At 44.8% G+C, this 57,671-nt stretch carries 57 protein-coding genes and 2 tRNA genes (2 of these 59 only partly in view); 20 read left to right on the top strand and 39 right to left on the bottom strand.

Translation table 11 applies throughout. The annotated features are described in order from the left end of the window. Both Q0230_RS17060 and Q0230_RS17055 read right to left on the bottom strand, forming a co-directional pair. A protein-coding gene (locus Q0230_RS17060; RefSeq protein WP_298611984.1) for a pitrilysin family protein crosses the window boundary here: on the bottom strand, positions 1-657 show its start. The gene continues 702 nt to the left of window position 1, outside the view; the window shows 657 of its 1,359 coding nt (coding positions 1-657); it begins with the start codon at positions 655-657; its stop codon lies off the left edge, out of view. 2 nt (positions 658-659) lie between these two features. After that, positions 660-2,021 (bottom strand): pitrilysin family protein, encoded by a 1,362-nt coding sequence (locus Q0230_RS17055; protein ID WP_298611980.1) that lies wholly within the window; start codon positions 2,019-2,021, stop codon positions 660-662. Between the two features lie 257 nt (positions 2,022-2,278). Between Q0230_RS17055 and Q0230_RS17050 the strand changes: the two genes are divergently transcribed. Beyond that, positions 2,279-2,815 carry a hypothetical protein gene (locus Q0230_RS17050; protein WP_298611976.1) on the top strand — a complete coding sequence of 179 codons (537 nt, stop codon included), beginning with the start codon at positions 2,279-2,281 and terminating at the stop codon, positions 2,813-2,815. Between the two features lie 185 nt (positions 2,816-3,000). Here the strand turns inward: Q0230_RS17050 and Q0230_RS17045 are convergent, their stop codons facing one another. The 7 genes from Q0230_RS17045 to rlmE form a co-directional block, all read right to left on the bottom strand. Continuing rightward, the gene (locus tag Q0230_RS17045; RefSeq protein WP_298611969.1) at positions 3,001-3,684 is read right to left on the bottom strand and encodes a YafY family protein; all 684 of its coding nucleotides are present in this window, start codon (positions 3,682-3,684) and stop codon (positions 3,001-3,003) included. An 8-nt stretch (positions 3,685-3,692) separates the two neighbouring features. Then, on the bottom strand, positions 3,693-4,067 hold the full coding sequence (locus Q0230_RS17040; protein ID WP_298611965.1) for a VOC family protein: 375 nt from the start codon (positions 4,065-4,067) through the stop codon (positions 3,693-3,695). Positions 4,068-4,331: 264 nt separating this feature from the next. Then, on the bottom strand, positions 4,332-4,910 hold the full coding sequence (locus tag Q0230_RS17035) for an alkylphosphonate utilization protein (protein ID WP_298611962.1): 579 nt from the start codon (positions 4,908-4,910) through the stop codon (positions 4,332-4,334). Positions 4,911-4,929: 19 nt separating this feature from the next. Next, positions 4,930-6,261 carry a phosphoglucosamine mutase gene (gene glmM / locus Q0230_RS17030; protein WP_298611959.1) on the bottom strand — a complete coding sequence of 444 codons (1,332 nt, stop codon included), beginning with the start codon at positions 6,259-6,261 and terminating at the stop codon, positions 4,930-4,932. A 33-nt stretch (positions 6,262-6,294) separates the two neighbouring features. After that, positions 6,295-7,101, bottom strand: coding sequence for a dihydropteroate synthase (gene folP / locus Q0230_RS17025; RefSeq protein WP_298611956.1), 807 nt, complete (start codon positions 7,099-7,101; stop codon positions 6,295-6,297). 67 nt (positions 7,102-7,168) lie between these two features. Beyond that, positions 7,169-9,094 carry an ATP-dependent zinc metalloprotease FtsH gene (gene ftsH / locus Q0230_RS17020; RefSeq protein ID WP_298611953.1) on the bottom strand — a complete coding sequence of 642 codons (1,926 nt, stop codon included), beginning with the start codon at positions 9,092-9,094 and terminating at the stop codon, positions 7,169-7,171. A gap of 59 nt (positions 9,095-9,153) precedes the next feature. Continuing rightward, entirely contained in the window at positions 9,154-9,774 is a 621-nt protein-coding gene (gene rlmE / locus Q0230_RS17015; RefSeq protein WP_298611951.1) for a 23S rRNA (uridine(2552)-2'-O)-methyltransferase RlmE, read from the bottom strand. A 47-nt stretch (positions 9,775-9,821) separates the two neighbouring features. Between rlmE and Q0230_RS17010 the strand changes: the two genes are divergently transcribed. Then, a complete protein-coding gene (locus tag Q0230_RS17010; protein ID WP_298611948.1) occupies positions 9,822-10,124 on the top strand; it encodes a YhbY family RNA-binding protein in 303 nt (100 codons plus the stop codon). A gap of 67 nt (positions 10,125-10,191) precedes the next feature. Here the strand turns inward: Q0230_RS17010 and Q0230_RS17005 are convergent. The 7 genes from Q0230_RS17005 to recA all read right to left on the bottom strand — a co-directional run bounded on the left by Q0230_RS17005 (position 10,192) and on the right by recA (position 16,445). Further along, positions 10,192-10,268 (bottom strand) — tRNA-Arg (locus tag Q0230_RS17005). Positions 10,269-10,351: 83 nt separating this feature from the next. Next, positions 10,352-10,442 (bottom strand) — tRNA-Ser (locus Q0230_RS17000). Between the two features lie 68 nt (positions 10,443-10,510). Continuing rightward, positions 10,511-10,711, bottom strand: coding sequence for a carbon storage regulator CsrA (gene csrA, locus Q0230_RS16995; protein ID WP_298611945.1), 201 nt, complete (start codon positions 10,709-10,711; stop codon positions 10,511-10,513). 284 nt (positions 10,712-10,995) lie between these two features. Beyond that, complete coding sequence (locus tag Q0230_RS16990) at positions 10,996-12,228, bottom strand: aspartate kinase (protein WP_298611941.1); 1,233 nt, start codon at positions 12,226-12,228, stop codon at positions 10,996-10,998. A gap of 78 nt (positions 12,229-12,306) precedes the next feature. Then, positions 12,307-14,922, bottom strand: coding sequence for an alanine--tRNA ligase (alaS, locus tag Q0230_RS16985; RefSeq protein ID WP_298611938.1), 2,616 nt, complete (start codon positions 14,920-14,922; stop codon positions 12,307-12,309). After that, positions 14,909-15,364 carry a regulatory protein RecX gene (locus Q0230_RS16980; RefSeq protein ID WP_298611935.1) on the bottom strand — a complete coding sequence of 152 codons (456 nt, stop codon included), beginning with the start codon at positions 15,362-15,364 and terminating at the stop codon, positions 14,909-14,911. Before Q0230_RS16980 ends, alaS begins: the two co-directional genes overlap by 14 nt. 31 nt (positions 15,365-15,395) lie before the next feature. Then, complete coding sequence (recA, locus tag Q0230_RS16975; RefSeq protein ID WP_298611932.1) at positions 15,396-16,445, bottom strand: recombinase RecA; 1,050 nt, start codon at positions 16,443-16,445, stop codon at positions 15,396-15,398. 389 nt (positions 16,446-16,834) lie between these two features. Here recA and Q0230_RS16970 point away from each other — a divergent pair, with 389 nt between their 5' ends. Further along, positions 16,835-17,440: a PH domain-containing protein gene (locus tag Q0230_RS16970; RefSeq protein ID WP_298611929.1), complete on the top strand. Its 606-nt coding sequence runs from the start codon at positions 16,835-16,837 to the stop codon at positions 17,438-17,440. Between the two features lie 26 nt (positions 17,441-17,466). On the opposite strand, the gene Q0230_RS16965 is transcribed toward Q0230_RS16970, so the two are convergent. After that, the gene (locus Q0230_RS16965) at positions 17,467-17,970 is read right to left on the bottom strand and encodes a CinA family protein (RefSeq protein ID WP_298611926.1); all 504 of its coding nucleotides are present in this window, start codon (positions 17,968-17,970) and stop codon (positions 17,467-17,469) included. Positions 17,971-18,049: 79 nt separating this feature from the next. Here Q0230_RS16965 and Q0230_RS16960 point away from each other — a divergent pair, with 79 nt between their 5' ends. Then, the gene (locus Q0230_RS16960) at positions 18,050-18,709 is read left to right on the top strand and encodes a DUF480 domain-containing protein (protein ID WP_298611923.1); all 660 of its coding nucleotides are present in this window, start codon (positions 18,050-18,052) and stop codon (positions 18,707-18,709) included. A gap of 231 nt (positions 18,710-18,940) precedes the next feature. Here the strand turns inward: Q0230_RS16960 and Q0230_RS16955 are convergent, their stop codons facing one another. The 12 genes from Q0230_RS16955 to gspG form a co-directional block, all read right to left on the bottom strand. After that, the gene (locus Q0230_RS16955; RefSeq protein ID WP_298611920.1) at positions 18,941-19,477 is read right to left on the bottom strand and encodes a pseudouridine synthase; all 537 of its coding nucleotides are present in this window, start codon (positions 19,475-19,477) and stop codon (positions 18,941-18,943) included. 3 nt (positions 19,478-19,480) lie between these two features. Then, positions 19,481-20,521, bottom strand: a complete 1,041-nt coding sequence (locus tag Q0230_RS16950) for an FAD:protein FMN transferase (RefSeq protein ID WP_298611916.1) — start codon at positions 20,519-20,521, stop codon at positions 19,481-19,483. A 13-nt stretch (positions 20,522-20,534) separates the two neighbouring features. After that, the gene (locus Q0230_RS16945; protein WP_298611913.1) at positions 20,535-21,986 is read right to left on the bottom strand and encodes a dynamin family protein; all 1,452 of its coding nucleotides are present in this window, start codon (positions 21,984-21,986) and stop codon (positions 20,535-20,537) included. Positions 21,987-22,001: 15 nt separating this feature from the next. Next, positions 22,002-22,772, bottom strand: a complete 771-nt coding sequence (locus Q0230_RS16940; RefSeq protein ID WP_298611911.1) for a hypothetical protein — start codon at positions 22,770-22,772, stop codon at positions 22,002-22,004. Between the two features lie 150 nt (positions 22,773-22,922). Beyond that, a complete protein-coding gene (locus Q0230_RS16935; protein WP_298611908.1) occupies positions 22,923-23,588 on the bottom strand; it encodes a hypothetical protein in 666 nt (221 codons plus the stop codon). A gap of 32 nt (positions 23,589-23,620) precedes the next feature. Beyond that, positions 23,621-24,250, bottom strand: a complete 630-nt coding sequence (locus Q0230_RS16930; RefSeq protein ID WP_298611905.1) for an AAA family ATPase — start codon at positions 24,248-24,250, stop codon at positions 23,621-23,623. Between the two features lie 57 nt (positions 24,251-24,307). Continuing rightward, positions 24,308-25,633: a hypothetical protein gene (locus Q0230_RS16925; RefSeq protein ID WP_298611902.1), complete on the bottom strand. Its 1,326-nt coding sequence runs from the start codon at positions 25,631-25,633 to the stop codon at positions 24,308-24,310. Between the two features lie 18 nt (positions 25,634-25,651). Next, on the bottom strand, positions 25,652-29,389 hold the full coding sequence (locus tag Q0230_RS16920) for an efflux RND transporter permease subunit (protein WP_298611899.1): 3,738 nt from the start codon (positions 29,387-29,389) through the stop codon (positions 25,652-25,654). Between the two features lie 55 nt (positions 29,390-29,444). Then, positions 29,445-30,584 carry an efflux RND transporter periplasmic adaptor subunit gene (locus Q0230_RS16915; protein WP_298611897.1) on the bottom strand — a complete coding sequence of 380 codons (1,140 nt, stop codon included), beginning with the start codon at positions 30,582-30,584 and terminating at the stop codon, positions 29,445-29,447. 142 nt (positions 30,585-30,726) lie between these two features. Then, entirely contained in the window at positions 30,727-31,128 is a 402-nt protein-coding gene (gspI, locus tag Q0230_RS16910; protein WP_298611895.1) for a type II secretion system minor pseudopilin GspI, read from the bottom strand. Beyond that, positions 31,115-31,627, bottom strand: coding sequence for a type II secretion system minor pseudopilin GspH (gene gspH, locus Q0230_RS16905; RefSeq protein ID WP_298611892.1), 513 nt, complete (start codon positions 31,625-31,627; stop codon positions 31,115-31,117). The genes gspI and gspH overlap by 14 nt, the downstream gene beginning before the upstream one ends. A 5-nt stretch (positions 31,628-31,632) precedes the next feature. After that, positions 31,633-32,079, bottom strand: a complete 447-nt coding sequence (gene gspG / locus Q0230_RS16900; protein ID WP_298611890.1) for a type II secretion system major pseudopilin GspG — start codon at positions 32,077-32,079, stop codon at positions 31,633-31,635. A gap of 176 nt (positions 32,080-32,255) precedes the next feature. On the opposite strand from gspG, the gene rrtA reads away from it, so the two are divergent. The 5 genes from rrtA to Q0230_RS16875 all read left to right on the top strand — a co-directional run bounded on the left by rrtA (position 32,256) and on the right by Q0230_RS16875 (position 36,575). Then, entirely contained in the window at positions 32,256-32,768 is a 513-nt protein-coding gene (gene rrtA / locus Q0230_RS16895; RefSeq protein WP_298611887.1) for a rhombosortase, read from the top strand. Positions 32,769-32,778: 10 nt separating this feature from the next. Further along, the gene (locus Q0230_RS16890; protein WP_298611884.1) at positions 32,779-33,438 is read left to right on the top strand and encodes a ComF family protein; all 660 of its coding nucleotides are present in this window, start codon (positions 32,779-32,781) and stop codon (positions 33,436-33,438) included. 65 nt (positions 33,439-33,503) lie between these two features. Next, entirely contained in the window at positions 33,504-34,370 is an 867-nt protein-coding gene (locus Q0230_RS16885) for a YicC/YloC family endoribonuclease (RefSeq protein ID WP_298611881.1), read from the top strand. Beyond that, entirely contained in the window at positions 34,370-35,287 is a 918-nt protein-coding gene (locus Q0230_RS16880; RefSeq protein ID WP_298611878.1) for a DnaJ C-terminal domain-containing protein, read from the top strand. Before Q0230_RS16885 ends, Q0230_RS16880 begins: the two co-directional genes overlap by 1 nt. Positions 35,288-35,444: 157 nt before the next feature. Beyond that, positions 35,445-36,575: a trypsin-like peptidase domain-containing protein gene (locus Q0230_RS16875; protein ID WP_298611875.1), complete on the top strand. Its 1,131-nt coding sequence runs from the start codon at positions 35,445-35,447 to the stop codon at positions 36,573-36,575. A gap of 355 nt (positions 36,576-36,930) precedes the next feature. Here the strand turns inward: Q0230_RS16875 and yihA are convergent, their stop codons facing one another. After that, complete coding sequence (yihA, locus tag Q0230_RS16870; RefSeq protein WP_298611873.1) at positions 36,931-37,560, bottom strand: ribosome biogenesis GTP-binding protein YihA/YsxC; 630 nt, start codon at positions 37,558-37,560, stop codon at positions 36,931-36,933. 147 nt (positions 37,561-37,707) lie between these two features. Between yihA and Q0230_RS16865 the strand changes: the two genes are divergently transcribed. The 5 genes from Q0230_RS16865 to coq7 all read left to right on the top strand — a co-directional run bounded on the left by Q0230_RS16865 (position 37,708) and on the right by coq7 (position 43,188). After that, positions 37,708-38,346 (top strand): c-type cytochrome, encoded by a 639-nt coding sequence (locus Q0230_RS16865; protein ID WP_298611870.1) that lies wholly within the window; start codon positions 37,708-37,710, stop codon positions 38,344-38,346. A gap of 106 nt (positions 38,347-38,452) precedes the next feature. After that, entirely contained in the window at positions 38,453-40,444 is a 1,992-nt protein-coding gene (locus Q0230_RS16860; RefSeq protein WP_298611867.1) for a cytochrome c biogenesis protein ResB, read from the top strand. Between the two features lie 2 nt (positions 40,445-40,446). Then, complete coding sequence (gene ccsB, locus Q0230_RS16855; RefSeq protein WP_298611864.1) at positions 40,447-41,802, top strand: c-type cytochrome biogenesis protein CcsB; 1,356 nt, start codon at positions 40,447-40,449, stop codon at positions 41,800-41,802. 64 nt (positions 41,803-41,866) lie between these two features. Further along, positions 41,867-42,538 carry a thiol:disulfide interchange protein DsbA/DsbL gene (locus Q0230_RS16850; RefSeq protein WP_298611861.1) on the top strand — a complete coding sequence of 224 codons (672 nt, stop codon included), beginning with the start codon at positions 41,867-41,869 and terminating at the stop codon, positions 42,536-42,538. A 5-nt stretch (positions 42,539-42,543) separates the two neighbouring features. Beyond that, positions 42,544-43,188, top strand: a complete 645-nt coding sequence (gene coq7 / locus Q0230_RS16845; RefSeq protein WP_298611858.1) for a 2-polyprenyl-3-methyl-6-methoxy-1,4-benzoquinone monooxygenase — start codon at positions 42,544-42,546, stop codon at positions 43,186-43,188. Here the strand turns inward: coq7 and lipB are convergent. The 8 genes from lipB to ppa form a co-directional block, all read right to left on the bottom strand. Beyond that, a complete protein-coding gene (gene lipB / locus Q0230_RS16840) occupies positions 43,185-43,823 on the bottom strand; it encodes a lipoyl(octanoyl) transferase LipB (RefSeq protein ID WP_367274144.1) in 639 nt (212 codons plus the stop codon). The two genes, coq7 and lipB, sit on opposite strands and share 4 nt — an antisense overlap. Beyond that, on the bottom strand, positions 43,811-44,086 hold the full coding sequence (locus Q0230_RS16835) for a DUF493 domain-containing protein (protein WP_298611855.1): 276 nt from the start codon (positions 44,084-44,086) through the stop codon (positions 43,811-43,813). The genes lipB and Q0230_RS16835 overlap by 13 nt, the downstream gene beginning before the upstream one ends. Before the next feature lie 26 nt (positions 44,087-44,112). Next, positions 44,113-45,357 (bottom strand): D-alanyl-D-alanine carboxypeptidase family protein, encoded by a 1,245-nt coding sequence (locus Q0230_RS16830; RefSeq protein ID WP_298611852.1) that lies wholly within the window; start codon positions 45,355-45,357, stop codon positions 44,113-44,115. Between the two features lie 20 nt (positions 45,358-45,377). Further along, entirely contained in the window at positions 45,378-46,229 is an 852-nt protein-coding gene (locus Q0230_RS16825; protein ID WP_298611849.1) for a septal ring lytic transglycosylase RlpA family protein, read from the bottom strand. Between the two features lie 69 nt (positions 46,230-46,298). Then, positions 46,299-47,489, bottom strand: coding sequence for a lytic murein transglycosylase B (gene mltB / locus Q0230_RS16820; RefSeq protein WP_298611846.1), 1,191 nt, complete (start codon positions 47,487-47,489; stop codon positions 46,299-46,301). A 9-nt stretch (positions 47,490-47,498) separates the two neighbouring features. After that, complete coding sequence (gene rodA, locus Q0230_RS16815; protein WP_298611843.1) at positions 47,499-48,611, bottom strand: rod shape-determining protein RodA; 1,113 nt, start codon at positions 48,609-48,611, stop codon at positions 47,499-47,501. Then, positions 48,608-50,566 (bottom strand): penicillin-binding protein 2, encoded by a 1,959-nt coding sequence (gene mrdA, locus Q0230_RS16810; protein ID WP_298611840.1) that lies wholly within the window; start codon positions 50,564-50,566, stop codon positions 48,608-48,610. Before mrdA ends, rodA begins: the two co-directional genes overlap by 4 nt. 142 nt (positions 50,567-50,708) lie before the next feature. Further along, positions 50,709-51,242 (bottom strand): inorganic diphosphatase, encoded by a 534-nt coding sequence (gene ppa, locus Q0230_RS16805; RefSeq protein WP_298611837.1) that lies wholly within the window; start codon positions 51,240-51,242, stop codon positions 50,709-50,711. A gap of 119 nt (positions 51,243-51,361) precedes the next feature. Between ppa and Q0230_RS16800 the strand changes: the two genes are divergently transcribed. Together Q0230_RS16800 and Q0230_RS16795 are read left to right on the top strand one after the other, a co-directional pair. Continuing rightward, entirely contained in the window at positions 51,362-52,012 is a 651-nt protein-coding gene (locus tag Q0230_RS16800; RefSeq protein WP_298611834.1) for an adenylate kinase, read from the top strand. Positions 52,013-52,030: 18 nt separating this feature from the next. Then, on the top strand, positions 52,031-52,711 hold the full coding sequence (locus tag Q0230_RS16795; RefSeq protein WP_298611831.1) for a DUF2058 family protein: 681 nt from the start codon (positions 52,031-52,033) through the stop codon (positions 52,709-52,711). Here the strand turns inward: Q0230_RS16795 and rsmI are convergent. Beyond that, a complete protein-coding gene (gene rsmI / locus Q0230_RS16790; protein WP_298611828.1) occupies positions 52,700-53,545 on the bottom strand; it encodes a 16S rRNA (cytidine(1402)-2'-O)-methyltransferase in 846 nt (281 codons plus the stop codon). The genes Q0230_RS16795 and rsmI overlap by 12 nt on opposite strands. Before the next feature lie 146 nt (positions 53,546-53,691). Between rsmI and Q0230_RS16785 the strand changes: the two genes are divergently transcribed. From Q0230_RS16785 to Q0230_RS16770, 4 genes are all read left to right on the top strand, one after another. After that, positions 53,692-55,266 carry a penicillin-binding protein activator gene (locus Q0230_RS16785; RefSeq protein WP_298611825.1) on the top strand — a complete coding sequence of 525 codons (1,575 nt, stop codon included), beginning with the start codon at positions 53,692-53,694 and terminating at the stop codon, positions 55,264-55,266. Next, the gene (locus Q0230_RS16780) at positions 55,266-55,616 is read left to right on the top strand and encodes a YraN family protein (protein WP_298611822.1); all 351 of its coding nucleotides are present in this window, start codon (positions 55,266-55,268) and stop codon (positions 55,614-55,616) included. The genes Q0230_RS16785 and Q0230_RS16780 overlap by 1 nt, the downstream gene beginning before the upstream one ends. A gap of 23 nt (positions 55,617-55,639) precedes the next feature. Continuing rightward, positions 55,640-56,938, top strand: coding sequence for an amino-acid N-acetyltransferase (argA, locus tag Q0230_RS16775; protein ID WP_298611819.1), 1,299 nt, complete (start codon positions 55,640-55,642; stop codon positions 56,936-56,938). Positions 56,939-57,150: 212 nt separating this feature from the next. Then, on the top strand, positions 57,151-57,671 hold the 5' portion of the coding sequence (locus Q0230_RS16770; protein ID WP_298611816.1) for a YiiX/YebB-like N1pC/P60 family cysteine hydrolase. It continues 328 nt past the right edge of the window; 521 of the gene's 849 nt are visible here — the first part of the coding sequence; it begins with the start codon at positions 57,151-57,153; its stop codon lies off the right edge, out of view.

Genomic DNA, 57,671 nt, shown 5'->3' with positions numbered 1-57,671 from the left:
AGCGTGGCAAGGATTGAGTTTGGTTTTATAAAACTGCTTCAAATCCTCAATCGTTAAGGCTTTTAGCGAAGCCTCAGTAGTGACATGTCCATAAGGATGAGTCCCAAACAGTGCCTGCGCATACGCCACTCCCGCTACATAACCCGGCTGGGTTTCTGCCTCCTTAATCGCGGCCATAGTTTTCTCGATTTCACGCTGAGCAATGGCTGGGTCAAAAGCGGGGGCTGCAATTTGATGAGCAGCTAAAGCAATCGACTTCGGCAAAACATCCGGATAAGTCAGGCTACGCAAAGCAAAAGCAAAGGAGTCATCATCTGCGCCAATACTAAATTCAGCGCCTAAATCCGCCCAAGCATCCCCTAACGCAGCCTCATCTAAAGCCGCTTGATCTTTCCAAGCTAAAACACCTTTGCTGGCTAAACTTGCGGTGAGGGAAGACAAACCCATTTTACCCTCAGGGTCGCGGCGTTTACCCATGTCAAATTCTACATGCACATCCACCATCGGAATCCCCATGCTCGAAGCCAACCAGATTGAAGTGCCATTTGGTTGTTGCCAATTCTCAATCGGTGTTACTGCATAAGCATTGAGCATACAAGTTCCTAAAACAACAGCGCATAAGCTTTGATAAGCTAATTTAAACGTAGTTTTTTTCATGCTTAGTGCCTCAAACCAGCAGGAGGAGTACGGGGTTTAGCATTCGGATCACGTGGTTGTGGATTCAACACGGCGACTGCCAGTTGATCATCGCCAAAGTATTTTTTCGCGACATTTTTGACTTGCTCAGCGGTGATTTTGCGCAACATTTCAATCAGTTTATCTTTAGTTTCTAAAGGCAAACCAATCGCCCATAACGCACCTAGTTCATTCGCTTGAGAAAATACCGAATCACGCTGGTAAATTTCTGAGGCAATCCATTGAGTTTTTACCCGATTTAATTCAGCTTCTGTCACACCTTCATCCGCCACTCGCTTAATTTGCCCACGTAAAGCAGCTTCTAAATCCGCGACAGTTTTGCCATTTGCAGGTACACCTTCTACAAAGAATAACTGTGGTCCGCGCCCATACATACCATTGCTAGTACTCGCACTGTCGGCAATACGCTGCTCATTATTGATTAAAGTCCGCTCAAACCGTGCGCCATCATTGCCATCTAAAATTGCCGAAAGCACAGTTAAGGATAAAGCATCCCAATCGTTTTCGGTGGGACTATCGACATTACTCAGTTGTGGCACTTTAAACGCCATCAGCAAATAAGCCTGATCTGCTGGTGCTTTGACTTCAATACGCTTGACCCCTAATTGCTTAGGTTCAAGCGCTGGTTTAATCGCTTTGACTGGGTGAGTAGGCAAGCTGCCATAGTATTTTTCGGCTAAAGTTAGAGCGTCTTCAGGCTTCACATCGCCGGCAATTACTACCACTGCATTCAGCGGGTTATACCATTGCTTATAAAAAGAACGAGCATCATCGGCGCTTAAGTTATCCAGGTCATTCATCCAACCAATCACTGGATTACGATAAGGATGCACATTATAAGTCACAGCCATGAGTTGTTCGTATAGCAGAGAGCGTGGCTGATCATCTGTGCGCATACGCCGCTCTTCTTTGACCACCTCTAATTCACGCTTAAACTCATCATCCGGCCATTGATTATTCACGAAGCTATCCGCTTGGAGTCGCATGACATCTTCTAATTTATCTTTAGGAATTTGCTGGTAATAAGCAGTGTAATCATCGGTGGTGAACGCATTATCTTCGCCGCCCAAAGCCGCAACTTGTCGCGAGAACTCACCTGCTTTTACGGTTGGCGTGCCTTTAAACATCATATGTTCAAGCACATGTGCAACCCCAGTTGTGCCACTCACCTCTTCCATCGCCCCTACACGCAGCCATAGCATATGTACTGCAGTTGGCGCGCGATAGTCAGGTTTGACAATTAGTTGCATGCCATTTTTTAAGGTAAAGGAGCGAACTGCTAAGTCTTGGCTAGCTTCCGCCGTAGGCATTGTGGTTGTGTTCATGGTTGTCGTTTGCTCTGCATAAACTTGGGTGCTGGCACTCCAGGCTAACAAGCAGGCGCATAAAACTCTTTTTCTCATTGATAGTCTAACCTAGCAATTAACCAAGTGGCTGGTTGTTATTAACGAATTTTTAAATAAGCCCCGCAACCCTAGCACAAAATTCGATCCGTGCCTCATGTCCATTTGTTAATGAAATTAGGTCAATGGCTCATAACAGTCTTAAGCTTTATACCAAAGTAAAATAGCGAGGAATTATTATGTACAAAAGCATTAGCAGTATCAGCACAGCGTTATTACTGGGCTTGAGTTTCAACACGCAAGCCGCTTCACCCATTACGAGCGTTTACACTGCATTAGAAGGTGCCAACTGCAAAACTTTAGAATCGCAAGTTGACGAAGGCGGCTGGTATAAGGGGCGCTGCAAAGGCATTGCTGGCTATGATTTACTCGTGATGGAAGGCGACATCCGCCAAACCATTACTGTAGTTGACCCCAAGAAAAAAGAATATCCTTTAGAACTTTGGAATACAGTCTCTAGTGGTTTTTCCAGCGTGGGTAGTAAAGCAGAATGGCGTGTTCAGAAACAAGGCAATAAACCCGTGCCGATTGCACTCATTGTACGTTTCAATGCCTCAGAAGACCCAGAACACCCTGAAAAAACTACTTCATATTTAGTGGTAAGCAAAATTACTACTGAGAGTAGTTGTGTCACCGATGTGATTAAGCCGCAAGCAAATGCGAATGAATTGGCAAGGAAATTAGCGGATCAGGCCGCAAATAAGGCTTGTAAATAGCTTGAGCTTTAAACAGCAGTATCAATAGAGTTTGTGATGCTGTTGTTTTGCTAAAATTAAAATACTTAACCTGCTAAGCCATCTTTAATAGCCACAACAATACACCAACGTTCCTCTAGAATTTCGTCCATAACTTACCTGTTCTATTAAAAATCTCAAAGCAAGCAACGTCATTATTAGACAAGCTACTCAAATCTAGAAAAACTCACAAAAAAGTCTGTTAAACTTTGCCCTGCTACTTCCTGAAATATAGCGGTATCTACCTGAATATCTAAAATACGATCCAAGCGAAAATTACGAAACCCGCCACGCAATTCACACCAGCTCGCTAAAGTCCAGGTTTGCCCCCAAAAAAACAAACCTAATGGTTTGACCTTACGTTGACTCAACTCACCATCTTTACGCTCATAATATAAATCAATATAGCGGTGCTGCCCAATCGCTCCCCTAACAATATCTAAGGTTTGTGCTAAATCAGTACGCTCACTATGACGAGGTACAAATAAATGGCTATTTAATAATTGATGACGCAACTCTTCAGGAATGACGGCGTAGACCTTATCCAAGACAGATTGTGCGCTCTGCCCTAACTCCGTTCCACCCCAAGCCCTCAGCATACGTACACCCAACACTAAGGCTTCGATTTCGGTGGCTGAAAACATCAAGGGGGGAATATCGAGGGAATAACGCAGGCGATAGCCCACACCTGCCTCGCCCTCAAGTGGCACACCAGAAAGGCTCAAATCCTGCATATCACGATAGATGGTGCGCTCAGAAACCTCCAAGCGCTCCGCTAATTCACGCGCCGTCACCAAACGCTTATTTCTTAGAATTTGGACTAATTGAAACAAACGATCAGCGCGGCGCATATTGACCTTCAGTGCATGGAATGGAGGCCAAGCATATTGCCTTCGGTGTCGTGTACCATCGCAATATGACCATTCTCACCAATAGCAAATTTATCTTTGAAAATCGACCCACCTGCTTCTACGGCGCGTTTAGCTTCCACCGCACAATCCTCACAAGAGAAATAGACCAAAGTACCAGCGAAGCCCGTAGGTACACCTTCCATTTTAACCAGTGCTCCGGTGGCACCATAGCCATGATCATCCATCGCAAAGGTTTGCATTTCTATTTTACCTTCTGGATCATTCAATGGCGCTAAACTGACTTGAAAAACTTGCTCATAAAATGCTTTAGCGCGCGGCATGTCCTGCACATAAATCTCAAACCAGCCAACTGGGTTACTCATGACTATCTCCTTATATGGTGTTTATTCATCAAGGGTTTAGTCTAAACCCTGTCTCCTGACAGCATTATGTCAGTAGTCATACAGGTATCTGTGTAAAGACGGCAAACCCGTCGTCGGTAGACAACCTACTCAAGTCGATACTCAAAGGTTATTCTGCTGTTTTTGGACAGCGCTTGCACCTTAAGCTTTGATTTACATAGATTAAATAAAGGAACCGCTAGATTGCTAGCGCCCCCTTTAAACTAAGTGAGGGAGTTTTGGCGTTTAACCCGACTTCTTCACAAACTGCGTCAGGATTACAATTTGCTGATCATTCACCCGACCTTCAATATGCTCAGGATTATCGCGCACCAAAGCAATATTACGCACTGCTGTGCCACGCTTAGCCGTGAAATTCGCGCCCTTCACTACTAAGTCTTTAACCAGAGTTACCGTATCGCCTGCTTGTAACACAGCGCCGTTGCTATCACGATGAACTATATTATCTTCATCAGACTGCGCTGTGTCAGCTTGTGCCCAAGCTAAAGTAGTCTCATCTAGATAAAGCATGTCTAAGGCTTGTTGCGCCCAAGCTTCGCTAGATAAACGCGTTAACATGCGCCAAGCTACAACCTGCACAGCAGGGGTCTGGCTCCACATGCTGTCATTTAAGCAACGCCAGTGCTGTACATTTAAGGCTGCCTCTTTAGGCATTTGGCTTTGACAATTAGCACAAAGCCAAGCACAGTCATCTGCTTGATCACCCGCCTTTGGAACTACTACAAAACTAGATAAATTTTCAGTAGCAGCACAAAGCTCACACTGATTCTGACTACGTGTTCTTAATTCTGCCTCAATCGACATACAAAATACTCAAAAAATTTTAGGCGGCGTTACGGACAACATCGGCAATCGCTTCGGCTAAACGTTTGGTTTCAGCGCCATCTTCACCTTCGACCATCACGCGAATCAGTGGCTCAGTCCCTGAGGCACGTAATAATACACGCCCCCGCTCACCTAGCTCAGTTTCTGCTTGTTTAACCGCATCTTGAATCGGTGTTGACTCATCTAAATTGATGCGCTGCTTGATCGGAACATTCACTAGTTTTTGCGGATATTTACGCATAATTTTCTTTAAATCATGCAAAGATTTGCCACTATATAGCATTGCCCGCAGCACTTGTAAGCCCGCCACAATGCCATCACCAGTGGAAATATGATCACGCACAATCACATGCCCAGAAGACTCGCCCCCCAGTACACATTGGTATTTTAGCATTAGCTCCATGACATAACGGTCACCAACTTTGGCACGATAAAACGGTATGCCCAAACGATTGATTGCTTTTTCCAAGCCAAGATTGCTCATTTGCGTACCAACTACACCAGCTTGTAAATAGTCACGGCCGCGCTCTTGAGCCATGACTGCGAGTGCTTCATCGCCATCAACGATCTCACCCAGATGATCAACCATAATTAAGCGATCGCCATCACCGTCTAAAGCTAAACCTAAATCAGCCCGATACTTGAGCACTGTTTCCCGCAAAATAGCTGTATCGGTCGCGCCACAATGATCATTAATATTAAAGCCATTCGGCTCATTCGCAATCGTAATGACTTCCGCACCTAACTCTCGAAACACATCAGGGGCGACATGATAGGTTGCACCATTTGCACAATCGACAACCACACGTAGACCTTTCAAGGAAAGCTCAGTGGGGAAAGCCCGTTTACAAAATTCAATATAGCGCCCCGCCGCGTCATTAATCCGTACCGCCTTCCCTAAGTCATTGGAAGCGACAGTGACTAACGGCTTATCTAAATAGGCTTCGATTTCCTCTTCCACATCATCAGGCAACTTCATACCATCCGCTGAGAAGAATTTAACGCCATTATCATGATAAGGATTATGCGAGGCACTAATGACAATACCAGCTGCTGCTCGGAAAGCACGAGTTAAATAGGCAATGGCAGGGGTCGGCATCGGGCCTAATAAGCGCACATTAACCCCTGCTGCGGCTAAACCCGCTTGTAAAGCAGACTCCAACATATAGCCAGAAATACGCGGGTCTTTGCCGATTAACACGAGTGGATGCCCGTCCCCTGCTAATACTTTGCCAGCTGCCCAACCTAACTTAAGTACAAAATCGGGAGTCATTGGCGCTTGCCCAATCGTGCCACGCACTCCATCTGTACCAAAATACTTTCTAGCCATCACTAAAATCCTACTTAATTTCTTAGGGATGCTTTATAGCACAGCTTGAGCTATTTTTAATGCTTCAACAGTCGCTGCAACATCGTGAACCCGCACAATTTTCGCACCCTTCACTGCAGCCATCACTGCTGCAGCCACACTGCCCTGCATACGTTCAGAAGCTGGGCGACCATTTAATAAAGCTCCAATCATGGCTTTACGCGATACACCTACCAGCAGCGGCAATTTAAAAGCTGCAAACGATTGTAAATTGCGAAATAACGTCAGGTTGTGCTCTAAATTTTTTCCAAAGCCAAACCCCGGATCCAAAATCAAGCGTTCACGAGCTATCCCTGCTTGTATACAAGCCTCAATACGCCCATGGAAAAACTCACCGACTTCTCGCACTACATCCTCATAATGAGGTGCTTGTTGCATAGTGCGCGGCTGACCCTGCATATGCATTAGGCAGATTAAAGCCTCTGCTTGTGCACACACCTCTAAACTACCTGCTTCTTGTAGAGCGCGAATATCATTAATGATTTCCACCTTATATTGCAGAGCTGCACGCATCACTTCTGGTTTACTGGTGTCAACAGAAATTGGAACCGCAAAGCGTTCGCGAATGGCAGCAATGATAGGCAGAACGCGCTCTAACTCTTCATCAAGGCTCACATCTTGCGCACCCGGACGAGTCGATTCACCACCAATATCAATGATGTCTACACCCGCTTGAATCATGGCCTCAGTTTGGTGGAGAGCTGCATCTAAACTATAGAAGCGTCCACCATCAGAAAATGAATCGGGGGTGATATTTAAAATCCCCATCACTTGCGTACCTGCTGTGCTGAGATCTAACATGCTCTCCGCTCCAAAAAGAAAGGCGTGGAATAATCCACGCCTTCATTAGCTCACTAATCAGTTGTGCTTAGTGCGAACCTGCAGGATCGCCTACCACTTCACCAGAACCTGCTTGAGGCAAACGGACTGAGGGTGGATTACCCTTGCCGTTATCATCTGTTTCTGTCCAATCAGCAGGTGGCTTTGGCTCTTCACCCCGCATAATGGCATCAATCTGCTCGCGGTCGATGGTTTCATACTTCATCAAGGCATTCGACATCGCATGCAGCTTATCCATATGGTCGATCAGAATTTGCTTAGCACGTGAATAATTACGCTCGATGACACCACGAATTTCTTCATCAATGGCATGAGCTGTATCATCTGACATTTGCTTATGCTGAGTAACCGTGCGGCCTAAAAAGACCTCACCCTCATCCTCAGAGTAAGCCAAAGGCCCCATGCGGTCAGACAAGCCCCATTTAGTCACCATATTACGTGCAATATCAGTCGCACGCTCGATGTCATTAGAAGCACCTGTTGTTACCCGCTCAGCACCAAAGATTAACTCCTCAGCGATGCGTCCACCATACAAACTAGAAATCTTACTTTCTAAACGCTGCTTGCTATTGCTATAACGATCTTCTACTGGCAAGAACATGGTTACACCTAAAGCGCGACCACGTGGAATGATGGTTACTTTATAGACTGGATCTTCTTCTGGCACATTAAGGCCGACAATCGCATGGCCTGCTTCATGATAAGCAGTCATCCGTTTCTCTTCCTCATTCATTACCATCGATTTACGCTCAGAACCCATCATGATTTTGTCTTTAGCTTTCTCAAACTCAATCATGTCTACTGTGCGCTTATTGGAACGTGCAGCAAATAGCGCAGCTTCATTCACTAAGTTAGCTAAGTCAGCCCCTGAGAAACCGGGCGTGCCGCGTGCAATTAAACTTGGTTTTACATCATCACCTAACGGCACTTTCCGCATATGCACTTTCAGGATCTGCTCGCGCCCACGTACATCAGGTAAAGGCACTACAACTTGGCGGTCAAAACGACCAGGGCGTAGTAAAGCTGGGTCTAAGACATCCGGACGGTTAGTCGCAGCAATAACAATAATACCTTCACTGCCTTCGAAACCATCCATCTCAACTAATAACTGGTTTAAAGTTTGTTCACGTTCATCATGGCCACCACCTAAACCCGCACCACGTTGACGCCCCACTGCATCAATCTCGTCGATGAAGATAATACAAGGTGCATGTTTTTTTGCTTGTTCAAACATATCGCGGACGCGGGAAGCACCCACACCAACGAACATCTCAACAAAATCTGAACCAGAAATACTAAAGAACGGTACTTTTGCCTCACCAGCAATCGCTTTAGCCAATAAAGTTTTACCAGTACCAGGCGAGCCTACCATCAGCACACCACGTGGAATCTTGCCACCTAGCTTTTGGAATTTGCTAGGGTCACGTAAAAACTCGACCAACTCCGCAACTTCTTCTTTAGCTTCATCACAACCAGCTACATCATTGAAAGTTACTTTTACTTGATCTTCAGTCATCATGCGTGCGCGGCTTTTTCCGAAGGACATTGCCCCACGTCCACCGCCGCCACCTTGCATTTGACGCATGATATAAATCCACAGGCCAATGATAAGCAGGAAAGGTACCCAGCTAATCACAATATCCCAGAAAATAGAGCGTTCTTCCGGGGCAGCTGCAGTTACTTTCACATCATTAGCTAATAAATCGCTAACCATTTGTGGATCATCAGGCGGAGTATAAGTGGTGAAACGCTCGCCATTTGTGGTCACACCAATAATTTTTTGCCCTCTGATATCCACTTCTTTCACATTCTTACTGCGTACATTTTGTAAGAAATCAGAATAAGACATAGCGGAAGCTTGATGACCAGGCTGTACGCTAAATTTGCTGAACACTGCAATCAAGACGAAAGCAATAACAGCCCAGATAAGCAAATTTTTGGTTAAATCATTCAAGAGACTATCTCCATTTCCGGTCTATTGACCCTCACGCTACCTTACAGGTTTCCGTGATACTACACCAAAAACCCTTGTCCAAGCACATAAACTTCACGACTACGGGGTCTTGAGGCTGCTGGCTTGCGAATTTTTACCGTTTTGAAATGCCGCCGAACCTCTTGTAAAAACTTATCAGAGCCATCACCCTGAAACAGTTTCACTAAAAAGGCTCCACCCGGCTTTAAGACTTGTTGTGCCATCTCCAAAGCTAATTCACATAGATAAATCGCTCGGGGTTGATCCACTGCATCCATACCACTCATATTGGGTGCCATATCGGAAAGTACAAGGTCTGCTTTTTCATCACCTAGTAAATTAAGTAACTCAGCTAAAACCGCATCCTCTCGAAAATCACCTAGCACAAATTCAACATTCGGAATTGGCTCAATTGGCAAAATATCACTCGCTACCACTCGACCCGTGCGTCCAACCAATTGCACTGCAACTTGGCTCCACCCCCCTGGTGCTGCTCCTAAGTCTACGACTTTGATCCCTGGGCGCAACACATGATCCTTATCTTGGATTTCTTTGAGCTTATAAACCGCACGCGAACGATAGCCTTCTTGTTGAGCTTTTTTCACATACTCATCATCGAAATGCTCACGTAACCATTTGTGACTGCTTTTGCTTCTTGCCATACTATCAACTTACTACTTAAACTCGCGCCTTTTTGGGAAGAACGGTTATGGAACTCACGGATGCACAAAGAAAGCGCTTAAAAGGGTTAGCGCACACCCTCCACCCTATTGTCTTAATTGGGCAACAAGGTCTTAAAGATACCATCTTGGTCGAATTGAATAATGCTTTGGAATACCATCAATTAGTAAAAATTAAAATTAATGCGGGTGATCGAGAGTTAAGAAATGAAATTCTCGAACAAATTCTTGAGCATGCTAGTGAGGCAATTTTAATTCAACAAATTGGTAATACCGCTGTGTTATACCAACGTAACCCCGAACGCCCCTATTTACTCTCTTCCTCCCAATAAAACCTTCGGGTTTTATTGGCCTAAAATAAAAAAGGCCTGCACAATTATGATGCAAGCCTTTGGTATATGGCGCGTCCAGAAGGATTCGAACCTCCGACCGCCTGGTTCGTAGCCAGGTACTCTATCCAACTGAGCTATGGACGCTTTCTGAAGGCGCGTATTTTGCGCATTTCACTTTAGTAGGTCAAGAACTTTTTTAAGTTTCTTTTTACTACTTATCTCATAAATGGCGGAGAGGGCGGGAGTCGAACCCGCGATGAGCTTTTGGCCCATGCTCCCTTAGCAGGGGAGTGCCTTCGGCCTCTCGGCCACCTCTCCGTACAGAGAAAATCATGTTTATTTATGAAGGCCGCAAGAATACATGGCTTACAGGCTTTGGTAAAGAGTTAATTTGAATTTTCTTCGCTTACAGCTGGTTCTGTCGTTTCATGGTGAATTCGTTCGTAAATTTCTTCACGATGGACAGCCACATCTTTAGGTGCGTTAATGCCTAGGCGTACTTGGTTACCTTTGACTCCTAATACAGTGACGCTGACTTCGTCGCCAATCATCAGGGTTTCCCCTACCCTACGAGTCAATATCAACATAACGCAAATCTCCATATCGCTGCATTTAATTCACCGAACTTCTTATAGAGTCTGAAACCCTAATACTCAGAACAGCAGTTAGTTGCTCAACATTCCCACATAGCGACTGAACTGAGCCTTAACTTTTATACTCCCTGTTGTACTTTTACCATTAAGTGGTAAAAAGCAACAGGAAATTATTTAGGATTTAAAAAAATTTTCTACACCGCCCATAAAAAAGCCACCACAGTTAAGGACTTAACTGGATGGCTTTTAAAAAAACTAGAAAAACTTAAAATAGGTATTTAGGCAGATAAACCAAAGGCTTTATGCAACACACGCACCGCTAGCTCTAAATACTTTTCATCAATAACCACCGCTACTTTGATTTCAGAAGTAGAAATCATGTGAATATTGATGCCTTCGTCTGCTAATACCTTAAACATCTTACTAGCCACTCCAGCATGCGAACGCATCCCTGCACCCACAATAGCCACCTTGGCAATATTCTCATCGCCCTCCCAGCCCTTTGCACCTAAAGCTTCACAGGTGCGTGCGAGGATTTGTGTTGCTTTGGTGTAGTCATTTTTATGTACAGTAAAGGTGAAGTCCGTTGTACCACCAGCACCACCAACACCTACATTTTGCACAATCATGTCGACTTCGACATTGGCTTCAGAAATAGGACCTAAAATTTGATAAGCCACACCCGGCCGGTCTGGAACACCTTTGACGGTTAATTGGGCTTCATCACGGTTAAAGGCAATCCCACGAACCGATACTTCTTCCATTACTTCATCCTCACGAGTAACCAGTGTGCTTTTGCCCTCATCAGTTTCATCAAAGCTCGACAGCACACGAATAGGCATATCATATTTATAAGCGAATTCTACCGAACGAATTTGCAAGACTTTAGAGCCTTGGCTTGCCATTTCCAGCATTTCTTCCAAACTTAAAACTGGAATATGCTTGGCTTTAGGCTCAATCCGTGGGTCAGTCGTATAAACCCCATCTACATCGGTATAAATTTGGCACTCATCCGCTTTTAAGGCGACGGCTAAGGCCACACCAGTGGTATCAGAACCACCCCGCCCTAAAGTCGTAATGCTGCCATCGGCGGTTACACCTTGGAAACCAGCTACAACCACTACCTTACCTTCACTCAAATCTTTGCGAATGGCCGAACCATCAATATCCATAATACGGGCTTTAGTATGCGCATCATCGGTCAGAATACGCACTTGACCGCCGGTATAAGAGCGCGCTGGCTGGCCTTTTTTCTCTAAAGCAAGCGCCAACAAGCCAATCGTGACTTGCTCACCTGTTGCCAGAATAGCGTCTTTCTCGCGCTCAGAACCCGTTGGATTCACTGCATTAATCAGTGCAACCAGCTTATTGGTTTCTCCTGACATTGCAGAAACCACCACCACGACATCATTACCCTTCTGCCGCCAACGGATGACCCGATCAGCCACCGCCGCTATGCGCTCCGGCGAACCAACCGAGGTACCGCCGTATTTTTGTACGATCAGTGCCATGACTTACCTTCAATCTATAAAAATAACTACCCCCTCAAATGAGGGGGCTAAGACTATAATCTTTTTTTCAAAGAAATACTAAACGCGTTCAGCAACCCAAGCTTGAACCGAATCTAAAGCTTTCGGTAAGGCAGCAACATCACTTCCACCCCCTTGTGCCATATCCGGACGGCCTCCACCTTTACCACCTAATTGACCTGCGACAAAGCCTAACAAATCTCCTGCTTTGACTTTAGCGGTTTCGTCTTTAGTCACACCGGCTACGAGACTTACTTTGTCATCTGCAACTGTTGCTAAAATTACTACGGCCTTACCCAATTTATTTTTCAGTTGGTCAACCGTATCACGCAAGGACTTAGGATCAGCACCTTCTAAATTCGCAGCCAAGACCTTAATACCTGCTACATCAATCGCTTGATCCGCTAAATTAGAACCCGCTTGTGAAGCAATCTTGCCTTTCAGTTGCTCTAACTCTTTTTCTAAAGCCCGATTTCGTTGCACCAAAGCTTCAGTTTTGTCTAACACTTCATTGCTGCTCGATTTTAATAAGCGCGCTACATTGCCAAGACGAGCATTGACCTCATTTAACCAAGCCAGTGCATTTGCGCCTGTGACTGCTTCAATCCGGCGAATCCCTGCAGCAACCCCGCCTTCACTAAGGATTTTAAATAAGCCAATATCGCCAGTACGCGCCACATGGCAACCACCGCATAATTCAGTGGAGAAGCCAATCTGCATGACGCGCACAATGTCGCCGTACTTTTCACCGAATAAGGCCATCGCCCCGGCTGCTTTAGCTGACTCCATATCCATCAAGCGTGCAGAAGCCGCCGCATTCGCGCGAATTTGCGCATTTACTAGCGTCTCTACCTCAACGATTTGCTCAGCAGTGACCGCTTCTGGATGCGAAAAGTCAAAACGCAAGCGCTCTTCATTGACCAACGAGCCTTTTTGCTCAACATGCGTTCCTAAAACTTGACGTAAGGCGGCATGCATCAAATGCGTCGCTGAGTGATTGAGAATCACCGCTTTACGACGAGTACTATCGACTTCAGCAGTCACGGTAGCACCCATTTGAATACTGCCAGTTTCTACTTGCCCGAAATGGATAAAGGTTTTGCCTTGTTTTTGCGTATCGGTAACCCGAAAAACACCCGTACTAGTTTTTAAATAGCCTGTATCGCCCACTTGACCACCAGACTCTGCATAGAAAGGCGTATTGACCAAAACAATTTGCCCTTCTTGGCCAACGGTTAAACTTTCCACCGCTTGGCCTGCGCTAAATAAACCAATAATTGAGCTGGTTTCACTTAAAGTATCATAACCGTGAAAATCGGTTTCGCTATCGATTGCCAACTTGTCATTATAGTCAGCCCCAAATTTACCCGCTGCACGCGCACGCTCACGCTGGGCATTCATGGCTGCTTCAAAGCCTGCTTCATCTAATTTTAGATTACGTTCGCGCGCAATATCAGCGGTCAAATCGAGCGGGAAACCGTAGGTATCATAGAGCTTAAAGACCGTCTCACCGTCGATGGTATCGCCTGATAACTCAGCAATCGCATTTTCAAGGATTTTCATCCCTTGCTCTAGCGTTTCTGCAAAGCGACGTTCTTCTTTCTCTAAAGCTTGCTCAACTTGAGTTTGTACCTTCACTAACTCAGGATAAGCAGCACCCATTTCATTGACTAGAGGCTGTACTAACTTATAGAAGAACGGTGCTTGCATACCAAGCTTGTAACCATGCCGAATCGCCCGACGAATAATCCGCCGCAAGACATAACCGCGCCCTTCATTCGAAGGCAATACTCCATCGACGATTAAGAAGGAACAGGATCGAATATGGTCAGCAATCACTTTTAAAGAGGCACTATTGGGATCAGTACCAGCAGCCGCTAACTCAAGTGCTGATTTGATCAGTGCTTGGAATAAATCAATTTCATAATTGCTATGCACACCTTGCAAAATGGCCGCTAAGCGCTCCAAACCCATCCCCGTATCAACGGATGGTTTAGGCAAACGACGCATTTCACCGTCTTTGGTACGCTCAAACTGCATGAAAACGAGATTCCATATCTCGATAAAGCGGTCACCGTCCTCTTCAGGTGTACCTGGAGGGCCACCCCAAATATGTGTGCCATGATCATAGAACACTTCAGTACAAGGCCCACAAGGCCCTGTGTCACCCATTTGCCAGAAGTTATCTGAAGCGTAACGCGCACCTTTATTATCACCAATCCGGCTAATCCGGTCAGCTGGAAAACCAATGCCTTCTGACCAAATCTTAAAGGCTTCATCATCCTCAGCGTAAACGGTGACCCATAAGCGTTCTTTGGGGAGCTTCAACACGTTGGTTAGAAACTCCCAGCAGAAGCGAATTGCATCTTCTTTGAAATAATCGCCAAAACTGAAATTGCCAAGCATTTCAAAAAAGGTGTGATGCCGCGCGGTATAACCCACATTTTCCAGGTCATTATGCTTGCCGCCCGCACGTACACAGCGTTGTGCTGTGGTAGCACGCACATAAGAGCGTTTATCCATCCCAAGGAATACGTCTTTAAATTGCACCATCCCTGAGTTGGTGAATAAAAGCGTGGGATCATTGCCGGGCACTAGCGAACTGGAAGGCACGATTTCATGGCCTTGGCTAGCAAAATAACCTAAAAACTTTTGTCTTAACTCAGCACTTTTCATGGAAAACCGCATTAATTGTTTCTAAATAAAAGCCCCTCCCAGCTAAAAAGCGACTTTGACGGGCACGTTCAGGCCAATCAATGGGGAGAGTATCGCCAAATTTTTTCTGCCGTTGATAGGCCGCTAAAGTTTGCCAATCAATTTCAGCTTCATCTAATACGGTTTTAGCTAATTCAGACTCCACCCCTTTTTCACGCAGTAAATGGGAGAGTTTTAGTGGGCCATAACCTTTTGAAACGGCAGAACGCACTAGCATTTCTGCATAGCGTTGATCGTTCAAATAATCAGATTGCGCTAGCTTATCTAAGACTTGCTCAATCAGGCTACTATCTTCTGTCAAACTTGCTAATTTTTTTGCTAATTCAAGGCGCGAATGCTCACGTAAAGCAAGCACTCGCAAGGCTTTGGCAAACAGCTCAGCTTCTGTGGCAGAAGCCGACACTATAGCACCTGTAGAGGTAGATGAGGGGGCATTACATTAATTCATCCGCGGGCAAATCATCGTCTTCCTCAGCTGCAGAGGTAATAATGGGTGCAGTTAAAGCAGCTGCACGAATTGCTTGCTCAATCGTTTTAGAGACTTCTGGATGTTCTTTTAAATAAGTTTTGGCATTGTCTTTGCCTTGACCGATTTTTTCACCATTGTAGCTGTACCAAGCACCTGCTTTACCAATCAAGCCTTGATTCACACCTAACTCAATTAACTCGCCTTCACGAGAGATACCTTCACCATAAAGAATTTCAAACTCAGCCTGTTTAAACGGCGGAGCCATTTTATTCTTTACAACTTTCACGCGGGTTTCATTCCCGATAACCTCTTCGCCTTTCTTGATAGAACCAATACGGCGAATATCTAAACGCACTGATGCATAAAACTTCAGCGCATTCCCACCGGTAGTAGTTTCTGGGCTACCAAACATCACCCCGATCTTCATGCGAATTTGGTTAATGAAAATCACCAAGGTATTAGAGCGCTTAATATTACCGGTCAATTTACGCAAGGCTTGCGACATCAAACGTGCTTGTAAGCCCACATGCGAGTCACCCATATCGCCTTCAATTTCAGCTTTAGGCGTTAAAGCAGCCACGGAGTCAACGACAACAATATCTACCGCACCTGAACGCACTAGCATGTCAGCAATTTCTAAAGCTTGTTCACCTGTATCAGGTTGGGAAACTAATAAATCATCCACATTCACGCCAAGCTTAGCCGCATAACTTGGATCTAAAGCATGTTCTGCATCCACGAAAGCCGCTGTACCACCAGCTTTTTGGCATTCTGCAATCACTTGTAGAGTCAACGTGGTTTTACCAGAGGATTCTGGGCCATAAATCTCAATGACACGCCCCTTCGGTAAACCACCAATACCTAGCGCAATATCCAAAGTCAACGAGCCTGTCGAAATCGCTTCAATATTCCGTACCGCAGCAGCGTCGCCCATACGCATCACTGCGCCTTTGCCGAACTGACGTTCGATCTGTCCTAATGCCGCCGCCAATGCTTTTTTCTTGTTCTCATCCATGCCGGTCACTCCTTATAACTGAGTAAAATTAATCTGTTTGAACGCGCTAATTATCGCATAGTTAAGGTCGGTATAGAACTAAAACAGACGAAAAAAACGAACAAAAAACAAACCTTCTATCTTAGACTAGCGGCATGGACTATCTATCTGAATAAATTGATTTTTTTATTAAATTTTAAACGCTGTATGTTGGGAAGGGAACCATAAAACCTGAAAATTTCAGCCTGCGCAATCAGAAAACAACACTAGAACTAAGTTTATTATTACCCTCAGCTCCAAGGCTCTAAAACTTACCGTTTAAGCGCAAAAATTATTGAGCACTGCAGCCTGTGCTACACTCAAATAACATTCTAATAAATATAGTTTTTAACAAAAATAAGGAGGTAGGAATGTTTAAAAAATTAGCTTCTGAAGCCCTAGGCTTAAGCGATATTGGTGTCATTGTCTCCCCTAATGACTATGACAAGGTTGACGCTGATGACTACTTGTTCCATGAAGACGGCGAAAAAATCTTCTTTCTGATCAAATCTAAAAAAGATGAATACTGCTTTACCAATTTTGCCCTCATCCATGTCGATGGTGATTCAGCAGTGTCCTCTAAACGCATGATCAAACGTTATGATTTTGCCAGTGCTTTCATCGAGCAAGTACGTATTGAAACGGCGGGCACCATTGATATGGATGTAGAACTAAAATTCATTATCGCGGGTGTCACCTTTAGTATTGATGTGCGCAAGACGCATTTGGAACAACTCAAAGACATCTACAAAAGTCTGATAAGCATTCATAAACGCCAAGTCGCAGATGGCGTGTGTCGTGACAATGTGCGACAAGCGCTCAATGCAACCTCATCCATTTATAAACTAAATACTGCTACTAATGGTGAGGTAGTGGGGCAATTCAAAGAACTACTCAGTCAACTTAATACAGCTCTACTAGTCACGCATACTAAACGTGACTATACCGATGTATTTAACAAGTACATTCATAATTAATTGATTACTTGATGGTCAGGGGTTGGTTATTTTTCCGACCTCTGGCTTGTCAGTAAACTATTAACAGCCTTCAGTGCTGCCAATACAGCCTGATTACGGACTTGCTCACGATTGCCTTGGAAATAAAAAGTGTCTGCCCACTCAAGGCTATTCTTGACAACCACAGCAATACAAACAGTACCCACGGGTTTATACACACTCCCCCCCTCTGGCCCAGCTATGCCACTCACAGCCACAGCAACCTGAGCCATGGATTGCTCGAGTGCACCTTTTGCCATCTCTAGCACTACGGCTTCACTCACTGCGCCGTAAGCTTCAATAGTTTGTGCAGCAACCTTTAATAAACGCTGTTTAGCTGCATTACTGTACACAACAAAAGCACTGTCAAACCAGACTGAACTCCCTGCCATGTCTGTACAGACCTTAGCCACCCCACCACCCGTACAAGACTCAGCAATAACGAGAGACCAGTTTGCTTGTTTAAGCTGATTCGCTAAATGCTCAATTACATCGTAAACAGAATCTTGCATGCTAAGCGGGCTCCTAGTGCACAAAAAATGTGCTTATATTAAACTGCATGTATGAATAACAAGACTTAAAGCCCTCATTATGCAAACACTGGATGACACACAGAAACCACCTTTTAGCGCTGAAGAAATTCGCATTCTAGGTAGTTTAATGGAAAAACAACTAACTACTCCGAATAATTATCCACTAACCATTAACTCCTTAATGTTAGCTTGCAATCAAAAAACTAGCCGCGAACCCCTCATGAACCTGAAAGAAGGCGATGTCGGGCATATTGCCCGTAGTTTAATTGAGGATGGCTGGATTGTGCTGCAAAATAGTGGGCGTGCACAGCGAGTAGAACATAAAGTACAGCGTAAATTAAATTTAACACCTCAGCAGCAAGCTGTTTTAGCGGTACTCATGCTGCGTCGCCCACAAACACTGAATGAACTAAAGATTCGTACCGACCGCATGGCTGAATTTAAGCAGCCTGAGCAAATTCGGACTATACTTGAAGACTGGCTAACGGCTGAGCAGCCATTAGTAATGAAACTACCGCCCCAAGCGGGACAACGTGAAGAGCGTTACTATCACACCTTAGGTTCTGAAACTTTAGAAAGTCTACAAGCAGAGGTATCTACTACTAAAGTAGATGATGTGGCTGAGTTGAACGAATCAATGTATGCAAGCTTATTAAAGCGTATTGAAAGCCTAGAACGTCGGCTTGAACACTTAGAAAGTTCAGTCTTAAATGGTTAGAATAACTAAACAATTAGGATAATTTTCGTCACTTGTGCATTGCAGCAACAATCACTAATATGAGTTTCATAGCACGAAGCAACTGAAGTTCAGATTGATGATAAGTGCAAACAATTTGTCGGCGCTCGCAGCTTAATAGGTACATGACTCCTCCTCTCCTCCAATCATATACCGTTGCGAGCGCTTTTTAATTTCTCCCTTGGTTAATTGCAACCTCGCTAAGACGCTGGATCAGGCAAAACGCCAACTCCCACAAGGCAGCCCATCCAGCGTCCATGCATCTACCTGATACCGAATTAAACGCAAGGTTGGAAAGCCTACCGCAGCGGTCATGCGCCGCACCTGTCGATTGCGTCCCTCACGAATTTTTAACTCTAACCAACTATCTGGAATATTTTTTCTTACGCGAATTGGTGGCTGGCGCGGCCATAAATCTTTAGGTTCGTCTATTAAGCGCACTTCAGCAGGCAAAGTCCAACCGTCGTTTAGCTTTACCCCTTTGCGCAAAACGGCTAAAGCTTCTGCAGTTGGTAAGCCTTCAACTTGTACCCAATAAGTTTTAAACGCTTTATATTTCGGATCTGCAATTCGTTGTTGCAAGCGACCATCATTGGTTAAAACTAACAAACCTTCACTATCTCGATCTAAACGTCCTGCCGCATAAAAATTTGGTAGCTTAATGTAATCCGCTAAAGTTTGCCGGCCATGTTCATCGGTAAACTGGCAAAGCACATCGAATGGTTTGTTAAATAAAATAACGCGAGACATGAGCTAGGGCTGTAATAACAAAGGCTGAAAACCAGCCGTCGCATAAGTTTCAAATCCCTTATCAGTGCGCCAAATAAAAAAAGCCTTAAGTTGATGCTGATCAGCAAATGCCCTGCCCTTAATCTCGCCCATCGCCATCAGCATGGTTGAATAAGCATCCGCTAGAGTCGTATTCTCCGCTACCACAGAAACGGAAGCTAAACTATGGCTTGCGGTATAACCCGTAGTGGTATCAATGGTGTGCGAGTAACGCTTACCATTTTCAATAAAAAAATCCCGATAATCACCTGAGGTGGATAAACCAGCATTTACTAAGCGCATGCCTTGTTGTACAGCATTACCTAAATCTACCGGCTTCTCAATCCCAATCCGCCAATCATCACCCCGCGGGCTTTTACCTAGGGTACGTACTTCCCCACCCAATTCGATCATATAATCTTTAATGCCTTGCTGCTCAAAGTACTGGCCGATTAAATCGACTGCATAACCGGGAGCAATCGAAGCCAAATCCACATACATCTCAGGCAAAGCTTTACGCAAGGCTGGGGGTTGTTCTTGAGTAAATAACTTCTGGTAGCCGACTTTAGCTAAAGCCGTTTGAATCTCTGCATCGGTTGGCTTAGTTTCTGCTTTTTTTGTACTACCAAAACCCCAGATATTTACCAAAGGTCCAACGGTAATGTCATACACCCCTTTGCTGAGCTGACTGACTTGCTGAGCTGCTGCTACTACTTTGACTAAATCCAAAGAAACCGGAAACCACTCCGTTACTTGAGCTTGGTTAAAGCGGGAAATCTCTGAGTCCTTGCGCCAATTCGACATTTGCTCATCAATCCGCACTAAAATAGCATCCACACCTGCGCGCAAAACTTTGGCATCTTTGGTCAAGCGCGGGTTTGGTAGAAAGGTAATATGCCAAGTAGTGCCCATGCTCTCGCCTTGTAAACGCACCGCCGTACTTTCTTTGGAGCTGCAAGCTGTTAGCAGAACCAAACAGGCTAATGCCAGCATCCAAGCTGGCATTAAAGTAGATTGACGCAGCATTCGCCTAAGCAAATTAGCGACCTTTCGCAGGCGGTGCAGGATCGCGTCCTGATGGATTAGTGAACCGATCATTGAGACGTTGAACCAAGCGATCCACTGAGTGACGAATATTATCCAAACGCCGGCGATTCAGATTACCCCAACCTGCAGGTTTAGTTTGGAGAATCGAGCGGAAGAAGCCTGTACTTTTCTTGAAAGCAGCTTGTAGGTTGCCATAGGTCTCTTCAGTGCCTAATGACTTACCCACATAACTACGCACTTTGCTACGAATTAAGAAGTGCACAATCAACAGAATCAAAAGTGGAATGGCAATGAAAATAGCTGACATCACAGGGCTTGACTGCGCCTCAGCCAGCCAAGGTGGATTGAAGGTCAAACCTTGCCACCAGCCTAGCCAAACCGTTAACGCAATCCCACCCACGGCTAAAGCAGCAAAAGCAATTCCATCCCAAATTAAGGTATCACGCCGCCAACGCTGTAATAAGGTGCGTAGGCGTGGTACTGCTTGTTGTTCAATTTGATTACTAGTGGATTCTAGATTACCGATAATGCGATACACCCGTTCTACATTCACGCCATCAATGCGCTCCATAATGCGCTGGTAATCTGCATCCCGTTTAGCCACATAACGCGCCCATACCGCCTCATTCGGTACAGGTACTGCTAAACGATCATTAAACAAAATATGAAAACTACCGGCTGATAAACCACTTTGTACCAGTGCTTTTTGCCATGAAGCGACGATATCTTCTAAATTATCTTCACGGGCTGAGGTATCTACTTGGTTCAAGATAAACAAGAATTTAGAGTTATCATTGCGGCGCTGTGTACCACGTACTAAATGCTCTAAAGTATCTTGCATCGCTCCCGGTTCAGGATGACGCGCATCAAAGAACACCATGACTAAATCAGATAGCTCAATAATATGATCGGTCAGGCGCAAGATCGCCTTACGCTGTGCATCCGCATCAAACCCAGGGGAGTCAATCAAAATCCGCCCGCGCAGCTTTTCACTGGGAGCTGCCTTCATTTGCAGATAGTTGTCAATACGTGAGCCTTCACCCGCACTAACGGCTTCAATTTCCTCACCGATTTGATAGAACGGGAAACGAGGGTCTCCATCCAAAGCTAAACCGGGTAAAGTACGCTGTGTGCCATCAGGGCTAAAGGTAATCACAGTAAAACGATCATCAACTGCCTGGTTGCCTGTGCGTTGCAGCTCTAAGCCTAGATAAGTATTGATAAAACTCGACTTGCCCGCTGAGAAAGTGCCCAAAATCGAAATCAGCGGCCACCATGAAATTTGCGTTGCATAGGACTCACCCGGTGCTAGTAAGCCGATTTTCTTGGCAACTACATCAAGCTCACGATATTTGCCAACGACATCCACCATAGTGGGATTTTCACGCTTTAAATGCTCTTGCAGCAGATTAAGGCGTTGCTCCATACGTTTATCAGGGGTCATGCGACGATCCTTTATTTAATTATGCAAACCCGCCAAGGTCGCAGCCACTGATAAGTTAATTTGAGAGTGGCTCTCTGGTTGAGGCTTAGCAGGCTGTAGTAATGGTTGAGTTATCGGAGCAACTGTAGTCGGTGTTTGCGGCGCGGTTGGTGCCATCCCTTGTTGTCCCGAATAAAGCCAGCCAGCATTATAATACGGACTGCTGTAATAAGGTACTAGCGGTGCCGCTGGTAGCGATATGGGTGGATTAGCATTACCACCGCCAAAGGGCATAAAACTATTAAATAAACGCATCGGCTTAGCAATACTGCGGTTCATACTCCACATATCATGCTGCATATTATAAGCCGAGACCGCCATATGCTGAGTCGAAGCATTCATCTGGGTGACATCATTAGACATACGTTGAGTACTGTTATTCATTGCATGCATGGTATTGGACATGGCATTGGTAGAATTAACAATACTCGCCATCTGCCCTGACATGGTCGTCATACTACTGGAAATACTTAGCATGCTGGTATCGACCGAAGCGCTTAACTGCACAATGGTTTCCGCTAAACGATTCACATCACTGGTCAAGCGTTGAATCAGATAAAATCCATAACCTGCCAGAATAATAAAAGCAACGAGAGAAGGGTAAACTAAAAACTTGAGTAGTGTAGTGGCATTGGATTGATTAGTTTCAAACTGACGTAAATCCTGTTCGACACCAGTTAATTCGTGCTCGACACTTTTCAACTCTAAATTAACCTCATCTAAAGAAACCTTAGATTGAGTCGACATGCGTGTGCTCCTGTGGGTTTGTAAAGGAGCTTCAATAGGAAACCCCAAACAATAAAACCTTAGGCTGCTCTATAAACGGCAACCCGCCTTTTTATCTTTGGTGGATAAGAGGAAATGGCATGCCCTAAGACATGCCATGGATAGATTTCGTTATTTTATCACAGCACCGATTTCAGCGGCTTTAGTTGGATCAACCACATCAGCATAAACTTTAATGCTTTGTAATTCAGTGATCCGCCCTTGCTCAGCTAACCAAGGCGCAATTTCAGCGTATAAACCAACCGCTTCAGTACTTTTACCTTGCTTCCAATAAACGTTCGCTAACTCACCTTTATAATCAGGTTTGTTATCTTTTTTCAGTAAAGACTGATAGAAACCTACTGAACGGTCATATTCACCACTCCAATAAGCTTCACGAGCTGCTAATAATAAATTTTCAACGCTAGAACTATCATTCACAGCTTGTGCTTCAGTAGCTGCTGCGGTTGCAGTAGTACCAACAGCAGCTTGCTCAGCGACTGAAGCAGAAGCAGCTTGGGCTTGCTCACCGCTAGCAGCGGTTTGTTCTGCATTAGCGGCATTAGCCTCAGCGCCATGACCTGCTGGCATAGCTGCAGCTGCTTGAGCCTGCGTTGAACCTTGCTCATGCCCAGCAGCACCTTGTTGAGCCTGCATTTCATGCTGGCCTGCTTTGGCTTGATGTTCTTTCTTAGGTGGTGCACTGCTGCCCACAATATAGTTTAAAAGGATAGCAATAGCTGCTAGTAGCCAAGCAAACACTATAGGATGCACTAATAGCCAACGGAAAGCTTTCATGGATATCTCCTGTCTCCAAACCCCGAATACGGTTAATTAATAAGGTGGTAAAGCTCCCGCCCCAAGGCATCAATTTCAGCTGCTGCCTTAGAGCGCGGTTCCATTTCAAATACCGCTAAGCCTTCACTAAAGGATCGACGGTAGCTTGTTCTTAAATAAAGACGCGAATCTAGTAAGTGCAGACCCTCTAACATTCCCAAGGCTTCTGCCGCTTCTGCGGTTTCACGCACGGTGGAATGTGTATCTGCTCGGTTGAGTAAAGCGAATAATTTAACAGGTCGCTGTTGACGAATTTCTGCAATCATCTTTAGAAATCGTTGCGTCGACCAGACATCAGCTTGGCTAGGTGATACTGGAATCAATATCTGATCAGCTCGCTGAATGGCTAATTCAGTAGCACGCCTATCGGCTAATCCAATATCTACTAACACATGCGTATGCTGTCCTTCAGACCCTAACGCCTCCACCTTCCGCTCTGGTTTAAGCTTAGGTAGATAACCTTCCTCAGCCCGGATTTCGAAGGCATCAGAAGTGGTCGATTGCGGATCTAAGTCATACACTAGAACATGCACATTTTGGCGAGTTGCTGCCCAAAGAGCGAGGTTAAAAGTGACTGTACTTTTACCTGTCCCACCTTTGAGGTTGCCAATTAATGTAATCATGCCCACTTTTCGCTTACTCCAAGCTATGAACCTTGATTCATAGCTGGATCACTCCGCTTATTGAGCCGGAGCTGGTTGTTGTGGTTGAGCAGGTACTTGTGGTGCTGCTGGTTGTTGGTGTTGCATACGGCCACCTTGCATATACATGCGTGGTTGACCCGCTGGCATGGGATACATCGGCGCCATACCTTGCGGCATCATCATCATTGGCATTTGGTTAGCCTGTGGCACGACAGGAATAATGTACCAATATTGCACCTGTTGTTGATAAGGCATCGCCATTGGCATAGCAGTCATCGGCATCATTGGAGCCATTGGACGACCTTGCATCAGCGGCTGAACATTCACACTAGCTTGATTAGGCACTTGTGCTAATTGCTGTTCTGGTGCTGCTGGTGCTTGCGGCGCTTGTGGCTCTACAGGTGGCTGAGGCGCTTGAGCAGTTTGCTCTGACACACCCGTTTGACCAGGCATATCAGGCATTTGGAGTTCAGTTGAATTTTGAGTAGGTTGGGCTGGAGCTTGCGCAGTTTGTTCAGGAGCTACTGGCTGTTCAGAAGTGGCGGCTGGTTGTGCTGGAGCTTGCGCGGCTTGCTCTGGTGCTGCCGGCTGTGCTGGAGCCTGAACAGCTTGCTCAGAGGCTGCTGGTTGTACAGCTTGCTCTGGAGCAGCAGGTGCCGTAGCTTGATCAGGCAAAGTTGGCATTGCTAACTGACCAGCTGGCGCTTGTTCTGGTGCTGCTGGAGCTTGTGCAGTTTGTTCCGGCGCGGCTGGTTGCTCAGGCAAAGTTGGCATTGCTAACTGTGCTGCGGCCTGAGGAGCTGCTGGTTGTGCTGGAGCTTGCGCGGCTTGTTCGGGTGCTGCTGGCTGCTCTGGTGTCAGCGGTTGCACTGGAGCTTGAGCAGTTTGCTCTGGTGCTACTGGTTGGGCTGGAGCTTGCGCAGCTTGTTCGGGTGCTGCTGGCTGTTCAGTAGTTGCTGGTTGTGCTGGCGCTTGGGTAGTTTGCTCTGACGCTGCTGGCTGCTCAGGAAGAGCAGGTATCTCCAGTTGTGCTGCGGCCTGAGGAGCAACTGGTACACCTTGCTCCACAGTAATACTACCTTCTACAGGCACTGGAGTTGCATATGGCCCAGGTGGTGGTGCTGGCATATCGGCTGCTTGTACAGTAACTGCAACATTAGCTGCACTCACCGTAATTTCATTAGTAGCTACAGCGGCAGTATTTGTATTAGTTGCTTCGACTTTAACACTTGGTGCAGCCATTTCATTAGGATTTACAAAAGGCCCAGGAGGTGGTAAAGGCAAATCAGCTGCCAGCACTGCGCCCGAGGCTAAAGCTGTCGCGATAGCCAACGCAACTAGATTTCTATTAAGCGTATTCATTAAAGAACTCCTTAAAATTTAAATATCTTTTTTCAGCTTGATGCCTCTGCGTTTAGCAGGTTTGGCAGCTCCTGCCGACTCATTATTCTCGCTTTTTTCTAGCTCGACCTGAATTGGTTTCTCTGGTTCGGGTAAACCAGAATCTGACTCTAGTAACTTGCGACGTACTGGTTTATCAGGCTCAGGCTCAGGCTCAGGCTCAGGCTCAGGCTCAGGCTCAGGCTCAGGCTCAGGCTTCAGCATCCTGCCCGAATCCACAGGCGTTTGTCGAGCAGCTTTGTCCAATCGGTGCGATGTTTTAACAGATTGGCGCTTCTTTCGCCAGCGCAAAACTGCTTTACCTGCATCAAGCACTCCATCCTTGATACTAGTCACTAAAGCAATTACATACATGACTGGAAAAACAATCAAACCTTTAGCAATCGCTAGCCATTTAATACGTTTACGCTTTACCCCCGCTGAAGGGCTAATTGCTGATGATATAGAGTCTGAATCTGCAGATGGTAAACCTAAGGATTCACCCGCACTAATACAACCTAAAGGAATCACTAGTAGAGTTAATAAAGTTGAAACAGCTCCACCAAAAATTAAGGATACCGCCATTCCTTGGAAAATTGGATCAGATAATATCACCATTGACCCGCCGATTAAGGCTAAGGCCGTAATTAAAATGGGTCGCGTCCGTGCTTCACAAGAACGAATCACTGCTTCCCGGGGGCTTAATCCCTCACTAACTACCGCATCACGGGCAAAATCGACTAATAAAATCGAGTTCCTGACAATAATTCCAGCCAAAGCAATAAAACCAATCATGGACGTGGCTGTGAATTCGGCTCCCATGATCCAATGCCCTGGTAAAATACCAATTAAGGTTAAAGGAATTGGCGCCATAATAATCGCAGGCAACGTAAAATTACCAAATTGCGCTACGATTAACATATAGATCAGAACTAAAGCAGCCGCAAAAGCAATTCCCATATCACGGAAGGTTTCGAAAGTAACCGTCCACTCGCCTGCCCAAACAAACGAAGACTTTAGCTCCAAATGATTGGGGGCTTTAAACCAATAACCACTCTCAACTGTACTACCATCTGGCGCAGCATAACCCTTGCCGGCATTTGCAGCCAACAAGAGCCCTTCCACCTCTTTCTGGCCATAAACCGGAGCCGCTAAGCGCCCTACTCCTTCAGCAGTAACAAACTCAACTGGATTAAGATCTTTGTGATAAATCGGTTTGTCTTGTACCTCACGAATAAATCCGCCCAATTCAGACAAAGCCACTGACTTACCTTGTGCATTCGTGACTGGCAATTGGACTAGAGTCATAATTTGTGAGCGTGAGCTTAAAGGGACTTGCATAATGATATGTGTCGGGTCGATTAAGGCATTTTTCTTAATATCCCCCAGTACAAAACCGCCCATCGCCATACTTAAAGCCCGATTCACATCTTCAACGGTAATACCATTACGTTGAGCCTTATCCGTATCGATCACAAAGCGCAGATTTTCGTAATCATTTTCCAGCATATTATCAACATCACCTAAATTCTTCGCTTGCTTGAAGAACTCCGTCATATCCGCTGCCATTTGCCGGCGAATAGTAGGGTCTTGGTGATAAATTTCAGCCACTACGGTTTGTAATACAGGTGGGCCGGGGGGCATTTCTACGACTTGAATTTTCGCACCTGCCGCTTGTGCGAGTGGGGTTAGAATTTCCCGTGCTTGTACTGCAATTTGATGGCTGGTACGCGTGCGTGCCTTTTTATCCAGTAACTGAACTTGAATATCACCCTGCCAAGCTTGTTGACGCAAATAATAATGGCGCACTAGCCCATTGAAATTAAAGGGTGAAGCTGTTCCCGAATAAGTTTGTACTGCCGTCACTTCAGGTAATTTTTGCATTTCGGTGGCTAACTGATGAATCAAATTAGCTGTCACCGGCAAAGCGGTCCCTTCGGGCATATTCACTACAACATTAAATTCTGGTTTATTATCCAAAGGCAGCATTTTTACAGGTACTGCTTTTAAGGGATAAAATAGGGTCATTAAAGCGAAGAAAATCAGAATGATGCTAAACAAAAAAGCATAGCCTTTGAGTTTGCTATCAACTAAAGGAAAAATTAAGCGGCGGAACCAAGACTCTAAGCGTACGGCTTGTTTATGTTCTTGTTCCGCATCCACATGCAGTTTTTCAAGGCTAGGTTTGAATAGATTAGTCAGCCAAGGTGTGAAAGCGAAAGCTGCAAACAGAGAAATCAGCATGGCGACTGAGCCGAGTACCGGAATCGGCATCATATACGGCCCCATCATCCCGCTTACAAAACCCATCGGTAGCAGAGCTGCAATTACTGTTGCAGTCGCTAAAATAGTAGGGTTACCCACTTCGCGCACCGCATCTACCGCAATCGCTAAACTCTGTTGCCCTACTAAGAGCCAACGTCGATAAATGTTCTCTACCACTACAATGGCATCGTCCACCAATATCCCAATCGAGAAAATCAAGGCAAATAAGCTGACGCGGTCAATCGTCATATTCAGCATCCAAGCAGCGAATACTGTTGTGGTAATGACAGCTGGAATGACAATTAATACCACTAAGCCTGCACGCCAACCCAAAGCTAGCCACACCAGTACGGTGACAATCATGGTGGCAATAAACAGCTTTTTCAGTAATTCGTTTACCTTGGCTTTAGCCGTTGCGCCATAATCACGGGTGATTTCCACATGGATATTATCGGGAATGATCTGCCCCTTGAGACCTTCTAACTTTTGCAGAATGGCTTGGGAAACCTCCACCCCATTCGTACGATGCTTTTTAGCAATGGCTAAAGTGACTGCAGCCGCATTGGAAGCAGTTTCACGCACTTGCGCAGCAGCTCCTGTGTAATAACCGACCATCTGACTTGCATCACTAGGGGCTTCTTTCACCTCAGCTACATCACGCACATAGACAGGCCGACCCTCTATAACAGTCACCATCAGATTTTTAATATCTTGTGCTGTACTTAAAAAGGAACCACTGTAGATTTTGTAAATATTCTGATTCGGTTCGACAAAACCAGTGTGTTGCTCAGAATTAGCCATCTGGATCGTGCGCGCGATTTGCTCTAAAGACACCCCAAAAGTGGCTAAGCGCTCTGGTAAAATCTCAACCTGAATTTCTTCACGGCGTCCATCAACAATGAAACTTTGGCTCGTATTCGCGACCCCACGCAATTCTTGTAATACTTCTAAGCCGACTAGACGTAAAGAAGCATCATCCACCTCATTTGACCACAGCGTCACGGTCACTACCGGAACATCATCGACACCTTTAGGTTTAACCAACGGATCACTGGCACCACGCGGAATGGCATCGCGATTCGAAGTCAGCTTGTCATAGAGCTTCACTAAAGAAGGTTCTAACTCTTCTCCCACTTTAAACTGCACGGTGACCATGGCTTCGCCCCGCATCGAAGCTGAATAAACATGATCTACGCCAGTAATTTCAGACATAATCGCTTCAAGCGGGCGCGCAATAATCGCTTCCACTTCACGCGAAGAAGCGCCCGGATATTTCACAAAAATATCCACCATCGGCACGGAAATTTGCGGATCTTCTTGGCGTGGGGTAATCATCAGCCCCAAAGCACCAATCGCTAAAAAGGCTAGCAATAGCAGTAAAGATAACGGCGAATTGATGAAAGCTTTTGCAGTTTGACCGGCAATCCCTAAACGATGAGCATAGCTATGGCTAGGTTGAGGGGAATCATTCATGCGCTATCTACCAATACGAAAAAGTGAACAGATACAACTACAACGCGAGCCACTGTTATTGACTATCTGGCATCCAACCCGAAACCGCTCGTGGAGGTGGGTTATCCAGAATTTTCATGCCCGGCTTTAGACCTGAAATGACTTCAACTTTATTGCCATACTCAGTCCCCAAGCGTACTAAGCGCAGCGAAGAGCTACCATTCTCTATCACTAAGACACTGGGTAGACTGCGTCCACTTAATAAAGCGGTGCGCGGAATCATGACCACCGGCTCGTCATTGGCTTGAGGATTAGATAAATAGATTTCCGCATACATACCAGGAGCTGCCAGCACATCGACGGGCAAATCGAACTTCACAGTCACCGTATGATGCTCAGTATCAGCCACGGGATAAATCTGTGAGACTTTAGCCATCGTCTCAGCCATACCATTAATTTTTACGGGTACAACCATCCCCATAGTTACTTGCGACATTAAGCTTGCGGGCACGTCTGCTTGTAGACGTTTGTATTTAACGAAGCCATAGCGCAATAAAGGCTGGCCTACTTGTACCGTGTCACCCACTTCGGCCATTTTTTGCAGAATAACCCCTTCAAACGGCGCAATTCCTTTAGCATTCAATAAAGCAGCGTCAATTTCTTGCAATTGTGAATAAGCTTGCTGTAAAGAGCCACGAGCCTGCGATACTCCGGAAGCACTGGTGACTAAATCCGAATAACGCCCCATATCTGAGTCATAATTATTCAGCATCATGTCGGCTAAAGGGCGTGTAAAAAAGTTATCCATCATCGCTGGCATACCAAAACCGGGCGTTGCACCAATATCACGACTACGTGGAGAAATAACTTCCCGTTGGTATTGAGCTTCGGCACTTTGCAATAGGGATTGGGCATTTTGAATTTGGGCTAATACCGCATTACGTTTAGCGACTAACTGCGCCTCATCCACCTGAGTCAGCACCGCACCCTGCTGGTAAGAACTACCCACTTCACCAGCAAAATATTTAAGTACACCCGCGACTTGAGCGGATAAAGTAATTTCTTTATAGGGAATAACCGAACTACCTAACACAGTTTGGATGCGTGAGTTTGAGGTTTCAACAGAGACGATTTCGGCAGCTTGTAATGAACTCCAATTTAGGACAGCACAAAAAAACGCCAACATCGAGCGTGCGGCACCATTGCCTTTTCTCATGAATAACTCTTCCTCAATAATCGCGGATGGATAGCATCCCATTTTAGCAGGCTGAACTATATCTTTTCAGGGAGGCTAATTCTAGTGAAAACGCGGCAATACACTAAGAGGGATAGAGTCAAAAACTTTTTAGAAATCTTTGTTAATTAGCAGATGGAGGAGGAATATAGCCCTTAACCACTGCGACCGGCTCAATATCGGTAGAGTCGCCCCCATGAAACACGGACACTTTGACTTCTAACAAAATATCCGAACTAGAGGGACGCGTTTCGCGCTGCCAACGCCAAGGGATATTGCCCATTTCTTCCTCCCCCTCCGCAGCAGGTTCTGGGTTATGGTTATCAACCGCCATTTGATAAAGATCAAGCTGGTTTAATCCTACCCAACGTGCAAAGGTGGCCTCTTTCAAAATTTGTGCATTGCGCACACTATTAGCCGCAACTTGACTCGCGATTCCGATCACTAAAGTAATGATGAATAAGGCAAACATAACTTCAACTAAGCTAAAGCCAGTTTGAGTACGTGTGGGTTTAGCTTTGCTCATTATCTTTAGGAGGCTCAACCACTTGACCAAAAGCATCAAACTGCACACGCCGTGGTTGAGTCTCTTTGCCAGCGACTAGTTCATAAGTGAAGGGTGTTAACTCACCAGTAGGTTCTACGATCACTTGAGGGTCTTTGGGTAGATCGGTTGATAAATTAATCACCTCTTGCTCAATCAAGACTTGTGGTTTGAGCGTTTTTTCAAACTCGCGAGCTTTGAATAAACTATCTTTTTCTATCTCAACCCATTTATTTTTTTCATCAAGCTTGAAAAAGTGATAACCCGTCTCAGTGAAGCCCATCGCAAGGGGTTCGGAGCGCACGATAGCTTCACTACTGAGCACATTCACATCAAAACGCAAACGCTCCAAAGCTAGTTCGACCGGATCAGATTCAAAACTACGAAACGATAAAGACACGATAGAAACCAGCACAGCCATCACCACGAGTACAATTAGTAACTCAACTAAGGTAAAACCGCGCTGGTCTCGTGCAGACATGAAAATTATTGCTTTTCCCAGTTACCAATATCGTCTTGGGTATTATCGCGCCCATCAGGACCTGCACTGTAAATATCCAAGTCATTACCATGTGTACCTGGATTTAGGTATTTATAGGGATTACCCCAAGGATCGGTAGGCACAGTTTTAGTTTTTAAGTAGCCACCTTGTTGCCATTTGCGAGCTTCAGCAGGTTTTTCAACCAAAGCCTTCAAGCCTTGCTCATTACTAGGATAGACCGCGTTATGCATACGATACATATCCAAGGCCAGTTCCATAGTCCGGATTTCTTGTTGAGCCGACGCAATCCGCGCTTCATCCGGTGTACCTTTTAAGTTCACCACCGCAATGCCCAAGAGCACCCCAATAATGGTAATAACAATTAATAGCTCCATCAGGGTATAACCAGTCATAGCTGGATGACGACGAGTTATCTGCTTGTGCTTATTCATTCGATTTATTAAACCTTCAAATTCAAAAACGGCGCAATCATGGCATAATACTCCAATCTTGTAACCAACTGACACTGAAGCACATTACCAATCGATTAAACCTGCCAAGGCCATTACTGGCTTATGGCTTAAGCTTTAGCCTAATTTTACTTGCCCTTTATGCTTGGCAGGATGAGTTGCGTTATGAGCGCCATCTTATTTTACAAGGCGAATACTGGCGACTACTTAGTGCTCATTTTGTCCATATCAACTTCATTCATCTGGCTATGAACTTAGTAGGTTGGTGGGTATTTTTATTCATGTGTGGGCATTTATTTAGCCTGAAACAACTCAGCTTCAATATTTTCACCTTGGCCTTAGGGATCAGTCTAGGCTTACTATTTGTACGGGTGGATTTTCAGTGGTATCTGGGTTTCTCGGGCGTTTTGTATGGTTTATTTCTACTAGGCTCCCTGCATATTGCTTTTCGTGAGCAACTTGTTCTTGGTGGTCTGATTTTCAATATGCTCATTTTCAAGCTAGGTTTGGATGCCTATACTGAACAAGCTAGTGTAAGTGCTCAGCTAATTGGTGCGCCAGTTGCAATGGTGGCTCATGGTTATGGTTTAATGATCGGTCTTATGCTGAGCATGCCTTTGTTAGCAAGTAAATCACACTTGAAAAACAAAACCTTTAAAAATAAAAAATAACTTAATTTTTATGCTGCGATCATTTAATCAGTCGCTATACTCTATCGCTAGCTATTTTGGCTATGCTAAGAATTGCCCTCTCTGTGCTGTAGAACTTTTAAACCCTGAGCAGCTGCTGTGCAAAAGCTGCTATCAAGCGCTACCTTGGCAAATACCACTGACCAAACCTGCGGCTACTCCACTCCTAAGTGCTTTTACTTATGCCAGCCCTATCAAGCAACTTATTTTAGAGGGTAAAAATAGTAAATCTTTAGACAAAATTTATTTCTTAGCCCAGTTATTAAAACGAAGTTTTCCAACTCTCATTACGGAACTGCCTGAAGCCATTCTACCTGTACCCTTGCATTTCCAACGCTTAAGACAGCGAGGGTTTAATCAATCAGTCGAGCTAGTTCGGCCTTTAGCCAAGCAGTTGGGTTTACCTTTGCTACTTAGGCAAATTATTCGGCAACGCCATACCGATGAGCAGAAAAAATTGGCTGCCTTCGAGCGTCAACATAATCTAGAGCAAGCGTTTCAACTAGTGCAACCGATTTCTTATAAACATGTGGCCATCTTTGATGATGTAGTGACTACGGGTGCAACTTGTGCGGAATTAGAGGCTTTATTAAGTGACCACGGTGTTGAAAAGATTCAGATTTGGTGCTGCGCACAGACAAAAATGACCTGAGGCGACAAATCCTCTAGTATATGACCCTATTAGCTTTTTAACCCCAGCAGGATAGGAAACCAGACATGATTCGAAGCATGACTGCTTTTGCACACCACGAAATTTCATCAACTCATGGCAAATTGAGTTGGGAATTACGTTCTGTTAATCATCGCTACTTAGATATTAGTCTGCGTGTTCCTGAAGAGTTTAGATCCTTAGAGAACAATTTTCGTACTCTTTTACAAAATCGTTTACATCGCGGCAAATTAGAAGCGTCTTTACGTTATGCAGCTGGGGTTGGTGAAACTTCAACTATTGTCGTGAATGAACCCCTAGCGCGCGCATTGATAATTGCATGTCGGCAAATTGAGGCGTTAACTAATAATAGTGAAACGCTCAAGGCTGTCGATATTCTACGCTGGCCGGGGGTGACTTTAGATAGTGCACCTGATTTAGAAAAATTAGGGCAAGAAGCAGAGCAATTACTCCTAACTGCTTTAACTGACTTAATTGCTACGCGTGAACGTGAGGGTAAACGCCTAGCTGAATTTATTGATTCGCGTTGTGACCAAATCGCAGAAATTTTAGTCCGCATTCGTAAGCGTCGTCCTGAGATTATTAATGGTATCAAGGAAAAGATTTATCAACGCTTAGCTGAGCTAGAAGTTATTCCAGATAATAATCGCCTTGAACAAGAGCTGGTAATTCTCGCTCAACGCTTAGATGTAGAAGAAGAACTTGATCGTTTAATGGCGCATTTAGACGAAATTACTGCTGTCCTAGAACGTGATGAACCTATTGGCCGGCGCATGGATTTTCTCATGCAAGAACTGAATCGAGAAGCGAATACCTTAGCTTCTAAATCCAATGATGCAGAAACTACCCAAGCCGCCGTTGATTTAAAAGTACTCATCGAACAGATGCGTGAACAAATTCAGAACATTGAATAATGATGGCTTCCAAAGATTACTATCAGGTATTGGGAATTTCGCGAGGGGCTAGTACAGAGGATATTAAACTAGCCTACCGCCGCTTAGCACGCAAATATCATCCTGATGTGAGCCAACTGCCAGGCGCTGAAGAGCATTTCAAAGCGGTTAATGAGGCCTATGACACATTAAGTGACAGCAGTAAACGCCGAAAATACGAACAGCAGCAAACTACCAACACAACGACTCACCATGAAACCACGGCTAAAGAAGCAACGCCTACTCGTAAAGTAGATGTGTCTTTCTTTGAAGAAATTAGCAAACAAGAAATTCCTGATACACGCCGTAGTTCTGCCATTTTTAATAGCCTCTTTGGTAAAAAACGCCGTGAGAAAGCTACTGATTTTACATCCAAAGTGCCATTGGAGCCGCAGGAGTATCATTTAACGCTACAAGTTGAAGATTTATTCTTTGACACAGTAAAAGCCATTCAAGCTCCGAATGGCGAGACCATTCAAGTTCGAGTTCCCAAAGGTTCTACTGAAGGCAGCCGCTTACGCATAACAGGGAAGGGTTTAGCGGGTACAGATTTAAGTTTGGTAATTCATATTGCTGAGCACCCTTACTATGAATTGGTCGGGCAAGATTTATATTTAGATTTGCCACTCAGTCCTTGGGAAGCAGCTTTAGGAGCAACGGTGTTAGCACCGACCCCTCATGGGCCAGTAAGTTTAAAAATTCCTCCAGCCAGCGAATCAGGTAAGAAAATGCGTTTAGCTGGGCGCGGGTTGAACACCAGTACAGAAAAAGGCGATATGTACATTACTTTGCAAGTCCAAACTCCACCAGCCATCACGAGTCAGCAACAAGAGTTTTATGCTCAAATGGAGCGCACTTTTAATTGGTCACCACGGCAGCATTTAAAGACAACGCGATAGGCGGCATCATCGTTTGCGTGGTTTTTTTGGAACAAAATCTAAAATAGTGGTATTTTCACTACACAACAATGCCTAGTGCTCAGTTTTGTAAAAAGCGCCCAAGGCTGGTCTAAAATAAACAAATTCACGACGCACAACGTTTCAGGATGCAGATAACATGTCACCAAGTATTTGGAAGCGCGCTCTACTCACTACATTGTTAATGGCCGGTTTACAGGGTTGTGCCTGTGCCGGTGCTTTGCCTGAAAGCGTTAATGGGCAAACTTTACCCAGTTTGGCACCCATGTTAGAGCGTGTAACACCGGCTGTGGTAAATATTACTACTGAAGGCAAGCAAAAAATAGATGAATCAATCTTAAACGATCCATTTTTTAAAAGATTTTTTGGGAACGTACAAGGTGAGCGTAAGATTGACGGTACTGGCTCAGGGGTAATAGTTCATTCGCGCCACGGACATATTCTTACTAACTTCCATGTCATCGAGGGTGCAGAACGTATTACCGTCACTTTAAATGATGGTCGGCGCTTTCAAGCACGCATCATTGGTGCTGACCCTAAAGTAGACTTAGCCATTATTGCTATTAAGCCTGAGCGTTTAGTAGCCATGCGCTTTGGTGATTCTGATCGCTTAAAAGTAGGTGATTTTGTAGTTGCTATTGGCAACCCTTATGGAATTGGTCAATCCGTAACCTCTGGAATCATTAGTGCACTTCATCGTAATCCAGGGATTGGCGAATATGAAAACTTTATTCAAACCGATGCTTCTATCAATTTAGGCAACTCAGGTGGGGCTCTAGTTAATCTACGTGGCGAATTAATTGGGATTAATACAGCTATTCTTGGTGGACAAAGTGGAGGAAATATTGGGATCGGCTTCGCAATTCCAGTGAATACAGCCGCAGGTATTATTGATCAAATCGTGCGTTTTGGCCAAGTTGAACGTGGTTTATTAGGAATTGAAGTCAGCGATGTTGATGCACAAATTGCTACTGACTCACGCTTACCTGCTAATACAGGTGCCTTAGTCGAACGAGTTTTCCCCGGTTCAGCTGCTGAGCGTGCGGGTATACAAGCAGGTGATGTGATCTTACAAGTAAACGAGGCCGAAATTAGTGCAGCTAGTGATGTGAAAAGTTTAATTGGTTCTGTACGAGCAGGAACTTTATTAAAAATTACTTATTTACGCTCAGGCCAAACCTTTACTGCTCAAGCTAGAATTGGTCAAGTTAGCTCGACGAACAATACAGCTAACACCCAGAACCAGAAGCCTTTCTGGGAAAGTAACTAGACTCAAGGTGTTTTGTTCATAATTACAGCGAATCTCGATGAGCCGAGATTGACAAGCGGCAAAAAAATGCTATAAATGGTGGAACTGATACAGCCTACATTCATCTAACTAGTTAAGAAGCGCCAAAACGTAGCTTCTAATCTAAAAATGAAGGTAAGAAATCATTGTAAATTTCCGCGAAGTGAAGAGATAAGACATAAAAAAGCACTAAAGCCCGGTGCTGTCTAAATCTCTTTTGCGGATACAGGTTTGGTATCCCCAATCCAGACCTGTTTATTAAACCCCGGCTTTTAGACCCCCTGTTTGGCCGGGGTTCCTTTTTATAGTTAAAGTTTATGCGTTTTTAAATGAACGTCTAATGAATACTTACCTCAATCTTCTTCGCCCCTCTCTCAAACCATTCATTTAACTTTTCCCATAACTCTTCTAAACCTAAACCACTACTAGCAGAAAAGGCTTGTACTGTCACAGGGCTTTGATAAGTGATTAACTCTTTACGTACTGCCAAGACCGTATTCTGCATCGCTCCACGACTTAATTTATCGGCCTTATTGAGTAAGATATGTACCGGTAGCTGTCTATGTGCCGCCCATGCCAGCAAACCTTGATCAAACATGGTCATTGGATGACGAATATCCATGACCAAAATCAAGCCCTTAAGCGTGGTGCGCATAGTAAGATAGGCCTCGATAAACTTCTGCCATTGTATCTTGAGATTTTCAGGCACTTTGGCATAACCATAGCCGGGAAGATCAACCAATAATTGCCCTTCTGGCAGGGTAAAAAAGTTAATCAACTGAGTACGTCCAGGTGTTTTACTGGTACGTGCTAATGATTTTTGAGAGCACACACGATTGATTGTACTGGACTTGCCTGAATTAGAACGCCCCGCAAAAGCTACTTCAAGGCCACTTTCTTTAGGAAGTGTTTTGGGGGTAGTAGCGCTCTGCACAAAACTAGCTTGCTGATAATAATGATTCATCATGATGTTAGCGTTCTCTAATGCATTTTTTGAGGTATGATTGCGGGATATGATATACAATTCTGGCACTTTTGGAGGATACCCGGCGGCCATCCTCTCAGGCAAACGAATTTGTAGCTTTACTTCGATGTTTTTGGGAGCACTTTCTAGATGAAGAAGACACTCATCCTAGCACTAACCAGCCTTGCATTGAGCACTTCCGCTGCGTGGGCAGCAGATGCAGCCTTAAAAGGCGATCCTGCTGCGGGTAAGACAAAATCAGCCACCTGTGCTGCCTGCCACGGCGCGGATGGTAACAGCACTAACCCTGAATGGCCAAAATTAGCAGGTCAATCTGAAGGTTATCTGTTTAAGCAATTACAAAACTTTAAAGCAGGCCAAAATGCTGAAGGCGGCCGCTATAACGCCTCTATGGCTCCAATGGTCGCCCCATTGACTGATCAAGATATGGCGGATTTAGCTGCCTATTTTGCTAGTCAAACAACAGCACCTGGCAAAGCCGATCAAACACAAGTAGCTTTAGGTGAACAAGTTTATAAAGGTGGCAATGCCTCTAATGGCATTCCCGCTTGTGCAGCTTGCCATGGCCCAACCGGCACTGGTAACCCAGCAGCTAACTTCCCATCGTTGGCTGGTCAGCAAGTGACTTATGTGAAAAATCAGTTAAATAACTTCCGTACAGGCGCACGTGCTAATGATAACGGTAAAATGATGCGCAATATCGCTGTCAAAATGACCGATGCAGAAATGAATGCGGTTGCTGAATACATCTCTGGTTTACAGAAGTAATTTGCTATTTGCTAATCTTCTGATATATAGACGAAGGGTGGCTAGTCCACCCTTTATTATTTGCCCCGAATACGAAACTAACTGAACTCACACTAAAGCGGTAGTTATGAAAATCTCACGCCCTACTAGTACACGCCTACTTGATTTTTTAGGCTCAATGAATCTTGCTATTGCGTTACTAGTGATTGTGGCTATTGCTTCTGCTATTGGTACTGTCCTTAAACAGAACCAGCCTTATCCTGACTATGAGATCAAATTTGGTAAGTTTTGGTTTGAATTTTTTGGCTCATTAGGCTTATACGACTTATACGCTGCAGTTTGGTTTTTGTTGATTTTAGGCTTTTTACTCCTCTCTACGACTATCTGTGTCATTCGTAATACGCCTGGCATCTTACGTGAACTATGCCATTTCCGCGAAAAAGCCCAAGAAAAATCGCTACGGGCGATGCATCATTCTGCTAACTTCACCACCACACAATCAGTAGAACAAATTCAAGCGCTTTCTCAGCAAACCTTAAAGAATGCAGGCTTTCGCTTCCGGACACATCAAGAAAATGGTACGAGTGTCGTCGCTGCCATGAAAGGTGGTGCCAATAAATGGGGTTATTGGTTAACGCATATTGGCATGATTGTTATCTTTATTGGTGGCTTACTCGATAGCAAACTACCGATTATGTTTGGTGAATGGGCAGGAACTATCAAACCAGAAACCCGCAATATTCCTGCATCAGAAGTGCCCTCTATTAGCCAAAGAGGTGTCAATAGCTTTTCCTATCGTGGTTCAGTCGATATTCCTGAGGGTCGTACTGCTAATATTATTTTCTTACCTGTACGTGAAGGCTACCTAGTCCAACGCTTACCGTATGAAATTGAAGTCAAAGACTTTAGAGTAGAGCACTACTCGACCGGCATGCCCAAGTCCTTTGAAAGTGATATTGTGATTCATGACCCCGATCTGAAACAGCCTTTCGCGCACACGATTTCTGTAAATCATCCATTAGTCTATAAAGGCACCGCTATTTATCAAGCGAATTTTGGTGATGGTGGCTCTGAAGTGCAGTTGCAGCTCAACCCTCTCACCAAACAATATGCTCAACAAAGTTTAACTGGCAATATCTCTCAAGATTACAACTTAAGTAGCTCCACCGAAAAATACCGCTTAGAACTCGACAATTTCCGCTTATTCAATATCAATCCAGTTAAAAATGATAAAGGTGAAGAAGAGCAAAGAAACATTGGCCCAAGCGTCATTTTTCGTTTAAGAAATGCTGCGGGTGAAGCAGTTGAATATACCAATTACATGAATCCGGTGATTATTGAAGGACGCATGTATTTGATTAGTGGTGTGCGCAAAAGCCCTGCTGATCCAGAACGCTTTCTACATATTCCTGCCGACCAAAAAGGCTCTGCTGAATTGTTTTTAGCTTTCTTAAATGCTTTGCAAGACCCCGAATTTGTACGGAATACTGCTATCGCTACCACACGCAGCTCAATGGGTACAATGCAAAATCAACAAGTAGATAATGCGACCGTTGAAAATCAAATTGTAGAATCGATGGTTAGACTTACTCAATTATTCGCCACCAAAGGCTTTGATGGTATTATGAGCGATATTGAAGCACGCTTCCCTGAGGCTCAACGCGCTCAAGTCAGTGAGGCTTTTACTAAAGTACTCCAAGCTTCTTTACGTGGTGTGTATATAGACTTATTAAAGCAACGTGGCATTGCTGAACCTAAAGATGCAGATTGGCTGTTTTTCGATGATAGTTTAAATGCCATCTCAAATTTGCCCTTCTATGGTTCGCCTTGGTACATTCAACTGAAAACTTTTAAACAAATTGAAGCATCTGGCTTACAAATTACCCGTTCTCCCGGGCAAGATGTGGTCTATCTCGGTTGTATTATGCTAACGATTGGGGTCTTTTTATTATTCTATGTTGCACAACGTAGAATCTGGGTCATGGTCAAGCCATTAGAATCAGGTGAAAACGAAGTCATAGTAGCAGGCAGTACCAATCGTAATCCGCATGATTTTGATAAGTATTTCCAACACTTACGTTCAGCCTTTCAGACAGTGCTTACAGCAAGAGGTGATTGATAATGTCTGTTACACAAGAAGCTATGCATGCGCTGATGGACAAACCAAGTCTTTGGCAGCGCCTTAAACCAATGGATTGGATTTGGGCAGCATTGGTTTTAGCAGGCACAGCTTATGCTTATCTGCTCTACTCCGGTGCAATGGATGCTTACGAACAAGGCTTTCTAATTTTAAGCGCACCTGCCTTGATTGCCCTAGGTTGGAACTGGCGTTCCGTACAGCCTTTAACTGTCCTGGTTACTATTTTTAGTTTACTCGGGATTTGGCTGTATAGCGGCAATATTGCGAATGCTGAAACTGTTTTTGGCCTGAAATATCTGTTCTCTAGCCAATCCGCGATCATGTGGATGAGTGCTTTATTCGTGATAGCTACCTTTTTCTATTTTGGTGGCTTAATTGCGAATAATCCATTTGTGGCTAAAACAGCTAGTGTTATAACTTGGTCCGCTGTCATTATGGGCTTTACCGGTCTGATGGTGCGCTGGTATGAATCCTATTTAGTCGACCCGGAGTTTGGACACATCCCCGTTAGCAACTTATATGAAGTTTTCATTCTATTCTGCCTTATTACTGGCATTTTATACCTCTACTATGAAGGTCGTTATCGCAGTCGTGCTTTAGGCGGTTTTGCCCTGTTAATGATTAGCGCTGCAGTCGCTTTCTTGCTTTGGTATAGCTTTGAGCGAGGTGCACATGAAATTCGGCCGCTCGTACCTGCCTTGAAAAGCTATTGGATGAAAATTCATGTTCCTGCTAATTTCATTGGCTATGGTTCTTTCGCTTTAGCAGCGATGACGAGCTCGGCTTATTTAATCAAATATTATTACAGCAACCCCTCTCGCTTAGTGGCGGTTTTAGTGCCTAGCTTTGTCTTCATTGGCTTATTCACTTGGATTTTCGTGCGTACTGCGTTTGGTAAAACACCCTTTGAAGGTAGCTTAATGAGCTTAGGTTTCAACTCAGCAGGAATTGCTTTTGCAGTCACCTTATTGCTCACAGCGCTGGGAGTGCTTTTAATGCTACCCAGTACGCAGAAGGCATTACCCTCTCTAGAAATGCTTGATGACATTACCTATAAAGCGATTGCCTTAGGCTTCGCCTTCTTTACGATTGCGACCATTTTAGGGGCAATGTGGGCAGCAGAAGCTTGGGGTGGCTATTGGTCATGGGATCCGAAAGAAACATGGGCGCTTATTGTGTGGTTAAATTATGCAGCTTGGCTACACTTCCGCTTCTCTAAAGGTTTGCGGGGTGCACAGATGGCATGGTGGGCAGTGATTGGTTTATTCATCACTGTATTTGCTTTCTTAGGTGTCAATATGTTCCTATCCGGTCTACATTCTTATGGTGAACTTTAAGCCTAAGGTTAAGGTCTGAGCTAAAGATTTGCGATGCAACACAATAATGACGGAGAATAATTGAATGAGAATGGTAAAATTTTTCCTGCCTATGCTGACAGCTCTGCTGTTTACTTTGGTGGGCTGTATGTCGGAAGTCACTCAGGCCGAATACACTGAGGGTAAGCAATATTCAATCATTGACCCACCCGTGGCTTTAAAAGCCCCTACGGGTCAAAATGAAGTGACCGAGATTTTTTGGTATGGCTGCCCACACTGCTTCCATTTAGAACCAACGATTAAAGATTATCTAAAAACTAAGCCTGCTAATGTCTTCTTTAATCGCGTGCCTGGCACTTTAGGCGAAACTTGGGATTATCACGCCAAGCTGTATTATATTGGCTATATCTTAGATCGTGACGGTGCGAAAGATTTACATAGCAAAATCTTTAATGCCGTTCATGTACAACGTCGTCCTTTACCACGGTTTGATCGTGGCAATACGGCACAAAATGATGACAACTTACGTCGCTTCTTTGAATCGTTTGGCTATACCACTGACGAAATCAATAAAGCCATGAACTCAATGGAACTCAACTCTTTACTGAGCTATGCACGGGATATTAATACCAAATCAGGTATTGACTCTGTACCTAGTATAATTGTAAATGGCAAATACTTAACTGGCCCTAGCAAAATGACTGGGACTGATAAGTTAACTGATGTGATTAATTATCTCACTACCTTACCACACTGATTATTATGCGCGTTTTGAGTTTATTCGATCGTTTTTTAGTGGAAATTGACCAGTCGTTACGAGCTACTGTGGCAACTCCCACAACTACGGAACGTCCTAACCCTGCTCAAAATGTGCAGCCGTTAGCTGACTTAACTGAGGAAGAAAGAAAACGTTCGGCTCAATTAATGCGTATTAATCACGCGGGTGAAGTAGCTGCGCAGGGCTTGTATCGTGGTCAAGCCCTGGCTGCTAAGCTGCCGCAAGTGCGCACCCAAATGGAACGCGCCGCTTTAGAAGAAAATGACCACTTGGCTTGGTGTGCTCATCGTCTAGATGAGTTATCTAGCCATCGTAGCCGTTTGAACCCACTCTGGTATTGGGGTTCGTTTTCAATGGGCGCTGTGGCTGGCCTAATTGGCGACAAATGGAGCTTAGGTTTTGTTAAAGAAACTGAAGATCAAGTTGAGCAACATTTAGCTGAGCATTTAGGTAAATTACCGGCTAGCGACTTACCAAGCACTGTAATTTTACAGCAGATGAAAGAAGATGAAGTGCGTCATGGTCAGATGGCTCAACAAGCTGGTGGTGCACAACTCCCCTTTCCGATTCGTAAATTAGCCATGCCGCTGATTTCAAAACTAATGACGAGTACGGCTAAATACATCTAGTCGGCTAACCATTCTACTTGCTGATAACCCAACTCCTGCGCTAATAAGATCGCCAACTCACCCGCTAACTCCATTGGGGTTTCTTCAATACCCAAATCGCGGCATTGAAGAACTTCTAAACCTGCATAGCCGCAAGGATTGATGCGCTTAAAAGGCTTTAAATCCATATTTACATTTAAGCTAAGGCCGTGATAAGTCTTACCACGGCTTACACGCAAGCCTAAAGCAGCTATCTTCTTACCCTCTACATAAACACCCGGAGCTTCACGGTCACCTGCTGCTTCTATCTGATGCTTCGCTAATAGCTTGATAATGGATTGCTCGATTTTCATTACCAGCTCACGTACCCCTAGGTTTAAACGACGCACATCAATCAGCAAATAAATAATTAGCTGACCAGGGCCGTGGTAGGTCACCTGCCCGCCCCGATCAACTTTTACAACAGGAATAGCCCCCGCATCCAGCACATGCTCCATCTGACCATTACGGCCCAAGGTAAACACTGGCTCATGCTCTAAAACCCACAACTCATCAACTGCCTCTTCAGAACGTTGTTGAGTAAAAGTTTGCATCGCATCCAGCGTGGATAAATAAGGCTGATTTTTGCCTAAAACACGAATTTTCAAAGCGCCCACAGCACCAGCTCACAGGCTTTCAAATCATTATAAATCGCGTCTAATTGCTCTCTACTGGTGGCATTCACTCCTAAAGTTAGGCTGTGATATTTGCCAGTACGGCTTTGGTTGGCACGAATCGCATCCATTGAGAAAGCTGGGTCGTGTTGTAGAATAATATCGTGAATGACTTGCGCTAATTGATCATGCGCTGCACCCACTACTTTAATCGGGAAATGGCTGGGAAACTCCATTTCCACTTCAGAACGGCTAAACGTACTCATCTTGGCTCCTTGTTAGTGCTTAGTCTTTAGTCCGCAAAAAATTTCTGGACACTGTCAGACATACGCCGCCACAAGCCACCTTCTGCAATATCTTCAAGAGCTAATAAAGGAACTTCTTTCAAAACTCTATTTTGGTCAGAAAATATAATTTTGCCTAAAACATCACCCCGCCGAATGGGTGCATCAATCGCTTTATCGAATTGAATCACGCCTTTAAGTTGGTCGTAGCGGCCTTTTCCTATACTGACATATAGATCATCAATGACACCTGCCGCCACGTGCGTTTTTTCACCTTGCCATACTCGTACTTCAGATAAAGCATCGCCACCCTTGTACATTTTATGGGTTTCAAAGGTACGAAAACCGTATTCCAATAAACGTTGACTCGATTCAGCCCGACTATTTTCATCAGTTGAACCCAACAATACTGAAATTAGGCGCATATTATCGCGTTTTGCAGAAGCCACTAAGCAAAATCCCGCGGATTCAGTATGCCCAGTTTTCATTCCATCAACGGATGGATCACGCCACAATAATTTATTCCGGTTGTGTTGCTTTATATTGTTATAGGTAAATTCTTTTTCAGAATAGAGCTTATAACGATCAGGAAATTCCGTAATCAGAGCACGAGCAAGCTTCACAATATCCCGTGCGGTTGTATAGTGATCCGGTGCAGGCCAACCAGTGACATTTTGATACTGGGTATCATTCATGCCTAGCTCTTTGGTGGTTTCGTTCATGCGTTGTACGAAAGCAGTTTCTGAGCCTGCGATATGTTCAGCTAGGGCAACAGCAGCATCATTGCCAGATTGAATAATGAGGCCACGTAGTAGTTTTTCAAGCTGTACTTTTTTGCCTAACTCCACAAACATGCGCGAACCTTGCATTTCCCAAGCATGCTGACTGATCAACACCTCATCATCGAGCTTAATCGTGCCCTTACTCAACTCACGGTAGATAATATAAGCCGTCATGAGCTTGGTAATACTAGCTGGCTCCACGCGTTCCCCTGGATTGAGAGCAGCCAATTCTTCACCACTTTGAAAATCAACTAATACAAAGCTAGTGGAATCTACTTCGGGAGCACCATCCGCTAAGGCTATAACCTGCCCACCTTTAGGCGGACTTAAGGGTTTTGCATTACTGCCTGCACTTGCTGGCATATCTTCAGAGCTATCCACGGTAGCAGCCGGTGCAGGTTTGGCAGGTTTCGTTTCAGCATAGGCTAAGCCTGATAACAATAAGCCTACCAACAGTATTCTCAGTAACATCCTGTTATTCACTCTCTATCTCATTGATTTATTTCGACAACACGAAAAGTTGCCAAACCATTACTTTCTAAGGCATCTTTCACAGTATCAATTTGATCTTGGGTATACAGTGGCCCAATCCGTACTTGATGCATTTGCTTACCCTCTTGCATGGCGGTTGCCATTTCAGTTTTAGCTAAGCCTACTGAAGTCAAACGCACAAACATTTCCAAGGCCTCATCTTGCTCAGCAAAATTATTCACCACCACATAAAAACTTTTGCCTGTAGCTTTAGCTGCTTGTTCAGCTTTGATCTGTTCTGGTGTTTGCTGTGCTTTGACCCGAGCATGTTCAGCAAGTTTACTCTGCCCTGCTTCTAAAGCAGCAGTTTGTTGGTTATCTAAAGCCTCTATCCGTACTTGAGCTGTTTCACCACCTTTAGTCCCCATCCCTAAAGCATTGGCCGCCGCAAACGATAGCTGGATTAAATCATCAGTGTCAAAAGGCCCTCGATCATTAACACGCACAATCACCGCTTTCTGATTTTCCAAATTGGTGACCCGCACAAAACTTGGTAACGGCAAACTACGATGAGCCGCCGAAAAGCTATTCATGTCGAAAGTTTCACAGCCCGCAGTTTTAGAGCCTTGAAGCTCAGCACCATACCAAGAGGCTTTACCTTCTTCGCGATAACCACTCACTGAACCTAGCACTTGATAGGTTTTTCCCTTTAAAGTGTAGCTTGGTTCATTACCACAACTACTGCGGCCACTATCCATTTTCAAAGGAGGAATAGAGCTGGTTGCACTTGGCTCGTCAGTGGTCAATGCACTACAGCCTGCTAATAAGCTGACAGTAAGCCCCAATAACAGTACTCGTTGAATCATTTTCATCGTTGTTATCATCATTAATTCATAGCTTGCCTTAGAATTGAGTCTAAGGCCTAGCAGAGTAACAGATCATTAACGCCCCATCCGTTGACGAATCGCTTGCGCTAATTGGTGAACAGCCATTGCATATTTATTGCTGTGGTTATAACGAGTAATCACATAGAAATTATCCGCACCTAACCAAAACTCATTCCCTGCAGCCCCATCCAGTAAAACTAAGCTAGCCTGTCTTGCATGTAAATTACTGACTGGCGCAATACCCTCAGCTGCAAGCGCCTGTAAACTCAGGTTAGGCTTCACTGGCTTTTCGTTCAGCAGTCTAGCATAGGCTTGACCAGAAACATAAGCAGGAACCGCTACATCCTCGCCACGCTGCCAACCATGCTGTGCTAAATAGTTCGCTACACTGCCGATTGCATCTTCTGAATCCCAGAGATTGCGTTGCCCGTCCTGATTAAAATCTTGGGCGTATTGCCGATAACTACTGGAAATAAACTGCCCCAGACCCATTGCTCCAGCATAAGATCCCTTCCAACCTAAAGGCTGGACTTGCTCTTCGCGTGTCAGCAATAAATATTGCTCCAACTCTTTTTGATAAAAATCTGCCCGCTTAGGGAAATCAAAGGCGAGGGTAGTCAAAGCTTGTAGGACATAATAATTACCCGTATTACGCCCATAGAGTGTCTCAACCCCAATAATCGCAACGATATAAGCAGGATCTACACCATATTGTTGTGCAGCGGCATCAACCGCTCCTGCATATTGCTGCCAGAAGCCCACACCAGTATTAATCCGCTCTTCAGTGAGGAAAATCGCGCGATATTGAAACCAAGGTTTGGCCTCAGCAGGCTTACTTGCTTTAGCAATAATGTCTTCATTGCGCTGTACATTCGCAAATAAAGCCTGCAATTGACCTGCATCAAAACCATGTGCTTGCTGCATACGGCTAATAAAGGCTTGCATTGCAGGGTAGTTTAAATAAGACCCCCCTACGGCTGGTGGCTGTACTACTGGAGGTAAAGGCTCAGGAATACTAGGCTGAACAGGCGGTGTAACTGGATGCTGTGGATAAGAGAGGCGTGGTCTAATCGTCTGTTGGGATCTAAATGGCGGATTCACTAAAGGATCAGCAGTAGGAACACCTGTCGACGGATTAGAACCTGTGCCTGCCTCAGGTATATTACGTGTATTACTACAAGCACTTAAACTCAAAGCTAGCACTACTACACCCAAGACCGATGCTCTTCCCCAAACTGCCTGCATGCTGAAGCCCTATTCGTCTGTCTGATAATTACGCTTACGTTTTTTCATCCCCATGATAATGCCAAACGCACTCATGAGCGTCACCACCGAAGTCCCACCATAGCTGACTAGGGGTAAGGGAATCCCCACAACAGGCAATACTCCACTTACCATGCCCGTATTAACCACTAAATAAATAAAGAAGGTTAAGCTTAAGCTACCTGCCAATAAACGTGAAAAAGTATCCGCGCCCTTAGAAGCAATATATAAACCACGCCAAATGATAAACACATATAAACCAATCAGCAGGAGATTGCCTAAGAACCCAAACTCCTCACCAAACACAGCAAAAATAAAATCCGTGTGCCGCTCTGGCAAGAAATCTAAATGCGATTGATCCCCATGTAACCAGCCTTTGCCATACACGCCGCCAGAACCGATGGCAATTTTAGATTGATAAATATGGTAGCCTGTACCCAACAAATCAGTTTCGGGATCAAATAGGGTAAGAATCCGCTGCCGTTGGTATTCATGCATCCCATAGTTGAACATCAAGGGAGCCGCTATAGCGATAGCTGCTAAGGAGCCACCAATCAACCACCACGACATACCTGCTAGATAAATAACAAATAGGCCAGACAGGGCAATCAATAAAGCAGTACCTAAGTCAGGTTGCTTCATAATCAACACCATCGGGACTGCCACTAGAATTAGAGCGATGATAATATCGAGAAAGCGGGGTGGTAAGGGCTTTTCAGAGAAATAGTAGGCTACCATCATGGGGACAGCAAGTTTCATCATCTCGGCAGGTTGGATATCAATCCCTACATATAACCAACGTTGTGCTCCCTTTTTAATCACCCCTACCATCAGCACTAAAATCAACAGCACCACACCGATACCATATAACCAAATCGCAAACTGTCTTAAAGTCTTCCCCTCGACTTGAGAAAACAACAGTATCAGCACTAGGCCTAGAGCGAAATGGATACCTTGGCGGTAAACCATGGTCATTTCTGCATCTGAAGCACTATAAAGGGTGACTAAACCCATAAACATGAGTAGCGACAAAGCGGCCAGCATGACCAAGTCCACGCGCTGCAACATTTTCAAGAGGGACGCTGGTAATAATCCAGAAATCATTCATCAGCTCCTTCCACCCGCGGCACGATATCAGCAGGTTCCACTTCGCCAGTTTCTTCAACGGGCGTTTCATCATCATATTTTTTCAATAAGTATGCATCCATGACCTTACGTGCAATTGGAGCTGCAGTGGAGCTACCCCCACCACCATTCTCAACAATTACAGAGACAGCAATTTGCGGATTATCCGCAGGTGCAAACCCTACGAACAAAGCATGATCGTGCAAGCGTTTAGCTAAACGTGAAGCATCATAGCGCGCATTCTGAGCGATACCGAAAACCTGTGCAGTCCCTGTTTTACCTGCAATAGTATAAGGTGCACCAATCCCTACCCGCTTAGCTGTACCGTAAGACGCGTGTACTACATGCACCATCCCTTGTACTACCATTTCCCAATGACGCTTATCGCGCGCTGGAATTTGCGCAATGACTTCTGGTTCAAGAATTTGCTCAGGCCTATCTTTAGCTGTACGGAAAGCGCGTAAGACATGTGGGCGAATCCGTTTACCACGCATAGCGACACTCGCAGTAGCATGGGCGAGTTGAATAGGAGTAGCGAGCCAATAACCTTGCCCAATCCCGATATTAACTGTGTCACCCGGATACCAAACCTGCTTATAGCGGCGCTGTTTCCATTCCGGTGTAGGCATTAAACCATCAGACTCAGAAGTTAGATCTACCCCTGTTTTCTTACCAAACCCAAACAAACTCATATAGCCTGAGAACTTATCCACCCCCATGCGATAAGCCATATCATAGAAGAAGGTATCGCAGGACTGGGCAATGGCATAATCCATACTCACACCACCATGACCGGATTTTTTCCAGCAACGGTAGCGATGTTTATGCCCAGGAATTTGGAAGAAACCAGGATCGTATACTGTTTTACCCGGCCAAATGACCTTTTCATACAAACCAGCCATTGTGTTCATAGGTTTGACTGTCGAGCCGGGCGGATAAGCACCTTGTAGCGCACGATTGTAGAGTGGTCGATCAGGATCGTCACGTAGTTCGGTATAAATTTTGCTGGAGATCCCATCCACGAAAAGATTGGGGTCAAAGGTGGGAACACTGGCCATAGCTAATACCTCGCCATTACGCGGATCAATTGCTACGACAGCACCACGCTCACCCTTGAGTAAAGCTTCAGCTTTAAGTTGTAGGTTAATATCTAACCCTAAAATTAAATCTTGACCACCCACAGCCTCTTTCCGCTCAATCATATCTTGACCGCGGCCGTGTGCATCGACTTCATCCAAATCATAGCCGGCTTGACCGTGCAAACGATCTTCATGCGCAGCCTCTACGCCGACTTTGCCGATATGGCTGGTGCCTGCATAATTATTTTTATCTAGGCGCTCCAAATCACGATCATCAATCCGTCCCACATAACCAATCACATGGCTAGCTACCGTACCAAGCGGATAAAACCGTTGCATACGTCGCTCTAAATTCACTCCCGGGAAACGCGACTTGTTCACCGCAAACATTGCCATTTCTTGCTCAGTGAGATTTTCTTTCAGGGGGGTGGGTTGATAGCGACTGTGACGATTCACTTGTTGACCAAAAATACGTAAATCTTTTTCTGAGAGCGGCACAATCTTATTTAAGCGTTCCAGCATCATCTGCATATCATCCCAACGCTTGCGGCCATCGTCATTTTGATCAGGGACACTATCCCAGACCACTTCTAAAATATATTGAGCATGGTTATCTGCTAATTTGACCCCATTTCGGTCATAAATTTGCCCACGTGTGGGGGGGCGAGGAATATGTTTTTGATAATTCTGCTTCGAGAGTTCTGTATAAGTGTCGTGCTCTTTAACTTGCAGAAAATAGAGACGTGTACCTATGCCACATAGGGCGATTAACACGATCAGACCGGCAACAATAGCGCGTGAGTTGAAGAGCTGTTGTTCATCCCGTTCTGTTTTAATTGATAAGCGCTCACCCATATTGTGCTGACACTAGAATTAATTAGTTTAATGATTAATAAGATTTTAAAGCCCAAAGAGATAAACTCCTGCCTGAAGTCTATCAGAAAATTAGCAGGAGTTTATGGGATGAGTGCAGCTTAACTAAAAGTTTAATCTAAATTTATTTACTGGCTTCATAGCGTTTAATGCTATCTAGAATCTCTTGCTTAGCTTCAGCAGCATCAGCCCAGCCTTCTACTTTTACCCATTTACCTGGTTCTAGCTCTTTGTAACGCTCAAAGAAATGCTGGATTTGCTTAATTAATAAAGGTGAAAGTTGAGTATAAGAAGTCACATCTTTAAACTCAGGAGCCAACTTGCCGGCTGGAACTGCTACTATTTTCGCATCTTGACCGGCCTCATCCGACATTTTCAATACACCAACTGGACGCGCTGGAATCACACAGCCATGTACTAATGGATGTGGAGTAACGACTAGAACGTCTACTGGATCGCCATCATCAGATAAAGTATGTGGAACGAAACCGTAGTTTGCAGGATAGAACATCGGCGCTGACATAAAACGGTCTACTACCACTGCACCACTTTCTTTATCTATCTCATACTTAACAGGAGAAGATTGAGCTGGGATTTCGATAATAACATTGACAGATTCAGGTACGTCTTTGCCGACGGCAATTTTGTCGATATTCATAGCGGTCTTCCATTGGTTTAAAGCGGGCTATTATAACGACTGTTGAATCTAACTTGCACTGCAACATTTAATTAAGTATAAGAAGTGACTCGATTGGAGCAGAAAAGGGAACCAAATTTATGCGTATCGTACTTCTCGGAGCACCAGGCTCAGGTAAGGGAACTCAAGCACAGCGCTTGACGGATATTTATAATATTCCGCAGATTTCAACTGGCGATTTATTGCGTGCTGCGGTTGCAGCAGGTACTGAACTTGGTAAACAAGCTAAAGTTGCCATGGATTCAGGCGGTCTGGTCTCTGATGACATCGTGCTAGGCATGATTCGTGAGCGCTTACAGCAACCTGATGCAGCTAATGGCTTTATTCTCGATGGGTTCCCACGCAATTTAACCCAAGCGGCAAGCTTAGATAAATTGCTCGCTGAAGTTGGCCAACCGATTGATGCTGGCCTCTTAATCGATGTTGATTTTGATATTTTATTGAAACGCTTAACCGGTCGTTTATCTTGCAAAGATTGTTCGACCGTTTACAACCGCTACTTCTCTCCACCAACGAAGGAAGGAGTATGCGATAAATGCGGCAGTACGAATTTATATCATCGTGCTGACGATAATGAGGAAACGATTGGTAATCGCCTCAAGGTATATGAAGAAAACACCGCACCACTCATTAACTACTATGCAGACAAAGGTCTGCTCAAGCGGGTTAATGGCATTGGTGAGATGGAAGACATTACCAAAGCGATCCAAGCGGAACTGGCTACTGTTTAATACTGACGACCATCGACCATGTCCAATTCACTAAGCGAACAACTGCTGAAAGCAGGCTTGATTACGCAAGCACAAATTGATCAAGCTGAACAAACTAAGCAACAGCAGAAAGAGAAGGCGAAAGAAGCTCGCGAGCAGGCTAAGCTAAAACCAGCAAAGCCTAATCGTAACTTCACGCCTAAACCCCATAAACCTGCAGCAGCCAAACCGGAAGGTGTAACAACACCGCAAGCGGATAAGCAGCCAGCTCCAAATAAGCCTGCGAAACCACGCAAGTCTTCTGATTTAGAGCAGTTCTACCGTGAGCGCAATGAACTTGAACGCCAAGAGAAAGCTGCTGAAGAGCAACGCAGACGTGAAATGGCTGAGCGTAAAAAGCAAACACGCCAGCAGGTGCGTGAGCTTATTAGCGCTCATTTGAAAAATGTGGACGATGCAGCCATCCGCTACAATTTCGTAGTAGGTGAAACGGTCAAATATCTGTATGTCACTGAGCAACAGCAACAAGACCTTGCCGCTGGGACTTTAGCAATTACTTTCTTAGAAGGAAAACGTTGCCTTATCCCTAGTGAGATCGCCGAACAAATTTTGGCGATTGACCCTGACAAGTTAATTGTTCTGAATAAAGAGGGTATGGAAACTGAAGAGCTTGTTGTACCTGAACTAGTTACAGAAGCGGTAGAACCTTCAGCTGAGTGATTTGCTCATTTCCATCGCTTGACGATACAGCTTATTCTTTGCTTGCCCGGTAATTCGGGCAGCAATCTTCGCCGCCTGATTGACTGGAATATCCTCTTCTAATAAGACCTGTAGTACAGTCTCTACCTCTACACTACCCTGCTCCACTATATCAGCAGCTCCCTTGACTAATACAACAAACTCACCTTTCTGCATATCGCTATCAATGCGTAAACGTGTCAGTAAATTTTGAGCGGTATCTCGGTAAAAGCTTTCGTATAATTTAGTTAATTCACGGGCAATCACTAGCTCACGCTTTTCGCCTAAGATCGTAACCAAGTCTTCTAAAAACCCTTCAATGCGATGACTAGACTCATAAAAAATTAAAGTGCGCGTTTCGGTCTTGAGTTCTTCAAAACTCGCTTTGCGTGCTGAAGATTTAGCTGATAAGAAGCCTTCAAAGACAAAACGGTCGGTTGCTAAGCCTGCAGCTGATAAAGCAGCCACTACGGCACAAGCGCCAGGAATCGGTACTACTTTAAACCCCGCTTTAGCCACTTCTTTAACCAGATGGTAACCAGGATCGCTAATCAAAGGCGTGCCCGCATCGCTGACTAAAGCTACATTCATGCCTTGCTCTAAATCAGAGATCACTTGGGTAACGCGAGCCGCTTCATTATGGTCATGTAAGCTGACTAAGGGTTTCTGAAACCCTAAATGGGTAAGCAAACGTAAAGTGACGCGCGTATCTTCTGCATAGATTTTTTCAACTTCTTTCAAGGTCTTAATCGCACGTTCGGTAAGATCAGTTAAATTACCGATTGGTGTAGCAACACAATACAAACTAGCGCTCATGGCAACCTAGACTGGCTTAGATGGAAGGTAGGTATGATCAGGCTTTACCAAGCTTTTTGCTATCCCCAAAAAGCGAAATCCTGCTATAGTTTCAGCCTAATTGAGCTTAAGCGCTGTTGATTCCTTGTATATTTAGGATAGATATAATGATAATTCAGGACTTACGCTACTCATTGTCAGTGAGCTTGATGAGTGGAATGTTTATGCTGCAAGGCTGTAGTCTCAATCCCAATCTGTTCGGGACTAATGCCTCTGCTAGCAAACAAACCTCTGGCGAAGACCGCACACCTAGCCAATTTAAAGGTACGCCAACCGTCGATTTAGGCAACCAATTATTTAAGCAAGGCCGTAAACCAGAAGCCGCTGAAGTCTATTATCAATCAGCCTTAAGTTTACCTTCGCCCCAACGTGAACGTGTTATTCTGCAGGCAGCCGAAGTCACTGCCTCTTTAGGTGATGAGAAAACCACTAAGCATTATTTGAAAAAAATCCCACGCCAAGCTTTAACTGGGGAAAATCAAGCACGCTATCGCTACACCTTAGCTTTGTTAGCCTTACAAAAGGATCAAGCCAATCAAGCCTTGCGTCTTTTGCCTCTACCTCATGCAAAGATGTCAGCAGGCTTAAGCAGTAAAGTATCACTAGTACGGCAACGTGCTTTAGAAATGGGTGGAACGCTCTCTGTGCAGAGTTCCACCATGCAAGGGATTCCGCCAGAATTACAGCCTCAACCTGAAACAGATCAGCGCAATCAGCCAGCAAATATCTTGCCGCGTGCCGCAGAAAATCTAGCTGTACTGCTCCCAGACAGCGGTGCTTTAGGGCCAGTCGGTAAAGAAATTTATCAAGGCATGCAGGACATGAGCAACCAGTTTGGCTCGGTGACTAATAGTAAAAAATACGCAACCACCACAGCGAATGTGCTTAGCCAATATCAACAAGCAGCTAGTGAAGGCGCTGACATCGTTGTCGGACCTTTAGATAAAGATGCCTTAGATACTCTGTTAGCCAGTAATGCTTTAACCGTCCCCGTCTTAAGTCTAAACTATGCAACTGAGGGGCAAAACTTACCGGCACTTTACCAATTTGGTTTATCCCCCGAGGATGAAGCACGTCAAGTAGCTACTTTTACGACTGGCCGTGGTTTACGCCAAGCTTTAGTTTTAGTACCCGATTCACAATGGGGAACGCGCTTAGCTGAAGCTTTTACAGCCGCGTATGGTGCTGCAGGTGGTCAGGTTATTAGCACGGTGGCTTACCCGAATAGTACAACTAAAAATTATCTCACCACTCTACAAGCGGCTTTAGGGAATAGTAGTGGTGCACAAATGGTATTTTTAGGTGCCTCTCCTACACAAGCACGTTTAATGAAACCTTTGTTACAAGCTCAAGCACCAGACTTGCCTGTCTATGCTACCTCGCACGTGTTCTCTGGACGGGTTGAAAGAACTAAAGACGCGGATTTAGAGGGAATTATCTATACTGAAGTCCCCTTTGTGTTGCAAAGTTTACAGCAAGGCAGCTTAGAACAGCTTAAGTATCCACGTCTGTATGCTTTAGGGATGGATGCTGTAACGATTGCGAAAAACTTGCCAGCCCTTACCCAAAATCAACGTTTACAGGGGCGGACTGGTGAAATTAGCCTAGCACCGAATCGAATGATCCAACGCCGCTTAATGATGGCTACTTTTAAAGATGGCTTACCCATGGCCTTGGAATAATGGTTAGTCGCCAAACTTTAGGGCAATTAGCTGAAACTTGGGCTTGCGATTATTTGCAAGCTCAGGGTTTTAAGCTTTTCACGCGCAATTATCGTTTGCGCGGGGGCGAAATCGATTTAATTGGACAAGATGGTGAGCATCTAGTCTTTGTTGAAGTCCGTTATCGTAGTCGCGAGGATTTTGGTGGCGCACTTTATAGTATCGATTTGCGCAAACAACAAAAAATTATTCGCACCGCTCAACACTATTTACTGCTGCACCCCTATGATTTAGCTTGCCGTTTCGATGTCATTACTCTCAACGCTCAACAGCAGCTTACTTGGCTCAAAAATGCTTTTGAGGCCAGCTAACCCGTTCATAATTAGGAATAAGCATGTCTAACACGCATAAATCTGGTTCTAACCCTGTTGACTGCAATAGTGTGGAATTTTTTCGTGAGGCTAGCCCGTATATTCATAAGCATCGCGACAAAATCTTCGTGATAGCCTTTCCGGGTGAAGTGTTAGAACAGACTAATTTTCGGCGTATTTTGCAAGATATTGCGATTATTGCTGCCTTAGGTGCGAAGATTGTGTTGGTGCATGGAACACGTCCACAAATTGATCGGCGTTTAGAACAATTAGATCAACCTATTCGCTTTCATAATGGTACCCGCATTACGGATCGTGAAGCCTTACAAGCTGCTCAAGAGGCTTGTGGTGCAGCCCGTATTACTATTGAAAACGCACTCACCTACATGCTCGCTCAACCCGGGGTTGGCAATATTGGCCCGGGAGTCATTTCGGGGAATTTCGTCACTGCGCGCCCGATTGGCGTACTTGATGGTGTTGATTATGGCTATAGTGGGCAAATTCGGCGGATTCGGCATAATTTCATTCGCCAACAATTAGAAAATCGCCATATTGTATTGCTTTCACCTTTAGGCTACTCACCCACTGGAGAGGCGTATAATTTGCGTTATGAGCAACTTGCGATTGAAGCAGCGCAAGCGCTTGAAGCGGATAAGGTCATGTTGTTAGACGAGACGTCCTTTGATCTCCCGAATAACTTAACGGTTGAGGAAGCGGAAGCTTATGTTGACCAACACGATATGTTGCCGCAAATCCTTGCAGCACTTAAACATAAAGTGGGTCGGGTACATTTATTAGATGCCAATGTCGATGGAATTTTACTCACTGAGCTTTATACCCGTGATGGCATTGGTTGCATGATTTCGGCAGATGCGTATGAAACAATTCGCGCAGCGAATGTGGATGATATTAGTGGTATTCTGGATGTGATTCGCCCAATGGAACAAGCGGGGATCTTAGTTAAACGCTCGCGTGAGCAATTAGAATTAGAAGTTAACCGCTTTCAAGTGTTTGTACGCGATCAGAAAATTATTGGCTGCGCAGCCTTATATGATACGGCTGACCCTCAGATAGGCGAATTAGCTTGTTTAGCGGTTGACCCCCACTATCGGACAGCTAATCGTGGTGATCGTTTATTGCAGGCCATTACTCAACTAGCCAAAACTCAACATAAACAAAAGCTATTAGTTTTAACTACACAGACTACTGATTGGTTCAGAGAACGCGGCTTTGTGGATGCGGATATTGCTGATTTGCCTGAGAATAAAAAGCAAGTTTATAACCATAAGCGTAATTCTAAAGTGCTATTTAAAGCTTTATAACAGCAAACAGTGCCTAGCTCATGACCAATTGTCAAAAAACATGGTAGGTTTAGGCGTAATTGATCTAAATTAATGAATCATGTAAAACTGCTAATACTCTAATTAGCCATAAGTATTACAGGGGCACTAAGATGCTTCGCTCCGAAGCCTTGCTTCGTTCCGGTTAGCTTTTGAACTGCGCTGCTACCTGTCATACCCAGAAGGAGAGAGTCATGTTCAAAGCAACACGGCAATGGCTGTGGGATAAAGGGATTAATTGGTTAAATGCGGTTCCACCTGCCGATTCACAGATCAACGCTTATTGTAATTTCGACTTCCTTGAACATGAAGTGCGCCCAGGTGATGTGCTACTGTTTGCGGGGCAAACGCGGGTTAGCAAAGTCATTCAAATGGTAACCTTGTCGCCGTGGACACATGCAGCTTTGTATGTCGGGCGAATTAATGACATTCGTGACCCGCAAGTCCGTGAAAAACTCCAAACGCACTACCCAGGCAACCCTAATGACAAATTAGTTGTTGAGTCCTTATTAGGTTATGGAACAGTAGCCAATCCTCTCAGCGCTTATCGAGAAGAACATTTACGCATTTGCCGCCCTTCGGGATTAGATTGGCGTGATGCTGATATTGTAGTGAATGTAGCTATTGAGCATTTGGGTATGGGCTATGATGTGCAACAATTGATGGATTTAGCACGCTTTTTATTTCCGTATGGGATTTTGCCAAGACGTTGGCG

It is taken from the genome of uncultured Thiothrix sp., from assembly GCF_937876535.1.
GTDB lineage: Bacteria > Pseudomonadota > Gammaproteobacteria > Thiotrichales > Thiotrichaceae > Thiolinea.
The sequence above is the reverse complement of the archived record's forward strand: the minus strand, read 5'-3'. Positions and strand labels throughout refer to the sequence as shown.

Excerpts from the sequence above, each read along its gene's own strand:
- ccsB (WP_298611864.1), top strand. The coding sequence starts at position 40,447 with ATGTCTGTTACACAAGAAGCTATGCATGCGCTGATGGACAAACCAAGT.
- Q0230_RS16795 (WP_298611831.1), top strand. The coding sequence starts at position 52,031 with ATGTCCAATTCACTAAGCGAACAACTGCTGAAAGCAGGCTTGATTACG.
- Q0230_RS16925 (WP_298611902.1), bottom strand. The coding sequence starts at position 25,633 with ATGAATACGCTTAATAGAAATCTAGTTGCGTTGGCTATCGCGACAGCT.
- glmM (WP_298611959.1), bottom strand. The coding sequence starts at position 6,261 with ATGGCTAGAAAGTATTTTGGTACAGATGGAGTGCGTGGCACGATTGGG.
- Q0230_RS16935 (WP_298611908.1), bottom strand. The coding sequence starts at position 23,588 with ATGAAAGCTTTCCGTTGGCTATTAGTGCATCCTATAGTGTTTGCTTGG.
- Q0230_RS16800 (WP_298611834.1), top strand. The coding sequence starts at position 51,362 with ATGCGTATCGTACTTCTCGGAGCACCAGGCTCAGGTAAGGGAACTCAA.
- gspG (WP_298611890.1), bottom strand. The coding sequence starts at position 32,079 with ATGAATAAGCACAAGCAGATAACTCGTCGTCATCCAGCTATGACTGGT.
- gspH (WP_298611892.1), bottom strand. The coding sequence starts at position 31,627 with ATGTCTGCACGAGACCAGCGCGGTTTTACCTTAGTTGAGTTACTAATT.
- Q0230_RS16825 (WP_298611849.1), bottom strand. The coding sequence starts at position 46,229 with ATGAAAATGATTCAACGAGTACTGTTATTGGGGCTTACTGTCAGCTTA.
- Q0230_RS16945 (WP_298611913.1), bottom strand. The coding sequence starts at position 21,986 with ATGACCCCTGATAAACGTATGGAGCAACGCCTTAATCTGCTGCAAGAG.
- Q0230_RS16965 (WP_298611926.1), bottom strand. The coding sequence starts at position 17,970 with ATGCAAGATTCTGTTTACGATGTAATTGAGCATTTAGCGAATCAGCTT.
- Q0230_RS16880 (WP_298611878.1), top strand. The coding sequence starts at position 34,370 with ATGATGGCTTCCAAAGATTACTATCAGGTATTGGGAATTTCGCGAGGG.
- Q0230_RS16780 (WP_298611822.1), top strand. The coding sequence starts at position 55,266 with ATGGTTAGTCGCCAAACTTTAGGGCAATTAGCTGAAACTTGGGCTTGC.
- Q0230_RS17010 (WP_298611948.1), top strand. The coding sequence starts at position 9,822 with ATGGAACTCACGGATGCACAAAGAAAGCGCTTAAAAGGGTTAGCGCAC.
- Q0230_RS16890 (WP_298611884.1), top strand. The coding sequence starts at position 32,779 with ATGCTGCGATCATTTAATCAGTCGCTATACTCTATCGCTAGCTATTTT.
- ppa (WP_298611837.1), bottom strand. The coding sequence starts at position 51,242 with ATGAATATCGACAAAATTGCCGTCGGCAAAGACGTACCTGAATCTGTC.
- argA (WP_298611819.1), top strand. The coding sequence starts at position 55,640 with ATGTCTAACACGCATAAATCTGGTTCTAACCCTGTTGACTGCAATAGT.
- Q0230_RS16930 (WP_298611905.1), bottom strand. The coding sequence starts at position 24,250 with ATGATTACATTAATTGGCAACCTCAAAGGTGGGACAGGTAAAAGTACA.
- yihA (WP_298611873.1), bottom strand. The coding sequence starts at position 37,560 with ATGATGAATCATTATTATCAGCAAGCTAGTTTTGTGCAGAGCGCTACT.
- Q0230_RS16785 (WP_298611825.1), top strand. The coding sequence starts at position 53,692 with ATGATAATTCAGGACTTACGCTACTCATTGTCAGTGAGCTTGATGAGT.
- Q0230_RS17040 (WP_298611965.1), bottom strand. The coding sequence starts at position 4,067 with ATGAGTAACCCAGTTGGCTGGTTTGAGATTTATGTGCAGGACATGCCG.
- Q0230_RS16950 (WP_298611916.1), bottom strand. The coding sequence starts at position 20,521 with ATGCTGCGTCAATCTACTTTAATGCCAGCTTGGATGCTGGCATTAGCC.
- mrdA (WP_298611840.1), bottom strand. The coding sequence starts at position 50,566 with ATGGGTGAGCGCTTATCAATTAAAACAGAACGGGATGAACAACAGCTC.
- rodA (WP_298611843.1), bottom strand. The coding sequence starts at position 48,611 with ATGATTTCTGGATTATTACCAGCGTCCCTCTTGAAAATGTTGCAGCGC.
- Q0230_RS17045 (WP_298611969.1), bottom strand. The coding sequence starts at position 3,684 with ATGCGCCGCGCTGATCGTTTGTTTCAATTAGTCCAAATTCTAAGAAAT.
- recA (WP_298611932.1), bottom strand. The coding sequence starts at position 16,445 with ATGGATGAGAACAAGAAAAAAGCATTGGCGGCGGCATTAGGACAGATC.
- Q0230_RS16850 (WP_298611861.1), top strand. The coding sequence starts at position 41,867 with ATGAGAATGGTAAAATTTTTCCTGCCTATGCTGACAGCTCTGCTGTTT.
- gspI (WP_298611895.1), bottom strand. The coding sequence starts at position 31,128 with ATGAGCAAAGCTAAACCCACACGTACTCAAACTGGCTTTAGCTTAGTT.
- Q0230_RS16970 (WP_298611929.1), top strand. The coding sequence starts at position 16,835 with ATGTTTAAAAAATTAGCTTCTGAAGCCCTAGGCTTAAGCGATATTGGT.
- rlmE (WP_298611951.1), bottom strand. The coding sequence starts at position 9,774 with ATGGCAAGAAGCAAAAGCAGTCACAAATGGTTACGTGAGCATTTCGAT.
- csrA (WP_298611945.1), bottom strand. The coding sequence starts at position 10,711 with ATGTTGATATTGACTCGTAGGGTAGGGGAAACCCTGATGATTGGCGAC.
- Q0230_RS17055 (WP_298611980.1), bottom strand. The coding sequence starts at position 2,021 with ATGAACACAACCACAATGCCTACGGCGGAAGCTAGCCAAGACTTAGCA.
- folP (WP_298611956.1), bottom strand. The coding sequence starts at position 7,101 with ATGTTAGATCTCAGCACAGCAGGTACGCAAGTGATGGGGATTTTAAAT.
- Q0230_RS16835 (WP_298611855.1), bottom strand. The coding sequence starts at position 44,086 with ATGAGTACGTTTAGCCGTTCTGAAGTGGAAATGGAGTTTCCCAGCCAT.
- Q0230_RS16990 (WP_298611941.1), bottom strand. The coding sequence starts at position 12,228 with ATGGCACTGATCGTACAAAAATACGGCGGTACCTCGGTTGGTTCGCCG.
- Q0230_RS16885 (WP_298611881.1), top strand. The coding sequence starts at position 33,504 with ATGATTCGAAGCATGACTGCTTTTGCACACCACGAAATTTCATCAACT.
- Q0230_RS16830 (WP_298611852.1), bottom strand. The coding sequence starts at position 45,357 with ATGTTACTGAGAATACTGTTGGTAGGCTTATTGTTATCAGGCTTAGCC.
- Q0230_RS16875 (WP_298611875.1), top strand. The coding sequence starts at position 35,445 with ATGTCACCAAGTATTTGGAAGCGCGCTCTACTCACTACATTGTTAATG.
- Q0230_RS17035 (WP_298611962.1), bottom strand. The coding sequence starts at position 4,910 with ATGTCGATTGAGGCAGAATTAAGAACACGTAGTCAGAATCAGTGTGAG.
- rsmI (WP_298611828.1), bottom strand. The coding sequence starts at position 53,545 with ATGAGCGCTAGTTTGTATTGTGTTGCTACACCAATCGGTAATTTAACT.
- Q0230_RS17050 (WP_298611976.1), top strand. The coding sequence starts at position 2,279 with ATGTACAAAAGCATTAGCAGTATCAGCACAGCGTTATTACTGGGCTTG.
- Q0230_RS16940 (WP_298611911.1), bottom strand. The coding sequence starts at position 22,772 with ATGTCGACTCAATCTAAGGTTTCTTTAGATGAGGTTAATTTAGAGTTG.
- coq7 (WP_298611858.1), top strand. The coding sequence starts at position 42,544 with ATGCGCGTTTTGAGTTTATTCGATCGTTTTTTAGTGGAAATTGACCAG.
- Q0230_RS16960 (WP_298611923.1), top strand. The coding sequence starts at position 18,050 with ATGCAAACACTGGATGACACACAGAAACCACCTTTTAGCGCTGAAGAA.
- mltB (WP_298611846.1), bottom strand. The coding sequence starts at position 47,489 with ATGCAGGCAGTTTGGGGAAGAGCATCGGTCTTGGGTGTAGTAGTGCTA.
- Q0230_RS16955 (WP_298611920.1), bottom strand. The coding sequence starts at position 19,477 with ATGTCTCGCGTTATTTTATTTAACAAACCATTCGATGTGCTTTGCCAG.
- alaS (WP_298611938.1), bottom strand. The coding sequence starts at position 14,922 with ATGAAAAGTGCTGAGTTAAGACAAAAGTTTTTAGGTTATTTTGCTAGC.
- Q0230_RS16920 (WP_298611899.1), bottom strand. The coding sequence starts at position 29,389 with ATGAATGATTCCCCTCAACCTAGCCATAGCTATGCTCATCGTTTAGGG.
- Q0230_RS16865 (WP_298611870.1), top strand. The coding sequence starts at position 37,708 with ATGAAGAAGACACTCATCCTAGCACTAACCAGCCTTGCATTGAGCACT.
- Q0230_RS16860 (WP_298611867.1), top strand. The coding sequence starts at position 38,453 with ATGAAAATCTCACGCCCTACTAGTACACGCCTACTTGATTTTTTAGGC.
- Q0230_RS16915 (WP_298611897.1), bottom strand. The coding sequence starts at position 30,584 with ATGAGAAAAGGCAATGGTGCCGCACGCTCGATGTTGGCGTTTTTTTGT.